Annotated in this window: 43 protein-coding genes and 1 riboswitch (1 of these 44 only partly in view); of the genes, 31 read left to right on the forward strand and 12 right to left on the reverse strand. The window is 34.8% G+C overall.

Annotated elements, in window-relative coordinates; all coding sequences use genetic code 11:
- The 7 genes from DWY01_RS01930 to DWY01_RS01955 all read left to right on the forward strand — a co-directional run.
- A protein-coding gene (locus DWY01_RS01930; RefSeq protein ID WP_117992653.1) for a carbohydrate ABC transporter substrate-binding protein crosses the window boundary here: on the forward strand, positions 1 to 97 show its 3' portion. 1,232 nt of this gene lie to the left of the window's left edge; the window shows 97 of its 1,329 coding nt (coding positions 1,233-1,329); its start codon lies off the left edge, out of view; the stop codon is at positions 95 to 97.
- Between the two features lie 76 nt (positions 98 to 173).
- A complete protein-coding gene (locus DWY01_RS01935) occupies positions 174 to 1,055 on the forward strand; it encodes a carbohydrate ABC transporter permease (RefSeq protein ID WP_117992654.1) in 882 nt (293 codons plus the stop codon).
- A gap of 11 nt (positions 1,056 to 1,066) precedes the next feature.
- The gene (locus DWY01_RS01940; protein ID WP_117992655.1) at positions 1,067 to 1,927 is read left to right on the forward strand and encodes a carbohydrate ABC transporter permease; all 861 of its coding nucleotides are present in this window, start codon (positions 1,067 to 1,069) and stop codon (positions 1,925 to 1,927) included.
- Between the two features lie 10 nt (positions 1,928 to 1,937).
- Entirely contained in the window at positions 1,938 to 2,111 is a 174-nt protein-coding gene (locus tag DWY01_RS11635; protein WP_199519828.1) for a hypothetical protein, read from the forward strand.
- 11 nt (positions 2,112 to 2,122) lie between these two features.
- The gene (locus DWY01_RS01945) at positions 2,123 to 3,214 is read left to right on the forward strand and encodes an ABC transporter ATP-binding protein (RefSeq protein ID WP_117992656.1); all 1,092 of its coding nucleotides are present in this window, start codon (positions 2,123 to 2,125) and stop codon (positions 3,212 to 3,214) included.
- Between the two features lie 16 nt (positions 3,215 to 3,230).
- The gene (gene gnpA / locus DWY01_RS01950; protein WP_117992657.1) at positions 3,231 to 5,375 is read left to right on the forward strand and encodes a 1,3-beta-galactosyl-N-acetylhexosamine phosphorylase; all 2,145 of its coding nucleotides are present in this window, start codon (positions 3,231 to 3,233) and stop codon (positions 5,373 to 5,375) included.
- A gap of 91 nt (positions 5,376 to 5,466) precedes the next feature.
- Positions 5,467 to 5,832: a hypothetical protein gene (locus tag DWY01_RS01955; RefSeq protein WP_117992658.1), complete on the forward strand. Its 366-nt coding sequence runs from the start codon at positions 5,467 to 5,469 to the stop codon at positions 5,830 to 5,832.
- 54 nt (positions 5,833 to 5,886) lie between these two features.
- Here DWY01_RS01955 and rpmB read toward each other — a convergent pair whose 3' ends face one another.
- Entirely contained in the window at positions 5,887 to 6,078 is a 192-nt protein-coding gene (gene rpmB, locus DWY01_RS01960) for a 50S ribosomal protein L28 (RefSeq protein ID WP_003865181.1), read from the reverse strand.
- 146 nt (positions 6,079 to 6,224) lie between these two features.
- On the opposite strand from rpmB, the gene mraY reads away from it, so the two are divergent.
- The 4 genes from mraY to DWY01_RS01980 are packed head-to-tail and all read left to right on the forward strand — an operon-like array spanning position 6,225 to position 10,251.
- The gene (gene mraY / locus DWY01_RS01965; protein WP_243001940.1) at positions 6,225 to 7,205 is read left to right on the forward strand and encodes a phospho-N-acetylmuramoyl-pentapeptide-transferase; all 981 of its coding nucleotides are present in this window, start codon (positions 6,225 to 6,227) and stop codon (positions 7,203 to 7,205) included.
- A gap of 1 nt (position 7,206) precedes the next feature.
- A complete protein-coding gene (gene murD, locus DWY01_RS01970) occupies positions 7,207 to 8,529 on the forward strand; it encodes a UDP-N-acetylmuramoyl-L-alanine--D-glutamate ligase (RefSeq protein ID WP_117992659.1) in 1,323 nt (440 codons plus the stop codon).
- Positions 8,529 to 9,350 carry an undecaprenyl-diphosphate phosphatase gene (locus DWY01_RS01975; RefSeq protein WP_117992692.1) on the forward strand — a complete coding sequence of 274 codons (822 nt, stop codon included), beginning with the start codon at positions 8,529 to 8,531 and terminating at the stop codon, positions 9,348 to 9,350. The genes murD and DWY01_RS01975 overlap by 1 nt, the downstream gene beginning before the upstream one ends.
- Positions 9,351 to 9,360: 10 nt before the next feature.
- Positions 9,361 to 10,251, forward strand: coding sequence for a PHP domain-containing protein (locus DWY01_RS01980; protein WP_117992660.1), 891 nt, complete (start codon positions 9,361 to 9,363; stop codon positions 10,249 to 10,251).
- Positions 10,252 to 10,262: 11 nt separating this feature from the next.
- Here the strand turns inward: DWY01_RS01980 and DWY01_RS01985 are convergent, their stop codons facing one another.
- The gene (locus DWY01_RS01985; protein WP_117992661.1) at positions 10,263 to 10,820 is read right to left on the reverse strand and encodes an HD domain-containing protein; all 558 of its coding nucleotides are present in this window, start codon (positions 10,818 to 10,820) and stop codon (positions 10,263 to 10,265) included.
- Positions 10,821 to 10,923: 103 nt separating this feature from the next.
- Between DWY01_RS01985 and DWY01_RS01990 the strand changes: the two genes are divergently transcribed.
- The 10 genes from DWY01_RS01990 to DWY01_RS11760 all read left to right on the forward strand — a co-directional run bounded on the left by DWY01_RS01990 (position 10,924) and on the right by DWY01_RS11760 (position 23,118).
- Positions 10,924 to 11,364, forward strand: coding sequence for a Spx/MgsR family RNA polymerase-binding regulatory protein (locus tag DWY01_RS01990; protein WP_117992662.1), 441 nt, complete (start codon positions 10,924 to 10,926; stop codon positions 11,362 to 11,364).
- Between the two features lie 300 nt (positions 11,365 to 11,664).
- Positions 11,665 to 14,295: a pyruvate, phosphate dikinase gene (gene ppdK, locus DWY01_RS01995; protein WP_117992663.1), complete on the forward strand. Its 2,631-nt coding sequence runs from the start codon at positions 11,665 to 11,667 to the stop codon at positions 14,293 to 14,295.
- 61 nt (positions 14,296 to 14,356) lie between these two features.
- On the forward strand, positions 14,357 to 15,106 hold the full coding sequence (locus tag DWY01_RS02000; protein WP_117992664.1) for an N-acetyltransferase: 750 nt from the start codon (positions 14,357 to 14,359) through the stop codon (positions 15,104 to 15,106).
- A 151-nt stretch (positions 15,107 to 15,257) separates the two neighbouring features.
- Positions 15,258 to 15,354: riboswitch (TPP riboswitch) on the forward strand.
- A gap of 187 nt (positions 15,355 to 15,541) precedes the next feature.
- Positions 15,542 to 16,075, forward strand: coding sequence for an energy coupling factor transporter S component ThiW (gene thiW, locus DWY01_RS02005; RefSeq protein ID WP_117992665.1), 534 nt, complete (start codon positions 15,542 to 15,544; stop codon positions 16,073 to 16,075).
- The gene (thiM, locus tag DWY01_RS02010) at positions 16,056 to 16,826 is read left to right on the forward strand and encodes a hydroxyethylthiazole kinase (protein ID WP_117992666.1); all 771 of its coding nucleotides are present in this window, start codon (positions 16,056 to 16,058) and stop codon (positions 16,824 to 16,826) included. Before thiW ends, thiM begins: the two co-directional genes overlap by 20 nt.
- Positions 16,823 to 17,452, forward strand: coding sequence for a thiamine phosphate synthase (gene thiE / locus DWY01_RS02015; protein WP_117992667.1), 630 nt, complete (start codon positions 16,823 to 16,825; stop codon positions 17,450 to 17,452). The genes thiM and thiE overlap by 4 nt, the downstream gene beginning before the upstream one ends.
- Positions 17,453 to 17,498: 46 nt before the next feature.
- The gene (locus DWY01_RS02020) at positions 17,499 to 18,875 is read left to right on the forward strand and encodes a GGDEF domain-containing protein (protein ID WP_199519829.1); all 1,377 of its coding nucleotides are present in this window, start codon (positions 17,499 to 17,501) and stop codon (positions 18,873 to 18,875) included.
- Between the two features lie 382 nt (positions 18,876 to 19,257).
- The gene (locus DWY01_RS02030; protein ID WP_117992669.1) at positions 19,258 to 19,563 is read left to right on the forward strand and encodes a hypothetical protein; all 306 of its coding nucleotides are present in this window, start codon (positions 19,258 to 19,260) and stop codon (positions 19,561 to 19,563) included.
- 102 nt (positions 19,564 to 19,665) lie between these two features.
- Positions 19,666 to 22,848 carry a CAP domain-containing protein gene (locus DWY01_RS02035; protein WP_158553636.1) on the forward strand — a complete coding sequence of 1,061 codons (3,183 nt, stop codon included), beginning with the start codon at positions 19,666 to 19,668 and terminating at the stop codon, positions 22,846 to 22,848.
- 108 nt (positions 22,849 to 22,956) lie between these two features.
- Complete coding sequence (locus tag DWY01_RS11760) at positions 22,957 to 23,118, forward strand: hypothetical protein (RefSeq protein WP_243001941.1); 162 nt, start codon at positions 22,957 to 22,959, stop codon at positions 23,116 to 23,118.
- 162 nt (positions 23,119 to 23,280) lie between these two features.
- On the opposite strand, the gene DWY01_RS02045 is transcribed toward DWY01_RS11760, so the two are convergent.
- From DWY01_RS02045 to DWY01_RS02080, 8 genes are all read right to left on the reverse strand, one after another.
- Positions 23,281 to 23,565, reverse strand: a complete 285-nt coding sequence (locus tag DWY01_RS02045) for an HU family DNA-binding protein (protein WP_117992671.1) — start codon at positions 23,563 to 23,565, stop codon at positions 23,281 to 23,283.
- A 23-nt stretch (positions 23,566 to 23,588) separates the two neighbouring features.
- Positions 23,589 to 24,134: an NUDIX hydrolase gene (locus DWY01_RS02050; protein WP_117992672.1), complete on the reverse strand. Its 546-nt coding sequence runs from the start codon at positions 24,132 to 24,134 to the stop codon at positions 23,589 to 23,591.
- A 68-nt stretch (positions 24,135 to 24,202) separates the two neighbouring features.
- Entirely contained in the window at positions 24,203 to 24,838 is a 636-nt protein-coding gene (locus tag DWY01_RS02055) for an ECF transporter S component (protein WP_117992673.1), read from the reverse strand.
- 150 nt (positions 24,839 to 24,988) lie between these two features.
- Positions 24,989 to 25,984, reverse strand: a complete 996-nt coding sequence (locus DWY01_RS02060; protein ID WP_117992674.1) for a S1C family serine protease — start codon at positions 25,982 to 25,984, stop codon at positions 24,989 to 24,991.
- A gap of 61 nt (positions 25,985 to 26,045) precedes the next feature.
- The gene (locus tag DWY01_RS02065) at positions 26,046 to 27,500 is read right to left on the reverse strand and encodes a glutamate synthase subunit beta (protein ID WP_117992675.1); all 1,455 of its coding nucleotides are present in this window, start codon (positions 27,498 to 27,500) and stop codon (positions 26,046 to 26,048) included.
- A gap of 16 nt (positions 27,501 to 27,516) precedes the next feature.
- Positions 27,517 to 31,974 carry a glutamate synthase large subunit gene (gene gltB, locus DWY01_RS02070; RefSeq protein WP_117992676.1) on the reverse strand — a complete coding sequence of 1,486 codons (4,458 nt, stop codon included), beginning with the start codon at positions 31,972 to 31,974 and terminating at the stop codon, positions 27,517 to 27,519.
- Positions 31,975 to 31,990: 16 nt separating this feature from the next.
- On the reverse strand, positions 31,991 to 33,574 hold the full coding sequence (gene asnB, locus DWY01_RS02075) for an asparagine synthase B (RefSeq protein ID WP_117992677.1): 1,584 nt from the start codon (positions 33,572 to 33,574) through the stop codon (positions 31,991 to 31,993).
- Positions 33,575 to 33,616: 42 nt separating this feature from the next.
- On the reverse strand, positions 33,617 to 35,707 hold the full coding sequence (locus DWY01_RS02080) for a glutamine synthetase III (protein WP_117992678.1): 2,091 nt from the start codon (positions 35,705 to 35,707) through the stop codon (positions 33,617 to 33,619).
- 196 nt (positions 35,708 to 35,903) lie between these two features.
- On the opposite strand from DWY01_RS02080, the gene DWY01_RS02085 reads away from it, so the two are divergent.
- The 4 genes from DWY01_RS02085 to DWY01_RS02100 are packed head-to-tail and all read left to right on the forward strand — an operon-like array spanning position 35,904 to position 39,427.
- On the forward strand, positions 35,904 to 37,073 hold the full coding sequence (locus DWY01_RS02085; RefSeq protein ID WP_117992679.1) for a glutamine synthetase family protein: 1,170 nt from the start codon (positions 35,904 to 35,906) through the stop codon (positions 37,071 to 37,073).
- A 6-nt stretch (positions 37,074 to 37,079) separates the two neighbouring features.
- Complete coding sequence (locus DWY01_RS02090; protein ID WP_117992680.1) at positions 37,080 to 37,637, forward strand: ANTAR domain-containing response regulator; 558 nt, start codon at positions 37,080 to 37,082, stop codon at positions 37,635 to 37,637.
- Complete coding sequence (ybaK, locus tag DWY01_RS02095; protein ID WP_117992681.1) at positions 37,634 to 38,119, forward strand: Cys-tRNA(Pro) deacylase; 486 nt, start codon at positions 37,634 to 37,636, stop codon at positions 38,117 to 38,119. Before DWY01_RS02090 ends, ybaK begins: the two co-directional genes overlap by 4 nt.
- A gap of 6 nt (positions 38,120 to 38,125) precedes the next feature.
- Positions 38,126 to 39,427: an alpha-amylase family glycosyl hydrolase gene (locus DWY01_RS02100; protein WP_117992682.1), complete on the forward strand. Its 1,302-nt coding sequence runs from the start codon at positions 38,126 to 38,128 to the stop codon at positions 39,425 to 39,427.
- On the opposite strand, the gene DWY01_RS02105 is transcribed toward DWY01_RS02100, so the two are convergent.
- The gene (locus DWY01_RS02105; protein ID WP_117992683.1) at positions 39,424 to 40,974 is read right to left on the reverse strand and encodes an AAA family ATPase; all 1,551 of its coding nucleotides are present in this window, start codon (positions 40,972 to 40,974) and stop codon (positions 39,424 to 39,426) included. The two genes, DWY01_RS02100 and DWY01_RS02105, sit on opposite strands and share 4 nt — an antisense overlap.
- A 75-nt stretch (positions 40,975 to 41,049) precedes the next feature.
- Between DWY01_RS02105 and DWY01_RS02110 the strand changes: the two genes are divergently transcribed.
- From DWY01_RS02110 to DWY01_RS02130, 6 genes are all read left to right on the forward strand, one after another.
- Complete coding sequence (locus tag DWY01_RS02110; protein WP_117992684.1) at positions 41,050 to 42,774, forward strand: DUF5696 domain-containing protein; 1,725 nt, start codon at positions 41,050 to 41,052, stop codon at positions 42,772 to 42,774.
- The gene (locus tag DWY01_RS02115; RefSeq protein WP_117992685.1) at positions 42,771 to 43,061 is read left to right on the forward strand and encodes a hypothetical protein; all 291 of its coding nucleotides are present in this window, start codon (positions 42,771 to 42,773) and stop codon (positions 43,059 to 43,061) included. The genes DWY01_RS02110 and DWY01_RS02115 overlap by 4 nt, the downstream gene beginning before the upstream one ends.
- Positions 43,062 to 43,278: 217 nt before the next feature.
- Positions 43,279 to 46,035 carry a transporter substrate-binding domain-containing protein gene (locus DWY01_RS02120; protein ID WP_199519830.1) on the forward strand — a complete coding sequence of 919 codons (2,757 nt, stop codon included), beginning with the start codon at positions 43,279 to 43,281 and terminating at the stop codon, positions 46,033 to 46,035.
- Positions 46,036 to 46,231: 196 nt separating this feature from the next.
- Positions 46,232 to 46,528, forward strand: a complete 297-nt coding sequence (locus DWY01_RS11640) for a hypothetical protein (RefSeq protein ID WP_199519831.1) — start codon at positions 46,232 to 46,234, stop codon at positions 46,526 to 46,528.
- Between the two features lie 116 nt (positions 46,529 to 46,644).
- Positions 46,645 to 46,776, forward strand: coding sequence for a hypothetical protein (locus tag DWY01_RS11860; protein ID WP_256372077.1), 132 nt, complete (start codon positions 46,645 to 46,647; stop codon positions 46,774 to 46,776).
- Between the two features lie 26 nt (positions 46,777 to 46,802).
- Positions 46,803 to 47,033, forward strand: a complete 231-nt coding sequence (locus tag DWY01_RS02130; RefSeq protein WP_199519832.1) for a hypothetical protein — start codon at positions 46,803 to 46,805, stop codon at positions 47,031 to 47,033.
- On the opposite strand, the gene DWY01_RS02135 is transcribed toward DWY01_RS02130, so the two are convergent.
- Positions 47,030 to 47,539, reverse strand: coding sequence for a hypothetical protein (locus DWY01_RS02135; protein ID WP_117992688.1), 510 nt, complete (start codon positions 47,537 to 47,539; stop codon positions 47,030 to 47,032). The two genes, DWY01_RS02130 and DWY01_RS02135, sit on opposite strands and share 4 nt — an antisense overlap.
- Positions 47,540 to 47,607: the final 68 nt, after the last annotated feature.

Here is a 47,607-nt window from a genome sequence, read left to right on the forward strand (position 1 = left end):
TTCTTTAGCTACTGGTGAATTAACTACAAAAGACTATCAAAAGAAATTAACAGATGCTTGGGTTAAGTTATCTAAAAATAAGGCAGTTGCTGAATAATTAAAATTAGTATATTAAACATGAAAGCGATGAGCAAATTGTTGCTCGTCGCTTTTTCAAAGATGGGAGGTAACTCATGAATAAAAAGAAAGCACAAAACCGTTTCGTATTTGCGTGTCTTGCACCGGCCGTTATTTTAGTTGTCATTTTTATGGTTATTCCAACGATTGATGTATTTAAGACGGCATTCTTTAAAAAGAGCAATTTCGTAAGTGATGCCACTTTTGCGGGCTTGTTTAACTTTAAGGTTCTTTTTAACGATATGCGTTTTATTGAGGCCATGCAAAATACAATCTTGTATGTTGTGCTGATCACAATCATTACATTGGTGTTAGCGGTTTTATTCGCAACCTTATTAACTCGTGAAGAATTTATTGGAAAGAACTTCTTCCGTGTTATTTTCTATATTCCGAATATTTTAAGTATTGTTGTTATTGCGGGAATCTTCTCAGCAATCTATCAGCCATCAAATGGTATTTTAAATACCTTCCTAGGCATGATTGGACTTGAATCTTGGCAGCAAAAATGGATGGGAAATCCAGCAATCATCAACTATTCGATTATTGGTGCATTGGTTTGGCAGGCCATTGGATATTACATGGTTATGTATATGTCAAGTATGACAAGTATCCCTGAAAACCTTTATGAGGCAGCAAGCCTTGAAGGGGCAAGTAAAGTAAGACAATTCTTTATGATTACGTTGCCTTTGATTTGGGATAATATTCGTACAACTTTAACTTTCTTTGTGATTTCTACAATTAATTTATCGTTTATGTTTGTGCAATTAACAAGTGAAGGTAACTTAGGCAGTGAAGTCGCATTGAACTATATGTATAACAATGCGTTTGCAGGTAAATATGGATTTGGTATGGCCGTTGGAGTATGTATCTTCGTATTCTCATTTGCGTTATCAGCCATTATAAATAAGGTCACTGAACGTGATGTATTACAGTATTAGGAGGATGAGATATGAAAAAGCGTAATTTTCCTTTATACAAAATCTTTGTTTATGTTGCATTGATTACTTTGGCAATATCGATTATTGTGCCAATCGCATGGGTGTTTCTGGCATCTTTAAAATCACAGCTTGAACTTGTTAGCGGTAATCCATTTGATTTTCCTAAACAAATGCTATGGTCAAACTTTGCGGATGCCTTCGTAAAGGCAAGAATGGGAGATTATTTGTTAAATACAATTATTGTTACGGCATTATCTCTTGTAATCTTGTTAGTGGTTGCGCTACCTGCATCTTATGTTCTTGCACGCTTTGATTTTGTGGGCAAAAAATTTTTTAACGGATTGTTCATGGCTGGATTGTTTGTCAATGTAAACTATATTGTATTACCAATTTTCTTAATGTTATTTAATGCAGATATCAAGCTAGGTGTTGATTTCTTCTTGAATAGTAAATTCTGGTTATCTGTTGTTTATGCTGCAACAGCTTTGCCGTTTACGATTTATTTGTTGACTGGCTATTTTAAAACGTTGCCTAAGGCATATGAAGAAGCTGCTCGTATTGATGGCTGTGGTTATTTTAAGACCATGACTAAAATTATGATTCCGATGGCACGCCCAAGTATTATTACCGTGATTTTATTTCAGTTCTTGGCATTCTGGAATGAATATATTATTGCATTTACTTTCATGGATAAAGAAAATGCGACCTTGGCCGTTGGTGTTAAATATTTGATGGCCGATGCTAAATCACAAGCTAACTTTGGTGTTATGTATGCAGGATTGGTAATAGTTATGATTCCAACATTGGTTCTTTATATTTGTGTTCAAAAGAAGATTACACAAGGTATGAGTATTGGTGGAATGAAAGAGTAAGGTGTCTAATATGAGAGATGAAAATAAAGTAATGAACATAATTATGATCGTTTTATTCTTTGTGTTCTTGGGCATGATCATTTGGGCACAGAAGACGGTGAGTGTTCGCAATCTGATGATTGAAATCGTTGGATTGACGGGTTTACTAACATTGTTGTTTTTATACAACAGGAAACATAAATAGGAGGAAGAAGTATGGCAGAGTTATCATTGCAGCATGTTGATAAAATATATGACAACAATGTGCAAGCTGTATTTGACTTTAATTTAGAAGTTAAAGATAAAGAATTTATTGTGTTTGTAGGGCCAAGTGGATGTGGTAAATCAACTACACTGCGTATGATTGCTGGTTTGGAAGAAATTAGCGCAGGGGATTTCTACATTGATGGAAAAAGAATGAATGATGTGGAGCCAAAGGATCGTGATATTGCGATGGTATTCCAGTCTTACGCTCTATATCCACATATGAGTGTATATGAGAATATGGCTTTTGGCTTGAAACTTCGTAAATATAGTAAGGAAGAAATTGATAAGCGTGTTCATGAAGCAGCGCGTATTTTGGAAATTGAACCTTATTTGGATCGTAAGCCTAAAGCTCTATCTGGTGGACAAAGACAGCGTGTTGCCTTAGGTCGTGCCATTGTACGTAATGCGAAAGTATTCTTAATGGATGAACCATTATCGAACTTGGATGCAAAATTACGTGTACAGATGCGTTCTGAAATCATTCAGCTACACGAAAGAATTGGGGCTACTACAATTTATGTAACACACGATCAAACAGAGGCCATGACAATGGCAGATCGTATTGTTGTTATGAAGGGTGGATATATCCAGCAGATTGGTACGCCAAAAGAAATTTATAATAATCCTGCAAACTTATTTGTTGCTGGATTCTTAGGGGCTCCTGCTACAAACTTTATTAAAGGTGTTTATAAGGATGGATTCTTTATTGTGGATGATATGAAGATTGAAATTCCTTTGATGTTTAAAGAAAAGCTTTCTGCATATGATGGAAAAGAAGTTATTATGGGTATTCGTCCAGAGGATCTACATGGAGAAGGTATTGTTGCGGATACGTATCCAAGTGCAATTTTCGATTTTGAAATTGAAGTTGCCGAATTATTAGGCCATGAATATATATTGCACGGATCATTAAAAGGACAAAACATGTGTGCTAAAGTAAATTCTCGTTTGGAGCCAGAAGCACATACGACAATCAAGCTAACAATGGACTTATCGAAAGTGCATTTCTTTGATTTAGAAACTGAAAATAGAATTGATTAATTTAGGAGAAAATAAAATGATTGAAACAGGACGAGTAACTGTACCGACAGATGTGGATGTAATTGATGCAACCTTAGAGATTATTAAACGTTGGAAAGCCGATGCGATTCGTGATTGTGATGGAACGGATATGCCTGAAGAATTGCGTAATATGGATATCAAGCAATATGCGACATATTACACAACTAGAAAAGATAATGAGTGGGCAAAGGCCAATCCAGATGAAATTCAACAGATGTATTTGATGAGTGATTTTGTCACTGCAAAATCAACAGAATTAAACATCAAAATCATGGAGCATTTCTATAAGGATCAATTAAAGCCAAATACAAAAGATAATCACAGATGGTGGGAAGTTATTGATCGTACAACAGATGAAGTTGTCACAAACTGGGATTATGATGAAGAAACAAGGGAAGTAACGATTCATGATGCGATTCCTTATCATGCTTATACGGTTAGCTTTTTAGCTTTTGTGATTTGGGATCCTGTACACATGTATAATGCCCTAACAAATGATTGGAAGGATGAAGAGCATCAAATGACCTTTGATGTTCGTCAACCAAAAACACAAAAGCATTGTTTAGATAAATTTAGAAAATTCTGCGAAGAAAGAGATGATGTAAATGTTGTTCGTTTTACAACCTTCTTCCATCAATTTACTTTGCAGTTCGATGAATTTGCACGTGAAAAATTTGTTGATTGGTTCGGATATAGTGGTTCGGTATCACCATATATCTTAGAGCAGTTTGAAAAGGAAGTTGGATATCCATTTAGAGCTGAATATATTATCAACAAAGGTTTTAATAACTCAACTTTCTGTGTACCTACGAAAGAATATCGTGATTTTATGGACTTCCAGCAGCGTGAGGTTTCTAAATTAGCTAAGAAATTCGTTGATATTTGTCATGAATATGGAAAAGAAGCGATGATGTTCTTAGGGGACCACTGGATTGGTACAGAACCATTCGGTAAATATTTTGAATCAATTGGTTTGGATTCTGTCGTTGGTTCAGTTGGTTCAGGAACGACACTTCGTTTAATTTCAGATATTAAAGGCGTTAAGTATACAGAAGGAAGATTTTTACCATACTTCTTCCCAGATGTATTCCATGAAAATGGAGATCCATTAAAAGAAGCTAAGGTAAACTGGGTAACGGCTCGTAGAGCTATCTTGCGTAGTCCAGTCGATCGCATTGGATATGGTGGATATTTAAAGCTTGCCTTAGATTTCCCTGATTTTATTGACTATATTGAAAAGGTTTGTGATGAGTTCCGTACATTATATTCTCATATCAATCAACAAGTACCACACAACCTATTAAAGGTAGGCGTAATCAATAGTTGGGGAGAACTTCGTCGATGGGGTACACATCTAGTGCATCATGCGATCTGGTATAAACAGATTTATTCATATACAGGTGTTATGGAGGCTTTAAGCGGTTTCCCATTTGATGTTCATTTCATAAGCTTTGATGAGATTCGCAAAGACCCAACTATTTTAGATGATATGGATGTTGTCATGAATATTGGTTCAGCTTATACAAGCTTTAGTGGCGGTGCTGAATTTGATGAAACAGTTATTACAGCTTTGCGTCGCTATGTAGATCAAGGTGGTGGATTCATTGGTGTGGGTGAGCCTACAGCTATTAATCGTAATGGTAAATACTTTACATTATATGATGTCTTAGGTGTGGATGAAGAGCTAGGCTTTACAATGCATACAGACAAGTATAATTGGGAAGTACATCCAAATCATTTCATTACTGAGCAATTAGAGCATGAGGATTGGGGAGAATGTATTAATAATGTATATGCACTTCCTGGAACAGAAATCTTAGCTGAAAAAGATCTTCATGTGAATCTAGCGGTGAATGAATATGGAAAAGGTCGTGGTGTTTATATGAACGGACTTCCATTTAGTTTTGAAAATGTAAGATTACTATATCGTGCTATTTTCTTTGCGGCTCATAAAGAGGATGAAATGAAACGTTGGTATTCAGATAACTATAATGTCGATGTTAACGTTTATCCATCAACAAACAGTTTCTGTGTAGTTAATAATACATATGAACCACAGACAACTACGATTTATAAGGGTGATGGATCAAGCTTTGAAGTAACATTGGATGCATGTGAAATCAAGTGGTTTGAAATATAATAATTATTTTTAATAAAGTAAATAGAGCCAAGCTAGAGGTGTAGAAATCATTCTACACCTTTAGCTTATTGTAGATGGGATAGTGAATAATATGAGTGTTGAAAACAGTATTCTTTTCGATGATGAGAATAAAGCATTTTCAATATGTGATGGTAGTATAGGAATTTATAGATACGAGGATGTTGTTAAAGGTCAAATTGTGTATGAACATGCAAAGTATAAAGGAAAATCACCAATGTTTTCTCATCGAGTGTTAGTTAGTACTTTGAATACGAGTATTTTCGTCGAAATGAAAAAAGTGTATGTGGGTGTTGAAATTACATTATTAAATGGAGAAAGGGTATATGTATATATATCGAAAGGTCCGGTGATTCAACATAACTATCAGTTCAAAGAAGATTATAAGGTTGCAAAACAGATTGTTGAAAAGATGGATAAAAGAAAAAAAGAAGAGTGAACTCTTCTTTTTTATCTTATGCATAATTTTTTTAAGGATCCTAATTATCTAAAATTAAATAGCGTTTTGTTTCTTTAAAGTTTTTAATGTTCTAGCAGAAACACGGATTGTTTGAGGCTTTCCATCTACTACAACACGAACTTTTTGAAGATTAACGTTCCATTTACGGCGAGAAGCACGCATTGAGTGAGAACGTTTATTTCCAGATAAAGGACCTTTTCCAGATACTGCACATACTCTTGACATCTTAATGTCCTCCTTTACTTTCATTTACGCAATCGCTTAACTATAATACCATTAACAAGCCTGTATTTCAACCCCTGAATTAAAAATTTGTTTGAGATAGAATAGAATGATATAATATATTTGTTTTGAAAAAAGGAGACGAAATCATGTTGAATTCGAACTATTTATGGATAGCCTTCATGTGTGTGATTACACTTGTCATAATGTTGTTAATTATGCCTGGATTGATTGATTATTTACATAAGATTAAATTTGGCCAGACAGAAAGAGAGGAGGGGCTGGCAAGCCATAAAAAGAAGAATGGTACGCCAACAATGGGAGGACTTGCCTTTATCATTGTACCTACTGTAGTGTATGTCGTATGCTCTTTCTTTACACCATTTAAATTGGATATGAATACAATGATTATTTTGTTGGCATTTGTTGGTTATGGTGTTGTTGGCTTTATTGATGATTATATTATTGTTGTTCAAAAGAATAATGAGGGATTGAAACCTAAATATAAATATTTACTACAATCTATTTTGGCCGTTGTCTTTTTCTTGTTATATTGCAGAAATTCAACGACGGATATTTGGATTCCATTGATGGATGTCACAATTGATTTAAAATGGTTCTATTTTATTTTAGTGTATTTTATGTTTACTGCCGAAACCAATGCCGTCAATCTAACGGATGGCTTAGATGGATTGTGTGCTGGTCAAATGGTTATTGCCTTGATCCCATTTGCTATCTTTGCGTTTGTGCAAGGCGTAAATAATGTGGCATGTCTAATTTTGATTGTCATTTTCGCTTTATTAGGCTATTTGAAGTTTAATAAGCATCCTGCCCAGATCTTTATGGGGGATACAGGATCATTAGCTTTAGGCGGATTCATCGCTGCTGTTGCCATGGTATTAAAACAGGAGATCTTATTGATTATCATTGGATTTGTTTTTGTGGCTGAAGTTTGCAGCGTAATTATACAGGTTACGTATTATAAAAAAACACATAAGAGAATTTTTAAGATGGCGCCTTTGCATCACCATTTTGAAATGTGTGGCTGGTCAGAACAGAAGGTTGTTTCTCGTTTTAGACTTGTCGGTGTGATCTTAGCTGTTCTTGGACTTGTTTTGGGGGTAATGTAGAATGGAAACTGTATTAGTCATTGGGGCTGCCCGTAGTGGAATTGCCGTTAGTAAGCTTTTATTAAAGAATGGGTATCATGTAGTTTTAACAGATTCGAATGAAATCAAGGAAAAAGCTGAGTTGCAAGACTTGGGTATCGAAGTTTTTGATGGGGGTCATCCAGACTGCTTAAAAGATAAGGAATATGCTTTTATTGTAAAGAATCCTGGCATTCCGTATCGTGTTCCGTTTGTGCATTATTTTGTGGAACAAAACGCTAAAATCTATACTGAAATTGAAGTAGCTTATCGCTTTGCGAAAAACTTTAATTATGCAGCTGTTACGGGTACAGATGGAAAGACAACTGTCACAACTTTGTTGTACGAGATGTTGAATCGTCAAAAGAAAAGTTTAGTGGCAGGTAATATTGGTACGCCATTATGTGAGCTTGTATTAGAGCATACAGATACAGATTATAATGTGGCTTTGGAATTAAGTAATTTCCAATTATTAGGAATTGAAACATTTAGACCTCATGTTTCGACTGTGACAAATCTAGCACCAGATCACTTGGATTATATGGATAGCTTAGAGGCGTATTACCAGAGTAAGATGAGAATCTATGAAAACACAAATGCGGATGATTATTTCATTCGTAATGTGGATGATGAAAATGTAGTTAAGTATGCACAAAATATTCCTTGTAAGGTCATTGACTTTTCTTTAAAAAGAAAAGATGTGGATCTATATAAGGATGATAAATATGCATATTATAAAGATACACAATTATTTACCTTATCCGACTTAAAGATTGTGGGTGAATTCAATTGTGGAAATGCGATGATGGCAAGCTGTATGGCTTATTTGATGGGTGTATCCTTATTTAATATTCAGGAAGTAATTCGTGAATTTAGTGGGGTAGAACATCGTATTGAATATGTAGATACGATTGATAATGTTCGTTTCTATAATGATTCAAAGGCAACAAATACACATGCGGCATGTGCTGGTTTATCGGCTTTTGAAAAGAATGTTATTTTATTATGTGGCGGTAAAGATAAACATATTTCCTTTGATGATTTGAAGCAATATGATGCGGTAGTTAAAAAATGTATTTCATTTGGTCAGACAAAGGATAAATTTAAAGATATCTTCACAAATCAAACCAGTGTAGAGACAATGAAGGATGCATTTGAAAAGGCTATACTCAGTGCAAAGCCGGGAGACATTGTCTTGTTGTGCCCAGCATGCTCAAGTTTTGACCAGTTTAAAAATTATGAAATTAGGGGCGAAATTTTTAAACAAATGGTTCATGACTATGCATCGAAAAGGAATGAAGAATGATATTCTTAATCAATATCATTAAAACGATATTATTAGGAATTATACAGGGGATAACAGAGTGGCTGCCGATTTCTTCGACAGGACATTTAATATTATTTGCGAGTATTTGGCCGATTGAACCAGCCCAATTCTTTGAGGTATTCAAGGTTGTTATTCAGTTTGGTAGTATTTTAGCTGTTTTAGTCTTGTACTATCAGAAGCTAAATCCTTTTGATAAAAGAAAGACGAAAATCAAGAAGAAACAAACGTTGCAATTATGGTCAAAGGTCATTGTGGGTGTCATTCCTGCAGCTGTCATTGGTTTTTTGTTTGATGACATTATTGAGGGATACTTATCTAAAAATTTTGTGATTGCGGTTGCCTTGATCACGTATGGTATTATTTTTATTTTAATTGAGAAGCATCCAAGACAAGAAAAAATCAGAACGCTTGAGCAAGTTAATTATTTCTCAGCCTTAAAGATTGGATTCTTTCAATGTCTAGCTTTGATTCCAGGTACATCTAGGTCTGGAGCTACAATTCTAGGTGGCTTATATTGTGGTTGTTCAAGAACAGTCGCAAGTGAATTCTCTTTCTTTCTAGCTATTCCTGTCATGTTTGGTGCAAGTTTATTAAAGGTTATCAAATATTTTGTGAATGTTGGATTGTTTAGTTTGTCTCAATTGGTTTTATTGTTCGTGGGAACGGTAGTAGCGTTTATTGTGAGTTTATTTGCGATCAAAGCTTTATTGAACTATGTAAAGAAACATGACTTTACTGTATTTGGCTGGTATCGTATTATTTTAGGTATTTTTGTGATTTTATTTTTCTATGTATTATAAGAGGTAGGATATGAACGAATTTGATTTGCATATGCATTCTAATTATTCTGGGGATGGTCAGTTTACACCTGCAGAATTGATTGGAATCGCAAAAGAAAGAGGTTTAAAGACCATTGCACTAAGTGATCATGATTGTGTCAGTGGTGTTAAGGAAATGATCAAGCTTGGAAAAGAAGCTGGCATCGAAGTGATTCCTGCCATAGAGTGTTCTACAAGCATTGGATATACGGATGTTCATTTATTGGGGTATGGCATTGATGTGGATGATGAATATTTTCAAAGCCTACTTGATAAGACACAGGTTAAATCTAGAAATGCGTTTTCAACTCGTTGTGATAGGTTAAGGGCAAAGTATGGTGTAGAAATTGATGAAGAAGCTATCTTGAAAGAGGCAAATGGTACAAATCCTTGGTTTGTGATGTGTACGCATATGTTTAATGATCCTCGTTATCAAGATATTCCAGATTTTAAGGATTATATTCCTGGTGGAAAAAGAAGTGATCCTGCACCCGTTAATTTCTTTTGGGATAAATGTCAATATGGATCGGATTTGTTCGTGTATGTCCCAATGCCTGATTTTGTAGAATCTGTTAAAAAGATTCATGAGGCAGGAGGCCTTGCCGTAGTTGCACATCCTTTTAATACTTTCTACAAGAATGATGAAATGTTGAAGGTATTATTCGATTCTGGTGTGGATGGTATTGAAGCTTATAGTAATTATCATACGCCTGAACAAAATGTATATTATGAAAACTTAGCGAAAGAACATAACTTATTGATTACTTGTGGAAGTGATTTCCATGGTGAAAAAAAGCCAAGTATTCAAATGGGTGAATATGGTTTAAATAAGGATGGTTCGGCTTGGTTAGAAAAGTTTAAGGCAAAATTAAAAGCAGCATAATAGCTGCTTTTTTAAAATGTAAGTACAAAGCTAAATAAGACGCAATAGCTTAATAGATTGTTTGAGCGACTGGCTCTAAATAGTGATTGAAATCCCATTTCTGTAATGGCACAGAATTTATCTATAGCCTGAATAATCCATCCAACACTTGTATTAGGTCTTGTAGTTTTTAAAGGCCACATGTGATGTAGAATAGCATCGTCAATTGTGCTATTTGTTTGTGTCAACATTTTTGCGTTTTCTAGTGCGATAATAGGATGTATCTTTGCATGATTGCCTTCAATAGGACGTTTGTCATCTGTTTTCCAGTCATAGTAATATAAATCATGTAATAAACCAGCACGAGCTGCGCTATAGGCATCCAATCCTAGTTTTCTACAAATTAAAAAGGAATAATAGGAAACGTTTAAAGAATGCTGAAAGCGAGATGTAGCTAAATGTTGGCTGCATTTTTTTAAGTCTTGTACTTCTTTTGTATTAATTAAATCTTCAATAGTCTCAAAATATTCTTTTGAGATATCGCAATCTTGTGTTTTTAAGTTGATTCTAGATAAAATAGCTTTTTCCATTTTTCATCCTCACTGAAAATGAATATAGCACATATAATTATAAGATACAACTATTTCTTTTAAACCTAGTACTATGATATAATTAGTTGAAGGAGGACTCATTATGGTAATTTTATATACATCTCCAGGTTGTGCAAGTTGTCGTAAGGCAAAACAGTGGTTAAAGGACAACCAAATTGAATTTGTTGAAAAGAACATATTTACTTCTTTATTGAAGGAAAGTGAAATTAAATATTTATTGTCGCGATGCGAAAATGGTACGGAGGATATTATTTCGGTTCGTTCTAAAGCCTTTCAAGCGTTAGATAAAGATATTGAAGATTATTCCATGAAGGAACTCGTAACTTTGATTCAGCAAAATCCTTCGATTTTAAAAAGACCTATCCTTTTATCTGAAAAGAGTCTTGTGGTAGGTTATGATGATGATGAGATCACGACAATGATGCCTGCACAGTTAAGAACGGTTGTAGACAATGCGTGTACAGAAACTTGTCCAAACTATTCAGTTTGTGGTAAGTGTAGAGAACAGGCTAATGTGAACTAGAGTAAAAATCTAGTTCTTTTTTTATATTTTAAGATTTTGGTTTAAAAAAAATAAATATAGAAACTTTTTGTTCATACATAAAGCTAGAAATCGGGAATATATGAAAAGAAGGATTTTACTATAAAAGTATTTTCTTCTTGTTTGTTGACAATATATAAATGAAATGTTTGAGTTTTATTTGATTGATTTCGAATAATGTATATTTTGTTTGTGAAATTTTAAAAAAAACTATCACTATGTAAATTTGTGTGTTATAATAGTTTACACATGTAAACGGTTACAAATAGGAGGTAAAATAATATGGATAAAAAATATGTCTATGAATTTAATGAAGGCGATGAAACGATGCGTGAATTGCTAGGTGGAAAAGGTGCTAACTTAGCTGGAATGTCTAAATTAGGTATGCCTGTGCCTTATGGATTCACAATCACTACAGAAGCTTGTAACCAATATTATGAAGATAATGAAACTATCAATGATGGTATTAAAGCTCAAATTATGGAATATCTAGATTTATTAGAAAGGAAGTCTGGAAAAAAATTGGGGGATGTAGAAAATCCTTTATTAGTATCTGTTCGTTCTGGGGCACGTGCAAGTATGCCTGGTATGATGGATACTATTTTAAATTTAGGTATGAATAAAACAGTTGCAGAAACAGTCGCTAGTTTAACAAATAATGATCGTTTCGCATATGATTCATATCGTCGTTTTATTCAAATGTATTCAGACGTTGTTATGGGGTTGAGTAAAAAACGTTTTGAAGAGATCATCGATGAAGTAAAGGCTGAAAGAGGTATTACGGACGACTTGGATTTAAATGCGGAGGATATGAAAAAATTAGTAGAATTGTTTAAAGCGTTCTACAAAAATGAATTAAAATCAGAATTTCCAGAAGATCCAAAGGAACAATTGATGGGGGCTATCGAGGCGGTATTCCGTTCTTGGAATAACCCTCGTGCAATCTACTATCGTAAGATGAATGATATCCCTTCAAGCTGGGGAACTGCAGTTAACGTACAGATGATGGTATTTGGTAATATGGGTAATGATTGTGGTACAGGTGTTGCCTTTACACGTAATCCAAGTACTGGTGAAAATAAACTATATGGTGAATTCTTAATGAATGCACAGGGGGAAGATGTTGTTGCGGGTATTCGTACACCTCAAAAGATTGATCAATTAAAAGAAGTGGCTCCAGGTGCATATGATGATTTCGTTGAAATCACAAAGAAATTAGAAACTCACTATCGTAATATGCAGGATATGGAATTTACTATTGAAAAAGGTAAATTGTTCATGTTGCAGACACGTAATGGTAAACGTACTGCGCAGGCTGCCTTAAAAATTGCGTGTGACATGGTAGATGAAGGTATGATTTCTACAGATGAAGCCTTAATGATGGTAGAGCCTAAACAATTGGATTCTTTATTACACCCAATGTTTGATGCAGAAGAATTAAAGAAGGCAGAACCAATCGCATCTGCATTACCAGCAAGTCCTGGTGCTGCTTGTGGACAAATCGTATTTAGTGCTGAAGAAGCCATTCAAGAAGCAAGTCGTAACCACAAGGTTATCTTAGTTCGTTTAGAAACAAGTCCAGAAGATATCGAAGGTATGCACGTATCTCAAGGTATCTTAACAGTACGTGGTGGTATGACAAGTCACGCTGCCGTAGTTGCTCGTGGTATGGGTGCATGCTGCGTAAGTGGTTGTGGCGATATCAATATGCATGATGATGAAGGATATTTTGAAATCAATGGTGTGAAATATCATCGTGGAGATTGGATCAGCTTAGATGGTTCAACTGGAAATATTTATGGTAGTGCTATTAAAACAGTTCCTGCAAGTATTTCTGGTGACTTTGAACGTTTCATGAACTGGGCGGATGAAAGACGTACATTAAAGGTTCGTACAAATGCGGATACACCTCATGATGCAAAACAAGCACATGAATTTGGTGCACAGGGTATTGGTTTAGTTCGTACGGAACACATGTTCTTTGAAGGGGATCGTATTAAAGCGGTTCGTGAAATGATTGTTTCTAAAACATCTGCACAAAGACGTGTTGCATTAGAAAAAATCTTGCCTATGCAAAGAAGTGATTTTGAAGGAATCTATGAAGCTATGGAAGGTCTACCAGTGACGATTCGTTTCTTGGATCCACCTTTACATGAATTCTTGCCTACAAACTCATATGACATTACACAATTAGCTAAGGATATGCACATTGGATTGGATGAATTGAAATCTGTTATCTCTAGCTTACATGAATTCAACCCTATGATGGGTCATCGTGGATGTCGTTTGGCAATTTCATATCCAGAAATTGCTGAAATGCAGACAACGGCTGTAATTCAGGCTGCATTAGCTGTCAATGAAAGACACTCAGATTGGAAGATTGAACCTGAAATCATGATTCCATTAGTTGGTGATGTTGCAGAACTTCGTTATGTTAAGAAGGTTGTTTGTGATGTAGCTGATAAATTGATTCAAGAATCAGAATTAGACATGAAATATCATGTTGGTACAATGATTGAAATTCCTCGTGCTGCATTATTGGCAGATGAAATTGCGAAAGAAGCTGAATTCTTCTCATTTGGTACAAATGACTTAACACAGATGACATTTGGATTCTCAAGAGATGATGCGGGTGGATTCTTACAAGACTACTATGATAAGAAAATCTTTGAATCAGATCCATTTGCACACTTAGATCAAAGAGGTGTCGGAAAACTTGTTAAGATGGCGACTGAACTTGGAAGAAGTACTCGTCCAAATATTAAATTAGGTATTTGTGGAGAACATGGTGGAGATCCAGCAAGTATTGAATTCTGCCATAGAGTTGGATTGAACTACGTTTCTTGTTCACCATACCGTGTACCTATCGCAAGACTTGCTGCTGCACAGGCTGCTATTAAATTCGATAAATAAAACACTTAGGAGTTGATGGATTTCAACTCCTTTTAGTATACTGAGTTAGAGGTTTTAAATAATGGATTATATATATGTGACGAAAGAAAATATAGAACAAGAACACATTTGTTGTGCAATTAGTAACAATTCAGACGTTCAAGTAAGATCAAAGAAAGATTGGCTGACAGATCGTTTTGAGGATGGTCTTGTCTTTATTAAATCAGTCTTGAGAGGGAAATGCTTTATAGAATATATTCCGGCAAAGAATGCGTGGATTCCAATCGATGCAGAAAATTATATATATGTTGATTGTCTATGGGTATCTGGATCTTTAAAGGGTCATGGCTATTCAAATGAATTATTAAATATGTGTATTGAGGATAGTCAAAAGAAGGGTATGGATGGAATTTGTATTTTATCCAGTAAAAAGAAGACACCGTATCTTGCAGACCCTAAGTTTTTAACACATAAAGGTTTTAAGGTTTGTGATGAAGCGGGTAATGGTATTCAATTGTGGCACTTGAATTTTAATGATTCTAAAGTTCCTCAATTTAAATCTTACGCAAAAGAATGTCATATAGAAGAGTCAGGCTTTGTCTTATATTATACGAGCCAATGTCCTTTTAATGCGAAATATGTTCCGATTGTTGAACAAGTAGCTAAAGAACATAATATTGCATTTAAAGCGATTCATCTAAATACAAAAGAAAAGGCGCAAAGTGCGCCTACACCCATCACTACTTATGCCTTATTCTATAATGGAGAATATGTGACAAATGATGTAATGAATGAGAAGAAGTTTTTAAAAGTTGTTGAAAAGCAAAAATAAGCATTAATTATCTTGAGATAGGATGGTTTTGAATAATAAATACAACATATAGAATAAGAAGATAGATAAGAAATAATTTTTGTATTGTTTCATGATTGATTACATATTGGCTTGCACTTTGTATTGTTTTGTACTAAAATTTTAGATGTAGTAAATAAATCTGGGGAGCTATTGCTGAGAGGAAGTTCGACTTCGACCCATTAAACCTGACGGATAATGCCGGCGTAGGAAGTATAGATGTTTTTTTGACCTGTCTTTTTACGGTGCAGGTCTTTTTATTTTATTACCTTGCTGTAGGGGAGCGCCTAGAGTATAGAAAACAAGCGAGGGAGCCTGAATTAACAGGATGAGAGAGGACTGTTTGTCTAATACCGAAACCACAGATGGTTTTTTGCGTGTTTTCTAGGCCATCTGTGTCTATAGGAGGTAGTATTTATGAATAAACACAATTACTTATTAAGCTTAGTCTTTTTTTCAATGATGGTAGCTGTTGGAGTGGTCATTTCACCAATTTTGCGTGTGGAAGGAATGTGTCCTATGGCACACCTTATTAATATCACAATGGCTGTATTTATGGGGCCTTGGTATTCATTTCTTTGTGCTTTAGCTATTGGTTTAATCCGTATGACTGTTATGGGAATTCCACCATTGGCTTTAACTGGTGCTATTTTTGGAGCTACGCTATCAGGCATCTTATATCGTGTAAGTAAAGGAAAAATCTGGGCTGCCGTACTTGGTGAAGTCATTGGTACAGGTTTATTTGGTTCTGTTGTTTCATATCCTGTTATGACATATTTATGGGGAAGAACAGGACTTACATGGATGTTCTATGTACCAAGTTTTCTAATGGGTACAATCATTGGTGGAAGTATTGCGTATATCTTATTGAAGTCGATGTCTCGTAGTGGTATTCTAGAAAATATTCAAAGAAAGTTAGGAGTGCAAAAATTTGTTGAAACAAACAAATAATTTGATTCACTGTATCACAAATCCGATATCAATTAACGATTGTGCAAATCTTATATTAGCTTTGGGGGCTAAGCCAATTATGGCTTGTCACCCCGATGAAGTTGATGATATCACTTGCCATTCTGCGGCTTTGGCATTAAACTTAGGTAACTTTGATGATGTAAGAGCTAAGTCTATGATGATTAGTGCTAAGTGTGCCAAAGAAAATAAAATTCCATTCATTTTAGATTTAGTTGGAGTGGCTTGTTCAACACTTCGATTGAATTATGCCAAAGAACTTGTTTCTTTATATTGTCCAACCGTTATTAAGGGTAATATTAGTGAATGTAAAGCTTTTTATGGAATGACAAGTCATGCGCACGGTGTAGATGCGGATGTTCTAGATGAAGAGGATATTCATGAAAGCGCGAAATGGCTAAAAGAGATGGCTATAAATCTAGGCTGTGTAGTGGTGTGTAGTGGCAAAATTGATGTCATAACAGATGGTAAAGAAGTGAATTTGATTTCTAATGGTTGTGACATGCTTTCAAGAATTACAGGAACTGGATGTATGTTAAATGTGGCGATCGCTACATTTTTAGCTAGTTATTCTCCATTATCGGCTTGTGTGAAGGCAACCTGTTATTATGAGGTAGCTGCAGAAAAGACAGAGTGTAATGGTCCAGGAACTTTCCATATGCATTTTATGGATGAAATCTATAAGCTTAGAAGTTTTGATGAATCTTTGTTTAAAATTGAGGTGTTAGGATGAAAAAAGTAGATTATACATTATATTTTATTACCAATTCAGATGGTTATGATGATGAAACATTCTTGCGTAAAGTAGAAGGAGCATGTCTTGGTGGAGCAACTATTGTCCAGCTTCGTGAAAAGAATAAATCAACATTGGAATATTATGAATTGGCATTAAAAGTCAAAAATATAACGGATGCCTATAATATCCCATTAATTATTGATGATCGAATGGATGTCGCAATGGCTGTAGGATGTGGTGTTCATTTAGGAAATGAAGATATGCCTATTTCAGTAGCGCGTAAAATCATGGGTCCAGATTGTATTATTGGGGCTACCGCAAAAACAGTAGAAGTTGCGAAAAAAGCAGAGGCTGATGGTGCTGACTATTTGGGTTGTGGTGCCATTTATCCGACAAAGACGCATGTTAAGACAAAGATTACAAGTGTTGAAACATTAAATGATATTTGTGCAGCTGTCAATATTCCAGTCTGTGCAATTGGAGGATTAAATAAAGATAATCTTTCTGTATTAGAAAAGAGTCCTATTCAAGGTGTTTGTGTTGTATCGGCTATTATGGATCAAGAGGATACAAAAAAGGCAGCTGAAGAATTGAAACAATCTATCAACAAGATCGTGGCATAACAAATGCCACTTTTATTTTTGTGAAATATAACCTAAAATAGTAATTATGAGGAAAAGAAAAATATTAATACTTTCAATCACCATTGTTGCCATAGCTCTGATTCTTGAAACATGTATTTTAAGATATGTGAATGAAAAGAATGCCCAAACTACATCAAACGTATTATTAGATCGGGTGATTGCGGTGATTGATAAAAATGAGTCGAATGAAAAACAGTTTGTGAAATCGTTAAAGGATGATTATATTGTTCGTGCTAAAGCCATATCTTATATTGTCGATGCTAAGCCGGAAGTGGAATATGATATTGATGAACTTCAAAAGATCGCATCTTTAATGTCAGTGGATGAGATTCATTTGATTGATGATACGGGAACAATCTATTCGGGTTCAATACCTAAGTATTTTGGATATAGCTTTGATTCAGGTGAACAAATGGCGTTCTTTAAACAAATGTTAAACAATTATGATTTAACATTATGTCAGGATGTTACACCGAATACGGCCGAAGCTAAAGAGATGATGTATGCGATTACTTGGAATGAATCGAAAACGCATATGGTACAAGTGGGTATTACGCCTAAGCGTTTATTAAAAGAATTGAAACAAAACCAAATCTCAAATGTCGTAGCCGATATGCCAGTGTATAAGGGAATGGAGATTTATGTCGTAAATTCAAAGACAAAAGTGATTGAGGGAGCTACAGATAAAAATAAAATAGGGAAAAAGATTTTAACTACTAATAAACAATATAATTATGTAACGCGAAAACACGGGAATTATAATGTGTCTGTATGCATGTCTGAATCGATGAATTCGCAAAGTAATATTGTTGCGATATTGATTGTTGGTATTTATTTAACACTTGCTTCTTGTTTGTTGGTGTTAATGCTTTCTCAAGTGTTAAAGGAGAAGTATGAAAAAGAAAAATATATCTATACTTCAAATACGGATGAACTTACAAAATGTTTAAATCGACATGCATATGAGGCGGATATTCAAAAGTTGGATTTAAATAGTGAATGGGTTTATATTTCATTGGATTTGAATGGCCTAAAACAAACCAATGATAAAATGGGACATAGTGCTGGGGACGAACTGATTTGTGCTGCTTCAAGTTGTATGAAATTTGCGTTTGCCTCTTATGGTAAAATCTATCGCATTGGTGGAGATGAATTTGTGGTCTTATTGACCCAATCCATATCCGATTTACAACATATATTAAAAGTATTTGATTCAACCATTTCAAATTGGCATGGTAAGTACTCAAATTCGATATCTGTATCGTATGGTGTCGTCAAGTCTTCAGAACAAGAATTTGATTCGGTTCAAGAAATAAGTAAGTTAGCCGATGAAAGAATGTATCAGAATAAAATGGATTATTATACAACGAGTGGTAATGATCGAAGAAGACAATATCTGTAATTGTTGTTAAGCATAAATTATTTGCGTTAAAGTACAAATTGAAGTATTATTTGTGTGTATCACGATGAGCAGGCATCGTTAAAAATTGTATTCGTAAGGAGGAATTCAAGCCCCTTCCCTAAATCCACTCACAAGAGGTAGATTTGATTAAAGGGTATCTTGGAAAGCCAGAGGATGTCTTTAATCCTCATCGAGTCCGTGCTACCTACATAATGCACGAAAGCCTGACAATCAGGGGAATAAACCTGCATAATGAGAAAGCGAACATCTTATGGTGTTCGTTTTATTTTAAAAATGATGGCGAATCTAAGATATCTATAATTTTTGAAAACAAATACAATATAACTGTAAAAAGCGTATAGAGCTTAGAAGGAGATTGTATATGACAGATGATAAAATGGGAATGATTATGGAAGTGGTAATTCGTTGGTTAATTTGTTTTGGAATTTCAATTGTAATCGAAATGGCAGTAGGTGTAAAATTTGATATGGCATTTGCACTCGGATGTACATCGTTTCTATATTTCGCATTAAAATTCAGAAGACTTACAATTTTGGGTGTATTTGTACTTGTATGTGTTCCAATTGGAATGGCACTGGAGAATTGTGGTTTATCCGGGGACGTATTATTATATTTCTTAGGAATTCTTCCAGTTTTAGAAATAGGATGTTGTATATTATTTGGCTAAAGTTAAAGAGATTTGATCAGGTTCTGATTGAATCTTTTTTTATTTTTTTGAATGATGGCGAATTGCATGATGAATAAAACACGATTTTGGAAGATGATATACATGACAAGAACGAGAAATGAAGGGTTTCTATCAATCAAGAAAGTAGAGGAAGATAAGATGAATAAAATGACGATTCGAAAAAAGGCAATGTTACTTGTAGCGGCTGGAATGGCAATGCAATCTATGGGACTTACTGCATATGCAAAAGAGGGCACTGAGCCTACGGCTTTGACGAGTACTGTAAAACAAACACAAAGTAAAGAAGATGTATTGGCAGATGCTATTTTCCAAGCACAAGATACAGTGAAATCTAAAAAGGCATTACTACTAGAAGCTAAGGCTGAATTAGATAAAGTTCAACCCAAATATGATGCTACAAAACAAGTTTATGAAAAAGCTTCTTATACATCCAATCAAATTGAGTCTAGTGCAAATGAGGCTGTATTGGATGCGATGAAGTCAAATCTACAAGATATTAAAAACAAGAAAGAAGATTTAAATCAGGTAGCTACGGAAAAGGCAAATGCTGAAAAAGCTAGAAAAGAAGCAGAGGATACATACAACAAGGCGGTTTCTGAATTAGAAAAAGCGCAAAAGACTTATGATGAAGCGGTACAAAATTTGGATGATGTTTCTTTTAAAGAAAACGTAGAAAAGGCAAAACAAGCTATTGATGAAGCAAAAAATGCTGTAATGCAAGCACAAACAGAATTGAATGATGCTAAGACTCAACAAGAAGAATTAAGTAGTAAGGTTTTAGAATGTGAAGCAGCATTAAGGGATGCTCAAAATAAACTACAAGAAGCACTGGACGCGAAAACAAATGCTGAAAATACATTAGCTTCTTTGCAACAACAATTATCTGAAGCAAATGGAAATGATAATTCTGAACAGATTCAAGCTATTCAAAATGAAATTCAAAATTTAGAATTGGAACTAAATAACTATAACTCTATGATTGAATCTATCAATAGTGAAGTAGCTACACTTCAATTTTCATTATCAAAGACACAATCGGATTTAGATGTTGCCAAATCAAAGGTTGAAGAAGCAAAATCAAATTATGATACAAAAGTAGAAGAACAAAATAAAGTGCAAGCAGAAATGGATGCGATGGAAGAACAGGCAACATTAAAGGATGGTGAAATCGCAAAACTTCAAGAAGCAGTCGAATTGGCTAGAACGAAATTTGAGGATGCAAAAGCTAAGTTTGATGCAGAATCAAGTCAATTGAATGATAAAAAAGCAGCGGTAGAAGCAGCACAAAAGAAACTAGAATCTTTAAATGATGCGTATCAAGATGCTTTGAATCAATGGAATCAAGGTTCTTATGGATATTTTAAATCGATCCATGCAGAATATTCTTTATATATGATGGAAGATGAAAATCTTATAAATAAGGATAATTTGTATGAATGTAAACTAGGTGCAGACACAGATCCAACCAATCTAGATAACATGATCGAAACGATTGATTATATTAAGGAATGTAATGCACTACGTAAACAAAATGGTTTGAATGAATTAAAGGTGGATTTAAGTTTAGTTGTGATTGCACAAATTGATGCGTCTGGAAATATTGCTCAATTAGAACATAGTTCGAAATGGAATCATTTAGGTTTATATACTTGTGGAGAGAATATCGCATATGGATCAAAACATTATAATCCATTTAAAGGATGGTATGATTCTGAATATAAGTTGTATCAAGATGCGATTGCTTCAGGTAAGTATCCAAATCTAGAAAACATGACAAGCATGGAAGTATATAGTACATGGCCTGATTTATGGGAAAAGATTGGGCATTACTACAATATTTTGGATGAAAGATATAACTATACAGGTTTCGCATTAGGACAAACAGTAAAAGTGAATCCTGGTTGTAATGATTATTCTCAAACATTTGACTTTACTGGATCTGATTATACTATGACAGTGGATGAATATGAAAAATCATTAACATCTTATGTGAATGGGCTTAATGATGTATTTAAACAACACGAACAGGCTTTAGAAGAATATACAAAGGCCAATGAAGAGTTGTTAAAAGCACAAAAGGAAATGGCTATATATAAAACTGTCGAAGAAGCGCAGCAAACATATTTAAAAGCTCTTGATGATTTGAGTAAAGGACAAACAGACTACAATTCATTTATGAATGGCTATTTGGCGCAACAAAAGAACTTGGAACAGGCAAAAGCGAATGTTCAAACTGCATTGGATGCGATTGACTTGGCAAAATCAAAACAAGAGGAAATTGAAAATCAGATTCATGATTTAAATGGTTCTATTTCAAATAAAATGGATGCGTTAAGTGTAACTAAAGAATTAGCAGCACAAGCACAAAAATCAATTCAGGATAAAGAAGCAGAGATTCAAAAATTAAATCAGTCAAAACTAGATGTAGATAAAATCAAGGCTAACATTTCAAAACAAGAATCTATTGTCAAAGATAAAACAGATGCATGGCAATTGGCATTCAATAAAGTGGATCAAAGACAATCAGAACTAGATAGTGCAGAGAAGAATTTAAAAGATCAATTGGATGTTGTAGATGAAAAGAAGGGAGTGTTAAAAGATAAAGAGTTGTATTTAAATAAAAAAGAAGAGGATTATCAAAACTTATTAAAACTAAATCAAAATGTGAATGATGCATTTGCAAATTTAGAAAATGCTAAGAATGCTGTAGTCAAGGCTGAAACAGTAAAAACAGATTTAGCAGCTAAAGTTAAAACATTAGAGAAATCTTTAGAACAATTGACAATGGAATATACTAAATTAAATTCAGAAAAGGATAAAGTGGATAGTTTAGTAGCTTGTTACAACGATTTAAAAGATAAGAAATTGGATACAGAAGTTTTAACTATTGATGGTTATGAATCTATTTGTACATTATTAAAACAGTATAAAGCAGCATTGTTAGATTTGAATGAAAAAGAACAGGTTTATCAAGAAGTAAAACATAAATTTGATGTTGTGAATACTGCATATCAAAAGGCGAAAGCAGAATATGATCAAGCAATCATTCAAGAAACAAATGCGAAGAATGATTTGAAAAAGCATTTAGAAGAAAGTAACAAAGAAGTTGAGAAAAAACAAAATGATACAAAACAATCAAGTTCAGTAAATACAGGTGTAGAAACGGCAATTGCAGGATTTGGTATGACAACAATGTTAGGTGCTGCTGGTGCTGTGGTTGCAACTTGTAAATTGTCTCGAAAAGAAAAACACACAAATAAATAAGAAGGATTACTATGAAAAATAAGTATAAAGATGATGTAGATGGAAATGGGTATCCATTAGATAAAGGATATTTAGAAGTTGGACTTCCAAGTATGTTGCAGGAGTCGATTGATTAAAGAAGGTAAACAATGTTTAGACTGGGATTGCGACTGGTGTGAGTTAAACAGTAATATTAATATATTTGAAGTAGAAGGTATTATATCCAGTGAACAAGCGTGGTATCTTCGAGAAAAATATTTAGGAATGAAAAAGGAAGATAATATAGGATGATAAACAAAAGAATAGGATTTCTCGAATATGAGGAATCCTATTTAACTCAGTCATTTTTTATTCTTAAAAATAGATCTAGAATTCATAATGATTTAAGACATATATATAAGATGATCAAGCAAGTAAAAAAAAACATCTCTAGGGATGCTTTTTGTCTTGATATTATCTATTTACGGCTTCTTTTAATGCCTTGGCTACTTTGAACTTAACAGATTTGCTAGCTTCAATTTGAATTTTTTCTTTCGTTAAAGGGTTAAATCCTTCTCTCGCTTTTCTTTCTGTGATTTCAAATTTTCCAAATCCTGCAAGATCCACTGTTTTACCTTCACTTAAACCTTCAAAGATTTGTGTAAGTGCCAAGTCTACAACTTCAGTGATGTCCTTTTTAGTTAAATGAGAGTCCTTGGCAATGCTTGAAATGATGTCCTTTTTAGTTAATTTTTCCATGTTTATAAGTCTCCTTTACATCCCTATAATACGCTATTTTTAACCATAAGCCAACCCATTAGATGAATTGGTTGAACAAATTCGTTGTTTTTGATAAGTTTGTTGATTTCATCCTCGCTATATTCTTTTACCTCAAGAAATTCAGTTGAATCTAGATGTTGATTTGATACTTTTTCACAATTATCGGCATAATATAAATACGCATAATTATCCGCTATTGTAGGATTGCTAGGAATCGTATAAATATGTTTCCAGTCATTAGATACATAGCCTGTTTCTTCTTCAAGTTCACGTTTAGCTGCTAATAAGGCACTTTCATGTTCGCTTCCTTCAATGCCACCCGCACAAAATTCTGTTGTAACAGTTTTAAGCCCATGTCTGAATTGTTTTACCGTTATATATTTATCATCCTTTGTTCTTGCGATAATCACAACGAAGTTTCTTCTTGAATAATTATAGAAAGGGGAGAATTCCTTTCCGTCTGGAAGAATAAAAGATTCTTTACGAAAGTCGATCCATTCATCTTGTACAATATGTTCTGTTTTACTTAATTTCCAATTTAAATCCATTTTTATCACCCAAGTTATTATAATCCAAACAAAAAAAATAGTGCAACCAAAGTTACACTATTCATTGATTATGCTTGTTGAGCAATTCCAACGTATCTTGAACTTAATGCAGTCGCTAAAGCCATATTTGAAACAACAGCTACGATGACTTCAGGAATCATATTTGTTCCAATGACACCAGCCATTACACCGTTTAGTGCTGCTTGGCTAATACCTAAAGCTTGTGAATATTGAGGACCGAATAAGATAACGATCAATCCTAATACCATGATTGTGTGGCATACTGTCGCAATAGCTGCTGCAATACCTGCAGCGACTGGCGTATTCTTTGCGTATTTTTTCGCAAAATGGAATACATAGCCAGCGATAACACCTAATAAAATACGTGGAACTAAAGCTATAACTAAACTAAAGAAGTTACCAGAAATACCACCAACTGTGATAAATGGGGAGAAGACAAAGCTTGTGATTCCAGGTGTCATTGTAGCTCCAATTACTGAAGTACAACCAAATACGAATCCTAAGAAAGCACCGGCTGCAGGTCCCATTGTACTAGCCAGGATAATTACAGGTACGTGCATTAATGTAACACTTAATGCGTTGATACGTAAGTATCCAATTGGTGTTAAATACATGATGATTTCGATGGCTAAAAATAAAGCCAAAACGCACATCTGGCGTACTGATAGTTTTGATTTGTTCATATTTCCTCCTACTTTCGTTTCTTTTTAAGAATACGATGTAACTAATCAAATTGATGTCTTCATACATAGATTATGGTCATGCGATCCATATCCACAAAAAAAACATCTTAAATAGTTTACTATAAAAAAAAACAGGAATCAAGTCCTGTTTTAGTTCCAAAAATCGAATGGAAATGTAGAATCATTGTCATCATCTTCATTATTTTGTTGATAATAAGAAGAGGAAGGCGTATTACTAGATGTACTTACATCTTTTCCTTGAAGCATTGTATTGATTGAATCTTTGACATCACTGATCGCAATCGCATAGCCCATACCTTCTACATCTGTATCACTTAATTTTGCCGAGTTTATGCCAATAAGCTCACCACTCATATTCAGTAGGGCACCACCTGAGTTTCCTGGATTGATTGCAGCATCGGTTTGAATATAAGATTTTGATGTATCTGTGTCTGAACTTGTTGAAACACTACGATTTGTCGCCGATACAATACCCGTTGTAACACTTTGGCCATAGCCTAACGCATTACCAATCGCAACCACTTGTTCACCGACTTGCAGTTTATCACTATCGCCAATTGTCGCAACCGCAATAGCTTTTAAAGTACTTTCACTTAAGTCTTTTGTCTTAATGGAAATCACAGCTAAATCGCGATCTTTATCGACGCCCTTTACAGTCGCTTCTACATTCGAGTTATCAACTAATGTACAAGTTAAGGTCTTGGCATTTTCAATAACGTGGTAGTTTGTCAAAATATCAATTTCACCATTTTCATTATTGATAATAACACCACTACCAACACTTGTACTTTCTTGTTGAGTAAATGGATTACTTCTTGAGTTATTTCCATACATACTGAAATAATTTTGTACATCCGATACAGATACATTAGTAATCGCTACAATGCTTGGCATACAGTTTTGAGCTACTTTACTTACATCTGAAGTAGTTGAACTTGAAGTTTTCACTACATTTGTATTCTGAACCGTTGTATTCTCCTTATTAAAATTATCAACTACATAATTTACGCCTTGAAAAGATCCGGCTGCCACAACACCAAAGGTTGCTGCACTTAAAATTAGTTTTGATCCTTTCTTTAATAATTTATGGTTTGTATTTGGAATTCTTGGCATTTCTTGTTTCATGTCCTTATACCTCCTTGTTTACAATACAAGGATATATCGAAAAGCTTAAAACAAGTTTAAATTATTCCATATTTGTATAACCCATTAAATACGTATCAATCTCTTTGGCACATTCCTTACCTTCATGAAGTGCCCACACAACCAATGATTGTCCTCTATGACAATCACCAGCCGCAAAGTATTTGTCCTTTACATGATATGAATCTGGTTCTGTCACAATGACATTTCTTGGTGTGACCTCAAGTTTAAATTTAGATTTTATATCATCTTCCACACCAATAAATCCTGCTGCAATCAATAATAAGTCACAATCTAAGATTTGTTCTGTACCCTTAATCTCTTCAAGATTACCATCCTTAAATTGCACTTTCACTGTCTTGATTTGTTTCAAATTTTTCTTTTCATCTAAAATACATTCCTTAACTGTGGTTTCATAGATACGAGGATCCTTTTTAAAGACGGCAATGGCTTCTTCTTGACCATAATCTATTTTACAGACCTTAGGCCATTCAGGCCAGGGATTGCTTTCTAATCTTTCATCTGGAGCTTTAGGCATCATTTCAATTTGTATAACACTTGCACAACCCTGACGAATACTTGTACCGACACAATCATTTCCTGTATCACCACCACCAACAATGACAACATGCTTATATTTGGCAGAGATTTCATCGGTGTTATTTAGTAAATGCTTTGTTGCCTTAGTAAGATAATCCACCGCAAAATAGATACCTGTACAATCACGATTCTTTACACGTAAATCACGGGCTTTTTTAGAACCCGTCGCAAAGACAATCGCATCAAATTCTTTTTCAAGCTCTTTTTTAGTAATTTCTTTTCCAACATTAATACCTGTTTTAAATTGAATACCCTCTGCTTGAAGAATATTTAAACGTCTTTGAATGACATTCTTCTCCAATTTCATATTTGGAATACCATACATCAATAATCCACCAATGCGATCTTCCTTTTCAAAAACTGTCACATGATGGCCACGATGATTTAAATCATGCGCAAGAGCAAGTCCTGCAGGCCCTGAACCAATGATCGCAACCTTTTTATCTGAACGAACCGTTGGCACATAAGGTGTCATCCAATTGTTTTTATAAGCTGTTTCAATTGTATATAATTCATTTTCCTTGATTGTGACAGAATCCCCGTCTAATCCATTTAAACAAGCTTTTTCGCAAAGAGCAGGGCACACACGACCTGTAAATTCAGGGAATGGATTGGTTTTTAATAATCTAGATAAAGCACGTTTATCGTTGCCATTATAGATTTCATCATTCCATTCCGGAATCAAGTTGTGTAAAGGACAGCCTGTCACCATATTTTTTAATTTGATAGCCGACTGACAAAAGGGAACGCCACAATTCATGCAGCGCGCACCCTGTTTACGTCTGGTTTCTTCATCTAAAAAAGGATGAAATTCATTAAAGTTTGTGATTCGACTAAGCGGCTCAATGGCTTCATTCTCTTGTCGTTTATAATCTAAAAATCCTGTTGGTTTTCCCATAATCCTTCATCCTTTCCTATGCGTGTACCTGTTCAAAAGCCATTAGGCTTGCTTCATCTTCATGATAGCCCTTTGCCTTTAATTCTTGAATCAAAGTTGTGACCTTTTCATAATCCTTTGGAACAATCTTTTTAAAGTTTGATAATTCATCATCTAAGTTTGACAAAATCTTTTTAGCTATATCTGAATCTGTATATGTATAGTGCTTATTTAAAAGCTCTTCTAATACTTCTTTATCGGCTTTGCCAGTTACTTCATATGTATTGACTAATTGCTTATTTAAACGCATATATAAATCATGATTTGGATCATATACATACGCAATACCACCCGACATTCCGGCAGCTAGGTTTTTACCCGTTCTTCCTAAAATGACAACAGTACCACCTGTCATATATTCAAGTCCATGATCTCCAACACCTTCAACCACGGCTTTAGCACCTGAGTTACGAACCGCAAAACGCTCACCAGCCATACCACGAATATAGGCTTCACCACTAGTAGCTCCATATAATGCAACATTACCAATAATGACATTTTCATTTGGTTTAAATTGTGCTTCTTTCTTTGGCTGAATAATCAATTTACCACCCGACAAACCCTTGCCAAAGTAGTCATTCGCATCACCATGTACATCTAAAGTAATTCCTTTTTGTACAAAAGCACCAAAGGATTGTCCGGCACCACCGTTACAATGAACTGTATATGTATCGTCCTTTAGTGTGTTATTAAATTGTTTTGTGACTTCACTCGATAAAATTGTTCCCACTGTACGATCCGTACTTGAAATGTCGATTGTTTCAGAGTGTGGTTTTTTCTCTTTGAAATAAGGCTCAAATTTAGGAAGCAATGTCTTCACATCCACAGTTTTATCTAATTCAAAGTTATACGTATCTTTAGACTCATAATGAATATTGTGTGGTGTCATCAAAATGTTTGAATAATCCAAAGACGCATCTTCATTTACTTCAAGATTATCTGTATGACCCACCATTTCATTAATTGTGTGATAGCCAAGCTCAGCCATGATTTCTCTTAATTCACGAGCAATAAACAACATGAAGTTCATGACATATTCTGGTTTTCCTTTGAAACGTTTTCTTAATTTTTGGTTTTGTGTCGCAACCCCAAACGGACATGTATCCAAGTTACATACACGCATCATCATACATCCCATCGTAACTAGTGGTGCAGTCGCAAAGCCAAACTCTTCAGCACCAAGTAAGCATGCGATCGCAACATCTTTACCCGTCATTAATTTACCGTCGGTCTCAATCAGTACACGACTTCTCAAACCATTCTCAACAAGGTTTTGATGGGCTTGTGCCAAACCCAATTCCCAAGGAAGACCCGCATGGTGGATACTGCTTTGTGAAGCAGCACCTGTACCTCCATCATAGCCTGAAATCAAGACTACAGTAGCACCGGCTTTGGCAACACCAGAGGCAATCGTACCAACACCTGCTTCTGAAACTAGCTTTACACTGATTCGAGCTTGTGGATTGGCATTCTTTAAGTCATAGATCAATTGAGCTAAGTCTTCAATAGAATAAATATCGTGGTGAGGAGGAGGGGAAATCAAAGATACACCTGGTGTAGAATATCTTGTTTTCGCAATCCATGGATAGACCTTTTTACCTGGTAAGTGTCCACCTTCACCTGGTTTTGCGCCCTGTGCCATTTTGATTTGAATTTCCTTAGCACTGACTAAGTATTCTTCGGTAACGCCAAAACGTCCACTAGCTACCTGCTTAATAGCGGAGTTCTTTTCTGTACCTAAACGCTCTGGTTTTTCGCCACCTTCACCCGAATTGGATTTACCGCCCAAACGATTCATGGCGATGGCCATACATGTATGGGCTTCTTCAGAAATGGAACCATAGCTCATGGCACCTGTCTTAAAGCGTTTAACGATTTCATATTCACTTTCCACTTCAGATAATGGAATGCTTTCTCTTGTCTTTTTAAAGTGCAATTGACTTCTTAAATGATGGTTCTGAGGATTGGAGTTTAATTCATTTGAATATTCCTTAAACAAATCATAATCATTGTTTTGTGTAGCCCTTTGAAGCTTCACAATTGTTTCAGGTGAATATAAATGATCCTCTTTTCCTTCACCCTTTCTTAGTTTATGGAAGCCAATAGAGTCTAGACTTGTATCACAAGAAAGTCCAAGTGGATCGTAGGCACGATCATGGTGATAGATCAAATCCTTTTCAATATCCTCTAGCGTAATGCCATCTACTTCACTGATGGTATTTGTGAAGTAAGTGTCAATGACTTCTTTAGAGATTCCAATGGCTTCAAAAATTTGTGCACCTTGGTAGGATTGAAGGGTAGAAATACCCATCTTAGCCGCAATCTTAACGATACCCTTTAAAATGGCTTCGTTATAATCATCAATCGCAATATTGACTTCTTTATCTAACATATTTAACTGAATCATTTCTTCAATGCATTCATGAGCTAAATATGGATAAATAGCGGTTGCTCCATAGCCTAAAAGCGTTGCGAACTGGTGTACATCTCTTGGTTCACCACATTCTACGATAATGGATACATCAGTTTTCTTTTTGGTTTTTACTAAATGCTGTTCTAAGGCAGATACAGCCAATAGGCTTGGAATAGCCATATGACCTTCATCTACACCTTTATCAGAAAGAATTAAAATATTTGCGCCATTGCGGTATGCTTTGTCACATTCAATAAATAAATTGTCTAAGGCTTCCTTTAAAGATGAACCACGATAGAACAATAAGGAGATTGTGGCATTTTTAAAGCCAGGCTGGTTTAACTGTCGAATCTTATCCATGTCACGAGATGTCAAAATTGGATTGTTGACCTCTAAGACTGTACAGTTGTTGGATTGATCCTTTAATAGGTTTCCATCACTTCCAATATAGATTGTTGTATCTGTGACAACTTCTTCACGTAAAGAGTCAATTGGTGGGTTGGTTACTTGGGCGAATAGTTGTTTAAAGTAATGGAATAAGCTTACATGATTTTGGGAATAAATTGCCAAAGGAATATCGGTACCCATCGCACTTGTTGGTTCAAGCTTGACGCGTGCCATTGGTAAAATGATGTCTTTTACATCTTCGTAGGTATATCCGAAGACTTTATATAAAATGTCTCTTTCTGGTTGAGAGTGGATGTGTGTTTTCTTATCCGGAGCTGGCAAGTCTTGAAGGTGTAATAGATAGGTGTCTAGCCATTCTCCATATGGATTTGAATTCGCATACTCGTTTTTTAGATCGTAATCTTCAATCAATTCTTTTTTCTTTGTATCCACAAGTAACATCTTGCCTGGTTCCAATCTTGATTTTTTGATGATCTTTGTTTCATCTAAATCTAAGACGCCGACTTCACTCGATAAAATCAACATGTTGTCGTTTGTAAGATAATAACGACTAGGTCTTAGTCCGTTACGATCAAGAACGGCTCCTACTTTTTCTCCATCACTAAATAGAATAGCGGCTGGGCCATCCCATGGCTCCATCATTGTGGCGTAGTAGTGATAAAAATCCTTTTTCTTTTGGTCCATATCTTGGTGTTTCCATGGTTCTGGAATAAGAATCATAATGGCTTTTTCAAGTGGCATGCCATTCATAACTAAAAATTCAAGGGCATTATCCAACATGGCAGAATCGGATCCTGAGGTATTGATGATTGGTAGGATCTTACTTGAATTTTTATCTAAGAAGGAAGAGTGCATGCTTTCTTCACGCGCTAACATCTTGTTGACGTTGGCACGGATGGTGTTGATTTCACCATTGTGGGCAATAAAACGGTTGGGATGCGCTCTTTGCCAAGATGGTGTGGTATTGGTAGAGAAACGTGAGTGTACGATCGCAATAGCGGATTTATAGTTTTTGTCTTGAAGATCTGGATAAAAGTTTCTTAATTGGGATACGAGAAACATTCCTTTATAGACAATGGTACGACTGCTTAAGCTAGCTACATAGGTTTCTTTGCAGCTTTTTTCAAATTCGCGTCGAATCACATATAAAATTTTGTCAAAATCCGCATCACTTGTAATATTTTCTGGTCGTTCAATAAAGGCCTGATAGATATTTGGCATGCAATCCTTGGCTTTTTGACCAAGGATGGATTCGTTACAAGGAACTTTTCTCCAAGTGATAAATTTGCAGTCTTCCTGTTCTACAAATTTTTCAAACATTTTTTTGTGTTGGTTTAATAAAAGCTTTTTGCGAGGTAAGAAAAACATTCCAATGCCATAATGTTCGGGAAGTTTTGTGCCTTCCTTTTTCAGTGTGGCATGAAAGAAATCATGACTGATTTGAAGAAGGATACCAACACCATCTCCAACTTTTCCGCTGGCATCTTTTCCAGCTCTATGTTCTAGCTTTTCAACAATGTGCAATGCTTTATCGACGACGTCATAGCTTTGTTTCCCATCGATTTGGACTACGGTACCAATACCGCAGGCATCGTGTTCAATTTCAAAATTCATAGTTTACACAACCCTTCTATTTTCCGCTGTCTCCATAGTTTGATAAATATCGAGCACTTGGATCGTTGACGTTACATCCTTCCCAGTTCTTGTTTGGCATCCAGAAATCTTTGATCATACTCGCTTGATTTGGATAGTAGGATTCAAAAATCTCTCGATATAATAGGGATTCTTTTGTGAATGGAGTACAGTATTTGTATTTCTTTATTTTTTCTTCAAAGTCAGAATCGGAATAATAATTTTCAGCATATTCTTTAATGTCATCACTCAATGAGTGTCCTACTGCATCGGAGAAGGCGGCTTTTTCACGCATCAAAATGTCATAAGGTAAAATTTCATCCTTTTCAAACGCATGACGAAGTAAATATTTTCCTTTGTTGTATGTATTCATTTTCTTTTCAGGATCAATCGACATGACATATTTGACAAAGTCTAAATCTCCAAAGGGAACACGAGCCTCGATGGAATTAACGGAAATGCATCGGTCGGCTCTTAAAACATCATACATATACAATTCATGTACTCGTTTTACACTTTCTTGTTGGAATGCATCTGGGCTTGGAGCAAAGTCGGTATATTTATAGCCGAATAATTCATCGCTGATTTCTCCAGTTAGTAATACGCGAATGTTACTTTGTTCATGAATGGCTTTACAGATGAGATACATACCAATACTTGCGCGAATTGTGGTGATGTCAAAGGTTGCCAAAGTTTTAATGACGGGTTTAATGGCATGTAAGACATCTTCTTTATTGATAATAATTTCATGGTGGTTACTGCCAATAAAGTCAGCGACCTCTTTGGCATATTTTAAATCAATCGCATCTTTCTCCATACCAATCGCATAGGTTTCAATGGGTTTGTTTAATAACTTTTGGCTGATGGCACAAACTAAGCTGGAGTCTAAGCCACCGCTTAATAGAAAACCAAGTGGCGCATCGGCATCTAGACGTTTTTTAACACATTCTACTAATTTATCGTGAATGTTAGAACAGATCGTTTCTAAATCTGAATCTACAACTTTATTTACCTTCGTAATATCCAAGTAACAAGTGAATTTACCATCGGCATAATAGTATCCTGGAGGGAAGGGAAGAATTTGTTCAACAATTGAAACAATATTCTTTGCTTCTGAAGCGAATACAATATTATGGTTTTTATCATAGCCATAAAATAATGGACGGATGCCAATGGGATCACGAGCGGCAATAAAATCGTTTTTCTTGGCATCATAAATAATGCAGGCGTATTCGGCATCTAGTTTTTTAAACATGTCTAAGCCGTATTTTTCATAGAGTGGTAAAAGAATTTCACAATCACTTTGTGAAATAAAGGTATAGCCATCCTTTTCGAGTTCTTCTTTTAATTTTCGAAAGCCATAGATTTCACCGTTACATACGACTGAGTTTCCATTTCGATTAAAGGGCTGCATGCCCTCTGGGCTTAGTCCCATAATGGATAGTCTTTGAAAGCCAAGATAGCCACATCCTACGATTTGAATTCTTTCATCGTCTGGACCTCTGGAATATGTGCTTTCTAAAGCTTTATGTATTGTATCTTTACTAATTTTTAATGATTTATATCCAATAATTGTACACATAAATTACATCTCCTTAGAACGGAAAAGCCGGCAAGTGCCGGTTTATAGAATTCCGAATAATAATTTTCCATATGTTGGGAATGGCCAATCTTCATTTGATGTAACAACCTCTAATTCGTCACATGGTTTTCTTAATGCAGCCATATCCTGGATAATGAAGTCACGTACATAGAAGGCTGATTTTTCAACATCATCGATCGCATGTAGTTTTTCAACATCCTTTTCTAATGTAACCATAGCTTGATAAGCTTCCGTTAAGGCTTCACTTACTTTCTTCGCTGTTTCAAGCTCATATGTTAAGTCAATGCCAATGGCTTTTTTATTGGCAATAGTATCTGTTAATTCTCTAGAGAATTTACTTGCGGCAGGTAAGATATCTTTCTTTGCGATATCTAACATAGTCAAGGCTTCAATATTGATTTCCTTTTCATATTCATCCATCAAGATTTCATAACGAGATTCCACTTCTTCTTTTGATAAGACTTTTTGTCTTTCAAACAATTCAATGTTTTCTTCTGTTTTAAAGTATGGAAGTGCATCTGGTGTTGTTTTTAGATTTAATAAGCCGCGTTTTTCAGCTTCTTCAATCCAAGAATCATCATAACCATTGCCATTGAAGATAATGCGTTTGTGGTTTTTGATTGTATCCTTAATTAAAGCGTGTAATGTTGTTTCAAAATCATCTGCACCTTCAAGGATGTTCGCAAATTTTTCTAATTCATCCGCAATAACAGCATTTAATACAATGTTGCATCCGGCAATGCTAGAGTTTGATCCTGGCATTCTGAATTCAAATTTATTTCCGGTAAATGCGAATGGAGAAGTACGGTTACGGTCTGTAGAATCTTTAGGGAATTTAGGAAGAACCGTAGCACCAATCTTCATTAATTCTTTTTCTTTTCCATCATATGGTTTATCGGCTTCGATTGCTTGTAAAACAGCCGTTAATTCATCACCTAAGAAGATTGAGATAATGGCAGGAGGTGCTTCGTTTGCACCTAAACGATGATCATTTCCAGCTGTCGCAACACTTAATCTTAATAGATCTTGATGTTCATCTACTGCCTTGATAATAGCTGTAAGGAAGACTAAGAATTGCGCGTTTTCATGTGGTGTGTCGCCTGGTTCTAATAGGTTTAGACCTGTATCTGTTGATAAAGACCAGTTGTTGTGTTTACCACTTCCGTTGATTCCTTCAAATGGTTTTTCGTGCAACAAGGCAACTAATCCATGTTTCTTTGCGACACGTTGAATCAATTCCATTGTTAGTTGGTTGTGGTCTGTCGCAATGTTTGTCGTTGTAAAGATAGGTGCTAATTCATGTTGGGCTGGAGCTACTTCGTTGTGTTCTGTTTTTGCCAAGATACCCAATTTCCATAGTTCCTTATTTAAATCGGTCATGAATTCTTGAACACGTGTTTTGATAGTTCCAAAATAGTGATCTTCTAATTCTTGTCCTTTAGGGCATGGTGCACCAAATAGTGTACGTCCTGTATAGATCAAGTCTTTTCTTTGTTCGTAATATTTTTGATCGACTAAGAAATATTCTTGTTCTGGTCCTACGGTTGTTTTGATTGTATGTACATCATCATGTCCAAATAATTTCACAATACGTAGGGCTTGTTTATTAATAGCCTGCATACTTCTTAATAGTGGTGTTTTCTTATCTAGGGCATGTCCTGAGTAAGAGCAGAATGCGGTAGGAATACATAGTACGCCGTTTTTGATGAAGGCATAGCTTGTTGGGTCCCATGCCGTATATCCTCTGGCTTCAAATGTGGCTCTTAAACCTCCATTTGGAAAGCTGGATGCGTCGGGTTCACCTTTGATTAATTCTTTACCACTGAATTCCATAATGACTTTGCCATCTTTGTCTGGATTGATAAAGCCATCGTGCTTTTCAGCTGTAACACCTGTCATTGGCTGGAACCAATGGGTATAGTGTGTTGCACCTTGTTCGATGGCCCATTCCTTCATGGCGTGGGCTACGGCATTCGCAATTTTTATATTCAATTGTTTTCCATCACGAATAGTCTTTTCTAATTCGCGATAGGTATCCTTTGCGAGCTTTTCTCGCATGACGGATTCGTCAAATACTTTACTTCCAAAAATTTCTTCTACGATCGATTTCATAATGGCTCTCCTTTTCATAAAAAAAGGGCAAGGACACGAAAAACATGAGGTAAATTCCTCTGTTTTATTGGCGTCCTTGCCATGTATGGACATAATTATATGCGGATATTTTGAGTTGTCAACAGGAAATTGTAAAAATGTAAAAATCATTGAAAACAACATGAAAATAGTGTATTAATTATTCGAGGTGAATATTATGACTTATGAAGATGTGATTGAATTTTGTGAAGAACAAGACGTACGATTTATTCGTCTTTCTTACTTTGACATTTATGGTATACAAAAAAATGTATCGGTTTTACCATCCGAATTAAAACGTGCCTTTACAGAAGGGATTAGCTTTGATGCGAGTGCCATCGATGGCTTTTTAGATGAAGTGAATAGTGATCTATTTTTATATCCCGATCCAAACACTATGAGTATCTTGCCATGGCGCAGTATGGATGGCAGTGTTATTCGTATGTATTGTGATATTAAATATCCGGATGGAACGCCATTTGAAAGGGATGTGCGTTATATATTAAAGAAAGCAGTCAATAAAGCGAAAGAGATGGGAATCAGTGTCAATTTTGGTTCGGAATTCGAATTCTATTTATTTAAGCAGGATGAAAATGGAGAGAATACTTATATTCCATTGGATCAGGCGGGTTATATGGATATTGCGCCTTTGGATAAGGGGGAAAATGTTCGTAGAGAAATTTGTTTGACTTTATCTGAAATGGGTATTGATCCGGAGGTTTCGCATCATGAGATGGGGCATGGTCAAAATGAAATTGATTTTCGTTATTCGAGTGCTTTACAGGCAGCGGATAATGCGGCTACTTTTAAATGGGTCGTACAAGCGATTGCGAATATGCAGGGCTTGGTTGCGGATTTTTCACCAAAACCGATTAATGATCAGCCGGGTAATGGTATGCATATTAATATGAGTGTTGAAAACCATGAAGAGTTGATGATGCCTTTTATGGCGGGTATCTTAAATCGTACTGAGGAGATGACTTTGTTTCTAAATCCGATAAAAGATTCATATAAACGATTAGGTAAGGATAAGGCGCCACAATATATTTCGTGGTCCTACCAAAATCGAAATCAATTGATTCGTATTCCGGCAACGCATAGTACGAGTCGTATTGAATTAAGAAGTCCGGATTGTAGCTGTAATATTTATTTGGCCTATGCCCTTTTGATTTGTGCGGGTCTTGAAGGGATTGAAAAGAAATTGGAAACAATTCCATGTACGGATGTTACGACGAATGATTTGAAAAGACTTCCTCAGGACTTAAAAGAGGCAAAAAGAAAAGCTAGTGAATCTGAGTGGTTAAGAAATATTTTAGGAAAAGATGTAGTGGATATCTATGTTGGGTAATGGCTTATGGAGGTTAATAAAGTTTTAGTGCTTGGAAATGAGAATTTCTTAACTTTATTAAAGAATACTGCCCACATGCATTATGTGCTTTCATCAACGCATAATGATGCCTTAAATAAGCTAAGAGAGACTCAATTTGATTATGTGGTTATATTGTATACGGGAAATAGTGCTATTTTAAATTTTGCGAAAAGTATCGCAATCACAAGGAATATGGGTGTTTGTCTAATTTGTAAAAAGGATATTTATGATCAAGTTTTATATCAATGTAAAGATAGTGGTATAATAGTTTTGTCGTATCCCATCAAGAAGGAGGTATTGCTTCAGGCTCTACTTGTCTTGAAAAGTATGCAAGAGAAGATTTTGAAGTATGAAAAGAAAATTACAAGCTTAGAGCAGAAATATTTGGAGTTGAAAATGGTGGATCATTGTAAGCTGATTTTGATTTCGAATTATCATTGGAGCGAGGAAAAGGCGCATCACTATATTGAAAAAATGGCGATGGAGCAAAATAAAACGAAGTTCTTGGTGGCAAAGGAATTGTTAGAGGAGTTTTCACAATGAAAAAGATTCAAAAAACAAATGCAATGCGTTTTCTAGATCAGCATAAGGTGGATTATGTAGCGCATACGTATGATCATAAAGAGGGGGATCCAGTGGATGGTGTGCATGTTGCGAATATGTTACATCAGCCAGTGGATGCGGTGTATAAGACATTAGTTACACAGGCAAACACAAAAGAATTTTTGGTGTATATGCTTCCAGTGGAAAGGGAACTGGATTTAAAGAAGTGTGCAAAAGTAGCAGGAGTCAAATCGTGTGAGATGATCCATGTGAAGGATATTAATAAGATTACGGGTTATATTCGTGGCGGTTGTTCTCCTTTAGGGATGAAGAAGCAGTTTCGCACCTTTATGTATGAGGATGCATTAAATCAGGATAAGATCTATTTTAGTGCAGGTAAGATTGGTATGCAGATTGAAATGGATCCCAAGACATTGATGGATTTAATTCAAGTGCAAGCTGTAGATATCATAAAGGAGTAACATAGTATGTGGGCAAATGAGAGTGTATTTTATCAAATCTATCCTTTTGGGGCTTGTGGAGCACCATTTGAAAATGATCATGTTTTAGAACATAGAATTCATAAGCTGGAGGAATTTATTCCACATTTAAAGAAATTAAAAGTGGATTGTATCCTATTGAATCCAATCTTTGAAAGTCGTACGCATGGTTATGATACAACGGATTTTAAAACATTAGATACAAGACTTGGCACCAATGAGGATTTAAAGGAAGTTGTAGATAAATTTCATGATAATGGTATTAAAATCATTTTAGATGCCGTATTTAATCATGTGGGACGTGATTTCTTTGCGTTTCAGGATGTATTAGAGAAGAAGTGGGATTCGCCATATAAAGACTGGTTCTATATTGATTTTAATGGAAACAATCACTACAATGATGGCTTCTGGTATCAGGATTGGGAAGGCAATGACATTTTAGTAAAGCTGAATCTTCAAAATCAAGATGTTGTGAATTACATTTTAAATGTAGTGGATTTTTGGAGAGAAGAATTTAAAATCGATGGTTTAAGATTAGATGTTGCGTATTGTCTAGATAAGAATTTCCTTCAAACATTACACAATCATGTTGATAGAGATTTCTTTTTACTTGGAGAAACGTTACATGGTGACTATAATCAGTGGATGAATGAGAACATGTTGGATTCGGTTACGAATTATGAGTGTTATAAAGGATTATATTCAAGTTTTAATTCATCAAACTTCTATGAAATTTTATATTCATTGAATCGTCAATTTGGCAAGGATCCATGGTGTTTATATACAGGTAAGCATCTATTTAACTTTGTCGATAATCACGATGTAGAAAGAGTTGCATCGATTCTAGAGGATACAAACCAATTGCCTTTAATTTATACGATGTTGTTTACTATGCCAGGTATTCCATGTATCTATTATGGCAGTGAATGGGGTATGGAAGGTAAAAAGAACTGGAATGATACCCAGCTTAGACCAGAAATCAAAGTGTTTGAGTGGAATGAGTTAACGGATATAATCAAAAAGTTAATCAACCTGAAACATCATCATTCAGCCTTATCCTATGGAGATTATACACAGATTGGTATCACGAACACGGCTTGTATTTATCAAAGACAAGATGAAAAGGAATGTCTATGGATTTGTATGAATATGAAGAATGAAGCTCAAACATTAGGTTTTAATGGAAATGGTAATTTTATCGATATTGAAACGAATGAAGAAGTACATATTGATAATGCACTTGAGTTCAAGCCTTATGAAATAAGAATATTAAAAAGATCGAGCGATTAAAGTCGCTCGATTTTGCATATGTGTTTTCTTGTTTTTTTGTCGTACGTAATTCCGACGAGTAATAAGTTGTCTTTGTATTTTTCTAAAACAGATGGATACTTTTTTTCTTTGATTTGTGCAATAGCTGTATTTACATCTTGGTTCCATTTTAATTCAACTAATATGGCTGGCTTATCTGTTTTAGGAATGAAGGCTAGATCCGCAAATCCTTTACCGGTTGGTAGTTCTCGAATCACAGTATAGTGATCTCTTGCGGCATAGTAGGCAAGATCAATTGTATAGCTTAAAGCATTTTCATCATTATATTGAATGTGGCTGGTTTCTAGATGGGCTTGTTCAATATAATCAGCTACTTTTGTTTCATTCATATTAAACGTAGCATCTAATAAGTTTCGTGAATTTTGAATGGCTTTAGTGGTCGCGTTCCAATCTGAATTTTTAATGGATGTAAAGAATGAGTCCATGACTTCTTTATTTGGAATGTAGCATGTTTGATCTTTTTGGTTGTATCCCAAATATCCTAAATGAATCAGTAATGTAAGAACATCATCTTTTGAACCAAATGTGGACATATCGTTTTCAAATGAAGATGTGTCGATATATACTTCTTTTCTTGCCAGCATTTGAATAATATTGTCTTTTAGTCCATCAAAGTTTAAATCGATATATATTTTTAAAGCTTCAAAAGATTCGGTTTTAGTCCAATAATTTGAAAAATCATGTTTTGAAATAGCTGCAACTACAGATCTTGGCGAAAAAGTTGAAATGGTATCTGTCATATGGTACCCATCATACCAATCTTTCATTTTTTGATAATCTACATTGTGTTTTTGACATAAATTCGATACTTCTTTTTCGGTAAATCCCATGTAGTTTGCCAGTGGCTTTGATTGTGTCATAGATATTTCATCAAACATATTTAAGGCACTGTGAGTTCCGTATTTTTTGATTGGTAATATTCCTGTCATGTAACACATTTCAATATAATTCTTATCTTTTAAAAGGCTCCTTAAGAAATCTAAATATGCTTCTTGTGCAGTTTTGTCTTCTTTGAATTCTCTAAAGATACAATCCCATTCATCAATAATAAAGATAAATTTGTTTTTTGTATACGCATAGACTTCATTGAATGCATCAATGATTCCGGTTTCAGTTATGACATCTTTAAATTCAAATTTCAAGTCTTTTAAAATCATTCGATTGATTTTCACAAGCATTTCATCAATTGAATTTGTGGTACTTAAAAAGTCTTGTATGTTTAAATGAATCACATTGTGCTTGTTTAAATGTTCAAGAAAAGAAGGACAGTGATTGATATTTAATGTATTAAACAAGTCTTTTGAATTTGTACCCTTTGAATAATAAGCTACCAACATATTCGCATCTGTACTTTTCCCGAATCGTCTTGGTCGAGATACACAGATACAATTGTTTTCAGTGTTGATAATCTGATTTGTGTATTCAATCAATAATGATTTATCTACAAAAATGGGACTGTTGCACAATCTTTCATATCGATTACTATCTGGATTTAAATAAATGCCCATAGTTGCACCAACTTTCTTAAAATATTATAACATATTTATTGTGTTATAATTAAAAAGACATTGAGGTATTTGTATATGGAAAATTGGATACGTAATCATGATTCGTTTTATATAACGAAGGATGATCAAAAAATAAATTTTAGGGATGATTTCATTTCATCCGAAGAAAGAGTGACTGGCTTAGGTAAGGGTACTTATAATACGTATAAGTATTTTGATACATATATTTGGAAAGAAAATAGTACGAATCATTATTATTTTGAGTGGATTCCCAAAGTGGATGAGAATATTAAAGAGGTTCATTTTCCAGATAGTTTTGTGTGTGAAGATAAGGATGGGTATTCAACCATTCCTTATATGCAGGGGTTATTGATTCCGAATAGATATGATTATGATTATAGTCATATTGCCTTTGATGGTCAGTTTACAAGTTGTGCGGCCTATATGCCTTGGCTTAGTCAAACCAATAATGGAAAAGGGTATATCGCAATCAATGAAACGCCTTGGGATTCTAAATATACAATTGATCATGATGACAAGGGAACTCGACTTCAATTTGTGTGGTTAACAAGTTTAGGTAAGATGCGATATAAGCGTGTTGTACGATATTCTTTTGAAAGTAATATGGATTATAATCGTGCATGTAAGGTGTATCGTGATTATGTTAAAGAGAGTGGTTTGTTTAAGTCTTTAAAGGAGAAGGAAGTAAATCTTCATAAAATATCAGATCTTCAACAGTGTGCTGTTGTACATACGGGTATTAAGGCGCATACGGAAAAGGATTCACGTTTTTATAGTGGGCAAGAGGATGTGATTCATTCTTTTGATTCGGTAAAAGAGATGATTCAAAGGCTTCATGAATTAGGTTCAAACAAACTGTATCTTCATTTGGATGGCTGGGGAGATCCTGGCTACGACAATTGTCATCCGGATTATTTGCCTGCATGTATAAAAGCTGGTGGCTGGGCTGGTTTAAAGAATTTACAGGATAGTTTAAGTTCTCAAAATGATTTATTTGGTTTACATGATCAGTATCGTGATTATTACTATACGGCTAAAACACATAATGAAAATGAAGCTATTCAATTAGAGGATGGTGTAGTGTATGAGCATGCCAATTGGGCTGGGGGAAGACAGAACTACTTGTGTGCAAGTCTTGCACCGAAGTATGTAAAACGTAACTACACTGAAATCTTAAACCATATCAACTTGGATTGCGTGTATTTGGATGTATTTTCTTGTAATGAAATGGATGAGTGTTTTAATCCTGAACATTTGATGACAAGAAAAGAGTGTATGGAATATAGAAGGGCTTGTTTTCAATATATGATTTCAAAGGGAATCATTCCTTCAAGTGAAGAGTGTAGTGATTGGGCAATGCGAGAACTTGTATTTTCACATTATGGTCCTTATGAGTTTATGATGAAAGATGAAAATGCGAAAAGAATGGGTATACCTGTACCTTTATTTAATCTTGTATATCATGATTGTTTCATTTTGCCTTGGCCAATGGATAAAAAGCAAGAAGACTACATGTTGTATGCGTTACTGAATGGTGGTATTCCTTATGTGGTAAGAAATGCGCCTTATGATAATGTGGATGGTAATTTTGGAAGTGATGGTCTTTCGATTCAAGAATGTATAGATAGGGCTAATACAGTGTTAAAGTTCTATCAACTTGTAAAAAATGAAGAGATGCTAGAACATAGAATCATCAATGATCATGTTCAACAGACTACATTCAGTAATAATATCACAATCGACATCAACACAAAGGAGAATACGTATAGAATTTTATGAGAATATTCGTTTTAGTTTTATTATTATTAACGGGTTGTACACAAGCTCAACCTGAGCTTAGGCAAACAAAAGAAGTTCAAACTTCAATACCATATTCAGATGAGGAATTGATCAAAAGTGCAAATGATCAAATAGAGGATGAAGCATATTATGTAGATGCGATTACAATGCAGTCGGATGGTGAAGTGTGGTTTTCATTAAAGAATAAAGATTTAAACAAGCAATATGTTTTCAAATATAAAGGTAATGAGTTGGTTTTAGACAGATTAGTAGATAATGTAGATTAAATGTATTGACTCAATATTTGAGATAACGTAAACTTGATTTAGTGATCGTTCTGTAGAAACTTGCGAAGCCTACAGGCGGGGAAGAACCTGCGGGTCTCTTCCTCTTTTTTTATGAATTGTGTAAATTGGTTAGATTTTATTAAAAAATAATTTCGTTTTATTGACTGAATCTTGTGAAATAAAATATACTATTAACAAATGGATATGGAGAAATAATATGTTTAAAAAAGGGAAAAGATTAGCTGCGTTATGCACAATCATTTTAGTGGTTTTATCTATGTGCATGCCTTGTTTGGCGGATGAGACACAGAAGACGATTCGTGTGGGATCTTTTGAAGATACATTTAATTATGTGGATGATCATGGTGTAAGGCGTGGTTATGGTTATGAATTAATGCAGGCTTTGGCTGGATATACGGGTTGGAAATTTGAGTATGTGAAGTGTGATTGGTCAAACTGTTTCGAGAAGCTTGAAAATGGTGAGATTGATATCATGGGTGATATTGCGTATACGGATGATCGTGCTAAAGAAATGTTATTTTCTGAGGAATCCATGGGTGATGAGAAGTATGTTTTGTATGCGAATTTATCGGATATGGATATTGTGCCTTCGGATTTTAAGTCCTTGGATGGAAAGCGTATAGGTGTGCTTAAAGGTGCTAAGCCTGAATATATGCTTACAGAATGGGAGAATAAGTATGGTATTCATACTGAGCATGTGAATGTAAGTGGTAATGAGGATGTAAAAATGAAATTGGCGAATAATGAGATTGATTGTTTTGTGTCTTTAGAAGAGTCAATTTGGTCTGAAAGAGGGATTTCTAGTGTAACTACAATTGGAAAGTCTGATATATATTTTGCAATCAATAAAGAGCGTAGTGATATTAAACAAGAATTGGATTATGCGATGCGCCAGTTGGATAGTGATAGTCCTTTTTTCAAGGCGGATTTGTATAAGAAATATTTTACTTTGGATTATACGCAAATTTTAACAGGTGTTGAAAAGTCATGGTTAGAAGAGCATGGTGGTATTCGAATTGGATTTTTAGATAATGATCCTGTTGTGTTTTCAATGGACAAAAAGAGTGGAGAGATTCGTGGTTCACTGCCTGAATATATTTCGTATGCCAAAGATTGTTTGGGGAATCATACATTAAAATTTGATATACAGGCTTTTGATGATTATGACAAAATGATTGAGGCTTTACAGAATAAAGAGATTGATGTGATTTATTATGCGAGTCGAAATTCAAATGTTGCCGAAAAGACGGGGTATGCACTTTCGAATACGGCTTGGACGTATAATTTGATTGCCGTTACAAATAAGGAAGATTTTAATGAGAATGATTCATATGTGGTAGCTGTACCGAAAAACAAGGTAGCTTTAAAACAACATATTGCGTATAACTATCCGCATTGGAAACTCGTGGATTGTGATTCGATTGAGGATGGGGCGAATATGGTTGTTGATGGTAAAGTAGATTGTTTTATCAAGGGATCGAGTCAGGTATTGAAATTTGATGGTAATAAGAATTTTAAAATTATTTCTTTGACAAAGACAATGGAGGCTTGTTTTGGGGTAGAAGATGGGCAGGCAACACTATTATCCATATTGAATAAGACGATAAAGGCTATGCCTTCGGATATGTTGACAAGTGCGATTGCGATGTATGATAGTACAGCTTATAAAATGACTTTTTATGGTTTTTTAAAAGATCATTTGGCTGTTGTTCTTATTTTAGGCTTTAGTATTATTATTGTAATTCTTCTACTTTTAAGAAAGGCAAGGCGAGCAGAGGCGAGTGCTAAGGAGGCAAATCTTGCCAAAACGCAATTTCTGCATAATGTATCGCATGATATTCGTACGCCTATGAATGCGATTTTGGGCTATTCTGAACTTATGAAGAATGAGTTGAAAGATAATGATTTGCCTAAGGTTTTAGAACATTTAAATAAACTTCAAAAGGCAGGCAATATTCTTTTATCAATTATTAATAACGTATTAGATATGGCACGCATAGAAAGTGGTCATATGGAATTGGATGAAAACTATGTGAATATTGAGGATATAAGACAAAGATTGTTTGAAATGTTTGAGGATGAGGCGAAGAAAAAGAATATTCATGTGAGCTACACTTTTAATGTTGAGCATAAACATGTCATGGCCGATGTGACAAAGGTTGAAGAAATTTTTGTGAATATTTTAAGTAATGCCGTTAAATATACACCTTCAAATGGTTCTATTGAAGTGAATGTGGATGAGCTTTCATGTGATGAGCCTGGATGTATGATTGTTCGTACAAGCATTATGGATACGGGTATTGGTATGAGTCAGGAGTATTTGGAGAAGATTTTTGAATCTTTTTCAAGAGAAAGAATGACATCCAGTAAAATTAGTGGTACAGGTCTTGGTATGGCCATTGTAAAGAAATATGTGGATCTTCTTGGTGGTACAATTGATGTGAAGAGTGTTCTTGGTAAGGGGAGTATGTTTATTGTCACGTTGAAATATAAAATGGCGGATGAAAAATATTATTTGAATAAACAAGAAGAGAATTGTGATGTTGATAATACAATTTTTAATGGTAAACATATTCTTTTGGCTGAGGATAATGATTTAAATGCCGAGATTGCACAAACCATATTAGAGCGTGCAGGACTTTTTGTAGATCGTGTAAAGAATGGTATTGAGTGTGTGAATAAAGTCATAGAAAATCCATGTGGTACATATGATTTCATTTTAATGGATATTCAAATGCCTAAAATGGATGGATATAAAGCTACGTGTGAAATTAGAAACTTACAAGACAAGGCAAAAGCATGTATACCTATTGTTGCAATAACGGCCAATGCGTTTGAGGAAGATAGGAAAAAAGCGATAGATGTTGGTATGGATGGTCATATCGCAAAACCAATCAATATTGAAGATTTGTTTGTGGTGTTAACGAATATAATAAATAAACAGAAAAGCTAGAGTCTATCTCATTCACATTAAGGAATGAACAATGTTTATCTTTTGTAGAAGAAAGTCAGGATCGTATGAAGTTAAGTACAATAGAAATGTCAAAAGTAGATTTAAATAAACCGCTTGAAGACATGAACAGGAAACGATGATTTAACAAATTGATATTAAAATAAAGATGATGATAGAGAAGGATGGGGTGAATCAAATGTTAGAGAAGCGTGTAGAAACCATATCGGATGATCGTTGGAAGAAAATAATAGAAGATTTTCAAAAACTACATGAAAATGAAGAGCGTATGGAACGACAGCTTGAACTTGAAGAAACTCAAAGACAAATGAAAGAAGTTCAAAAAGAAAAAGAAGAGGCTGAAAAGAAAGTAGAAGAAAAAGATCAAGAGATAAAACAAATGATTCAAGTGATGCTTGCAAATGGGATGAGTTTAGAGCTTATTTCTAAGTCATTGTCGAAGAGTGAAGATGAAATTATGGAGTTATTGAAATAGTCGCTTTCTAGAATTAAAACAAATGATGCTTTTAAGTACAAAATGAAGTTGATAATTGAGTCGCCTATAATATGGCGGCTTTTTTGTGTATAATTGAATAAAAGGAATTTAGGATTATGATTAGTAGAAAAAGAATATTGGGGTTTGCGATTGGTAAAATGTTGCGTCAGGATGGTTGGGCTGAGAAGTATAATCCTAAGAATCAGTTTCATGTAAATCAATATGATTATTCCACTTGCAAAGATTAGAAATCACTAGAATGGTGATGCAGGATATGTGGGCTGAAAAATATGATCCGGATAATCGTTTCGGCATCAATCAATATGATTATAATTCGGAAAAAGACTATTTATTCACGCTTCAAAGGGAATGGAAGAATTCTATTTGGGATTTGGATAGGGTTGCAAAATATGGAAATGTGCTAGTCTATACAAGCTTTGATGAGTATGAAGAGGATGTTGAAGAGTGTTTAGAACGTCTTAAAGAACAAAAAGCTCCTAATTAAAGGGGCTTTTGTGTGTTTCTAGACTTTTTGATATGTTGATATTCACAGATGGCAGTTTTATTGGAACTCAATTGATTTTCAACATATTGTTTAAGATTACGATATCGATCAAGCTCATTTGATTTTTCCTTGGCTTCTTTTCTTAAGCTTTCTAATTCAAGACGTTCTTGATTTAGCTGGTGATCAAAACTATTCTTTTTTTCTTGTAGCGTAACCATATCTTCAAGATTCACTCTGTATTTAGAGAATACAGTTGGTGCATCCATTAACATTTGCATATCAATCTTTTGTTGCGTTTCATAAATACAAAGAACGCTATAATCAATGTCTTTTTGTTTGTCCATGATTTGAATATCTGTATAGTGAAGATCATTATCGAGATAGTCAATCTTTTGATGAATCACATTTAGCATGTCTTCTAAATACTTGATGTTCAAGTAACAAGCTTTACTCGATTGATTTAAAGATTCAAGCTCACCATTTCTTGGAGTTTCAATCAAAGGCATCACGCGCATCTGGTACTATGTCAAGAAAAAGGACTCATAAAATAGATAAATTTTAAATTTTAATGCTT

The sequence above is a fragment of the Eubacterium sp. AF22-8LB genome (assembly GCF_003458715.1).
Lineage (GTDB): Bacteria > Bacillota_I > Bacilli_A > Erysipelotrichales > Erysipelotrichaceae > Holdemanella.

Excerpts from the sequence above, each read along its gene's own strand:
- DWY01_RS01935 (WP_117992654.1), top strand. The coding sequence starts at position 174 with ATGAATAAAAAGAAAGCACAAAACCGTTTCGTATTTGCGTGTCTTGCA.
- DWY01_RS01940 (WP_117992655.1), top strand. The coding sequence starts at position 1,067 with ATGAAAAAGCGTAATTTTCCTTTATACAAAATCTTTGTTTATGTTGCA.
- DWY01_RS11635 (WP_199519828.1), top strand. The coding sequence starts at position 1,938 with ATGAGAGATGAAAATAAAGTAATGAACATAATTATGATCGTTTTATTC.
- DWY01_RS01945 (WP_117992656.1), top strand. The coding sequence starts at position 2,123 with ATGGCAGAGTTATCATTGCAGCATGTTGATAAAATATATGACAACAAT.
- gnpA (WP_117992657.1), top strand. The coding sequence starts at position 3,231 with ATGATTGAAACAGGACGAGTAACTGTACCGACAGATGTGGATGTAATT.
- DWY01_RS01955 (WP_117992658.1), top strand. The coding sequence starts at position 5,467 with ATGAGTGTTGAAAACAGTATTCTTTTCGATGATGAGAATAAAGCATTT.
- rpmB (WP_003865181.1), bottom strand. The coding sequence starts at position 6,078 with ATGTCAAGAGTATGTGCAGTATCTGGAAAAGGTCCTTTATCTGGAAAT.
- mraY (WP_243001940.1), top strand. The coding sequence starts at position 6,225 with ATGTTGAATTCGAACTATTTATGGATAGCCTTCATGTGTGTGATTACA.
- murD (WP_117992659.1), top strand. The coding sequence starts at position 7,207 with ATGGAAACTGTATTAGTCATTGGGGCTGCCCGTAGTGGAATTGCCGTT.
- DWY01_RS01980 (WP_117992660.1), top strand. The coding sequence starts at position 9,361 with ATGAACGAATTTGATTTGCATATGCATTCTAATTATTCTGGGGATGGT.
- DWY01_RS01985 (WP_117992661.1), bottom strand. The coding sequence starts at position 10,820 with ATGGAAAAAGCTATTTTATCTAGAATCAACTTAAAAACACAAGATTGC.
- DWY01_RS01990 (WP_117992662.1), top strand. The coding sequence starts at position 10,924 with ATGGTAATTTTATATACATCTCCAGGTTGTGCAAGTTGTCGTAAGGCA.
- ppdK (WP_117992663.1), top strand. The coding sequence starts at position 11,665 with ATGGATAAAAAATATGTCTATGAATTTAATGAAGGCGATGAAACGATG.
- DWY01_RS02000 (WP_117992664.1), top strand. The coding sequence starts at position 14,357 with ATGGATTATATATATGTGACGAAAGAAAATATAGAACAAGAACACATT.
- thiW (WP_117992665.1), top strand. The coding sequence starts at position 15,542 with ATGAATAAACACAATTACTTATTAAGCTTAGTCTTTTTTTCAATGATG.
- thiE (WP_117992667.1), top strand. The coding sequence starts at position 16,823 with ATGAAAAAAGTAGATTATACATTATATTTTATTACCAATTCAGATGGT.
- DWY01_RS02020 (WP_199519829.1), top strand. The coding sequence starts at position 17,499 with ATGAGGAAAAGAAAAATATTAATACTTTCAATCACCATTGTTGCCATA.
- DWY01_RS02030 (WP_117992669.1), top strand. The coding sequence starts at position 19,258 with ATGACAGATGATAAAATGGGAATGATTATGGAAGTGGTAATTCGTTGG.
- DWY01_RS02035 (WP_158553636.1), top strand. The coding sequence starts at position 19,666 with ATGACAAGAACGAGAAATGAAGGGTTTCTATCAATCAAGAAAGTAGAG.
- DWY01_RS02045 (WP_117992671.1), bottom strand. The coding sequence starts at position 23,565 with ATGGAAAAATTAACTAAAAAGGACATCATTTCAAGCATTGCCAAGGAC.
- DWY01_RS02050 (WP_117992672.1), bottom strand. The coding sequence starts at position 24,134 with ATGGATTTAAATTGGAAATTAAGTAAAACAGAACATATTGTACAAGAT.
- DWY01_RS02055 (WP_117992673.1), bottom strand. The coding sequence starts at position 24,838 with ATGAACAAATCAAAACTATCAGTACGCCAGATGTGCGTTTTGGCTTTA.
- DWY01_RS02060 (WP_117992674.1), bottom strand. The coding sequence starts at position 25,984 with ATGAAACAAGAAATGCCAAGAATTCCAAATACAAACCATAAATTATTA.
- DWY01_RS02065 (WP_117992675.1), bottom strand. The coding sequence starts at position 27,500 with ATGGGAAAACCAACAGGATTTTTAGATTATAAACGACAAGAGAATGAA.
- gltB (WP_117992676.1), bottom strand. The coding sequence starts at position 31,974 with ATGAATTTTGAAATTGAACACGATGCCTGCGGTATTGGTACCGTAGTC.
- asnB (WP_117992677.1), bottom strand. The coding sequence starts at position 33,574 with ATGTGTACAATTATTGGATATAAATCATTAAAAATTAGTAAAGATACA.
- DWY01_RS02080 (WP_117992678.1), bottom strand. The coding sequence starts at position 35,707 with ATGAAATCGATCGTAGAAGAAATTTTTGGAAGTAAAGTATTTGACGAA.
- DWY01_RS02085 (WP_117992679.1), top strand. The coding sequence starts at position 35,904 with ATGACTTATGAAGATGTGATTGAATTTTGTGAAGAACAAGACGTACGA.
- DWY01_RS02090 (WP_117992680.1), top strand. The coding sequence starts at position 37,080 with ATGGAGGTTAATAAAGTTTTAGTGCTTGGAAATGAGAATTTCTTAACT.
- ybaK (WP_117992681.1), top strand. The coding sequence starts at position 37,634 with ATGAAAAAGATTCAAAAAACAAATGCAATGCGTTTTCTAGATCAGCAT.
- DWY01_RS02100 (WP_117992682.1), top strand. The coding sequence starts at position 38,126 with ATGTGGGCAAATGAGAGTGTATTTTATCAAATCTATCCTTTTGGGGCT.
- DWY01_RS02105 (WP_117992683.1), bottom strand. The coding sequence starts at position 40,974 with ATGGGCATTTATTTAAATCCAGATAGTAATCGATATGAAAGATTGTGC.
- DWY01_RS02110 (WP_117992684.1), top strand. The coding sequence starts at position 41,050 with ATGGAAAATTGGATACGTAATCATGATTCGTTTTATATAACGAAGGAT.
- DWY01_RS02115 (WP_117992685.1), top strand. The coding sequence starts at position 42,771 with ATGAGAATATTCGTTTTAGTTTTATTATTATTAACGGGTTGTACACAA.
- DWY01_RS02120 (WP_199519830.1), top strand. The coding sequence starts at position 43,279 with ATGTTTAAAAAAGGGAAAAGATTAGCTGCGTTATGCACAATCATTTTA.
- DWY01_RS11640 (WP_199519831.1), top strand. The coding sequence starts at position 46,232 with ATGTTAGAGAAGCGTGTAGAAACCATATCGGATGATCGTTGGAAGAAA.
- DWY01_RS11860 (WP_256372077.1), top strand. The coding sequence starts at position 46,645 with ATGATTAGTAGAAAAAGAATATTGGGGTTTGCGATTGGTAAAATGTTG.
- DWY01_RS02130 (WP_199519832.1), top strand. The coding sequence starts at position 46,803 with ATGTGGGCTGAAAAATATGATCCGGATAATCGTTTCGGCATCAATCAA.
- DWY01_RS02135 (WP_117992688.1), bottom strand. The coding sequence starts at position 47,539 with ATGCCTTTGATTGAAACTCCAAGAAATGGTGAGCTTGAATCTTTAAAT.